At 68.1% G+C, this 57671-nt stretch carries 51 protein-coding genes (1 of these 51 running past the window's edge); 25 read left to right on the forward strand and 26 right to left on the reverse strand.

From position 1 onward, the window contains the following. The first annotated feature begins 462 nt into the window (after positions 1 to 462). Genes ABZV91_RS14420 through ABZV91_RS14430 form a run of 3 tightly spaced genes read left to right on the forward strand, consistent with a single transcriptional unit; the run spans position 463 to position 3115 of the window. Positions 463 to 1497 (forward strand): NAD(P)-dependent alcohol dehydrogenase, encoded by a 1035-nt coding sequence (locus ABZV91_RS14420; RefSeq protein WP_355240625.1) that lies wholly within the window; start codon positions 463 to 465, stop codon positions 1495 to 1497. Between the two features lie 47 nt (positions 1498 to 1544). Beyond that, positions 1545 to 1712, forward strand: a complete 168-nt coding sequence (locus ABZV91_RS14425; protein WP_355240628.1) for a hypothetical protein — start codon at positions 1545 to 1547, stop codon at positions 1710 to 1712. Then, the gene (locus ABZV91_RS14430; RefSeq protein WP_355240631.1) at positions 1709 to 3115 is read left to right on the forward strand and encodes a glucose-6-phosphate dehydrogenase; all 1407 of its coding nucleotides are present in this window, start codon (positions 1709 to 1711) and stop codon (positions 3113 to 3115) included. The genes ABZV91_RS14425 and ABZV91_RS14430 overlap by 4 nt, the downstream gene beginning before the upstream one ends. 261 nt (positions 3116 to 3376) lie before the next feature. Here ABZV91_RS14430 and ABZV91_RS14435 read toward each other — a convergent pair whose 3' ends face one another. Continuing rightward, on the reverse strand, positions 3377 to 3955 hold the full coding sequence (locus ABZV91_RS14435) for a TetR/AcrR family transcriptional regulator (protein WP_355240634.1): 579 nt from the start codon (positions 3953 to 3955) through the stop codon (positions 3377 to 3379). Positions 3956 to 4056: 101 nt separating this feature from the next. Here ABZV91_RS14435 and ABZV91_RS14440 point away from each other — a divergent pair, with 101 nt between their 5' ends. Beyond that, positions 4057 to 5196 (forward strand): acyl-CoA dehydrogenase family protein, encoded by a 1140-nt coding sequence (locus ABZV91_RS14440; protein ID WP_355240637.1) that lies wholly within the window; start codon positions 4057 to 4059, stop codon positions 5194 to 5196. A 42-nt stretch (positions 5197 to 5238) separates the two neighbouring features. On the opposite strand, the gene ABZV91_RS14445 is transcribed toward ABZV91_RS14440, so the two are convergent. After that, positions 5239 to 7215, reverse strand: coding sequence for a neutral/alkaline ceramidase (locus ABZV91_RS14445; RefSeq protein ID WP_355240640.1), 1977 nt, complete (start codon positions 7213 to 7215; stop codon positions 5239 to 5241). A 171-nt stretch (positions 7216 to 7386) separates the two neighbouring features. On the opposite strand from ABZV91_RS14445, the gene ABZV91_RS14450 reads away from it, so the two are divergent. Next, the gene (locus tag ABZV91_RS14450; protein ID WP_355240797.1) at positions 7387 to 7731 is read left to right on the forward strand and encodes a zinc-binding dehydrogenase; all 345 of its coding nucleotides are present in this window, start codon (positions 7387 to 7389) and stop codon (positions 7729 to 7731) included. Positions 7732 to 7763: 32 nt separating this feature from the next. Here the strand turns inward: ABZV91_RS14450 and ABZV91_RS14455 are convergent, their stop codons facing one another. The 5 genes from ABZV91_RS14455 to ABZV91_RS14475 all read right to left on the reverse strand — a co-directional run bounded on the left by ABZV91_RS14455 (position 7764) and on the right by ABZV91_RS14475 (position 12986). After that, positions 7764 to 8756 (reverse strand): serine/threonine protein phosphatase, encoded by a 993-nt coding sequence (locus ABZV91_RS14455; protein WP_355240643.1) that lies wholly within the window; start codon positions 8754 to 8756, stop codon positions 7764 to 7766. Positions 8757 to 8863: 107 nt separating this feature from the next. Further along, positions 8864 to 9904: a phosphotransferase family protein gene (locus ABZV91_RS14460; protein ID WP_355240646.1), complete on the reverse strand. Its 1041-nt coding sequence runs from the start codon at positions 9902 to 9904 to the stop codon at positions 8864 to 8866. 117 nt (positions 9905 to 10021) lie between these two features. Next, positions 10022 to 10762: an SDR family oxidoreductase gene (locus tag ABZV91_RS14465; RefSeq protein WP_355240649.1), complete on the reverse strand. Its 741-nt coding sequence runs from the start codon at positions 10760 to 10762 to the stop codon at positions 10022 to 10024. Continuing rightward, positions 10759 to 11781 carry a phosphotransferase family protein gene (locus ABZV91_RS14470; protein WP_355240652.1) on the reverse strand — a complete coding sequence of 341 codons (1023 nt, stop codon included), beginning with the start codon at positions 11779 to 11781 and terminating at the stop codon, positions 10759 to 10761. Before ABZV91_RS14470 ends, ABZV91_RS14465 begins: the two co-directional genes overlap by 4 nt. Next, a complete protein-coding gene (locus tag ABZV91_RS14475) occupies positions 11778 to 12986 on the reverse strand; it encodes an acyl-CoA dehydrogenase family protein (protein ID WP_355240655.1) in 1209 nt (402 codons plus the stop codon). Before ABZV91_RS14475 ends, ABZV91_RS14470 begins: the two co-directional genes overlap by 4 nt. Positions 12987 to 13117: 131 nt before the next feature. Here ABZV91_RS14475 and ABZV91_RS14480 point away from each other — a divergent pair, with 131 nt between their 5' ends. From ABZV91_RS14480 to ABZV91_RS14490, 3 genes are all read left to right on the forward strand, one after another. Beyond that, complete coding sequence (locus ABZV91_RS14480) at positions 13118 to 14029, forward strand: TetR family transcriptional regulator (RefSeq protein ID WP_355240658.1); 912 nt, start codon at positions 13118 to 13120, stop codon at positions 14027 to 14029. Positions 14030 to 14224: 195 nt separating this feature from the next. Beyond that, positions 14225 to 14611 (forward strand): hypothetical protein, encoded by a 387-nt coding sequence (locus ABZV91_RS14485; RefSeq protein ID WP_355240661.1) that lies wholly within the window; start codon positions 14225 to 14227, stop codon positions 14609 to 14611. Between the two features lie 251 nt (positions 14612 to 14862). Then, positions 14863 to 15360: an ankyrin repeat domain-containing protein gene (locus tag ABZV91_RS14490; protein WP_355240664.1), complete on the forward strand. Its 498-nt coding sequence runs from the start codon at positions 14863 to 14865 to the stop codon at positions 15358 to 15360. Positions 15361 to 15465: 105 nt separating this feature from the next. Here ABZV91_RS14490 and ABZV91_RS14495 read toward each other — a convergent pair whose 3' ends face one another. From ABZV91_RS14495 to ABZV91_RS14505, 3 genes are all read right to left on the reverse strand, one after another. After that, entirely contained in the window at positions 15466 to 15759 is a 294-nt protein-coding gene (locus tag ABZV91_RS14495) for a DUF427 domain-containing protein (RefSeq protein WP_355240667.1), read from the reverse strand. Between the two features lie 90 nt (positions 15760 to 15849). Further along, positions 15850 to 16764, reverse strand: coding sequence for an RNA polymerase sigma-70 factor (locus tag ABZV91_RS14500; protein WP_355240670.1), 915 nt, complete (start codon positions 16762 to 16764; stop codon positions 15850 to 15852). A 129-nt stretch (positions 16765 to 16893) separates the two neighbouring features. Then, positions 16894 to 18075, reverse strand: coding sequence for an FAD-dependent oxidoreductase (locus ABZV91_RS14505; protein ID WP_355240673.1), 1182 nt, complete (start codon positions 18073 to 18075; stop codon positions 16894 to 16896). Between the two features lie 280 nt (positions 18076 to 18355). Between ABZV91_RS14505 and ABZV91_RS14510 the strand changes: the two genes are divergently transcribed. From ABZV91_RS14510 to ABZV91_RS14525, 4 genes are all read left to right on the forward strand, one after another. Further along, the gene (locus tag ABZV91_RS14510) at positions 18356 to 18820 is read left to right on the forward strand and encodes a hypothetical protein (protein ID WP_355240676.1); all 465 of its coding nucleotides are present in this window, start codon (positions 18356 to 18358) and stop codon (positions 18818 to 18820) included. Then, positions 18817 to 19134, forward strand: a complete 318-nt coding sequence (locus ABZV91_RS14515; protein ID WP_355240678.1) for a transcriptional regulator — start codon at positions 18817 to 18819, stop codon at positions 19132 to 19134. Before ABZV91_RS14510 ends, ABZV91_RS14515 begins: the two co-directional genes overlap by 4 nt. Before the next feature lie 61 nt (positions 19135 to 19195). Next, the gene (locus ABZV91_RS14520) at positions 19196 to 19354 is read left to right on the forward strand and encodes a hypothetical protein (protein ID WP_355240680.1); all 159 of its coding nucleotides are present in this window, start codon (positions 19196 to 19198) and stop codon (positions 19352 to 19354) included. 715 nt (positions 19355 to 20069) lie between these two features. Further along, positions 20070 to 21374 carry a helix-turn-helix domain-containing protein gene (locus ABZV91_RS14525; RefSeq protein ID WP_355240683.1) on the forward strand — a complete coding sequence of 435 codons (1305 nt, stop codon included), beginning with the start codon at positions 20070 to 20072 and terminating at the stop codon, positions 21372 to 21374. 337 nt (positions 21375 to 21711) lie between these two features. Here ABZV91_RS14525 and ABZV91_RS14530 read toward each other — a convergent pair whose 3' ends face one another. Both ABZV91_RS14530 and ABZV91_RS14535 read right to left on the reverse strand, forming a co-directional pair. Next, entirely contained in the window at positions 21712 to 23958 is a 2247-nt protein-coding gene (locus tag ABZV91_RS14530; protein WP_355240686.1) for an IPT/TIG domain-containing protein, read from the reverse strand. Between the two features lie 323 nt (positions 23959 to 24281). Next, complete coding sequence (locus tag ABZV91_RS14535; protein WP_355240689.1) at positions 24282 to 24536, reverse strand: IPT/TIG domain-containing protein; 255 nt, start codon at positions 24534 to 24536, stop codon at positions 24282 to 24284. Positions 24537 to 25842: 1306 nt separating this feature from the next. Between ABZV91_RS14535 and ABZV91_RS14540 the strand changes: the two genes are divergently transcribed. The 3 genes from ABZV91_RS14540 (at position 25843) to ABZV91_RS14550 (ending at position 29136) form a co-directional block, all read left to right on the forward strand. Then, positions 25843 to 27156 carry a fatty acid desaturase gene (locus ABZV91_RS14540; RefSeq protein WP_355240692.1) on the forward strand — a complete coding sequence of 438 codons (1314 nt, stop codon included), beginning with the start codon at positions 25843 to 25845 and terminating at the stop codon, positions 27154 to 27156. After that, positions 27153 to 28151 (forward strand): patatin-like phospholipase family protein, encoded by a 999-nt coding sequence (locus ABZV91_RS14545; RefSeq protein ID WP_355240695.1) that lies wholly within the window; start codon positions 27153 to 27155, stop codon positions 28149 to 28151. Before ABZV91_RS14540 ends, ABZV91_RS14545 begins: the two co-directional genes overlap by 4 nt. Before the next feature lie 367 nt (positions 28152 to 28518). Then, complete coding sequence (locus ABZV91_RS14550; protein WP_355240698.1) at positions 28519 to 29136, forward strand: hypothetical protein; 618 nt, start codon at positions 28519 to 28521, stop codon at positions 29134 to 29136. On the opposite strand, the gene ABZV91_RS14555 is transcribed toward ABZV91_RS14550, so the two are convergent. Next, entirely contained in the window at positions 29137 to 29550 is a 414-nt protein-coding gene (locus ABZV91_RS14555) for a DUF5997 family protein (RefSeq protein ID WP_355240701.1), read from the reverse strand. 61 nt (positions 29551 to 29611) lie between these two features. Here ABZV91_RS14555 and ABZV91_RS14560 point away from each other — a divergent pair, with 61 nt between their 5' ends. Beyond that, positions 29612 to 30547: a LysR substrate-binding domain-containing protein gene (locus ABZV91_RS14560; RefSeq protein WP_355240704.1), complete on the forward strand. Its 936-nt coding sequence runs from the start codon at positions 29612 to 29614 to the stop codon at positions 30545 to 30547. Between the two features lie 244 nt (positions 30548 to 30791). On the opposite strand, the gene ABZV91_RS14565 is transcribed toward ABZV91_RS14560, so the two are convergent. Continuing rightward, a complete protein-coding gene (locus tag ABZV91_RS14565; protein ID WP_355240707.1) occupies positions 30792 to 31718 on the reverse strand; it encodes a TIGR03620 family F420-dependent LLM class oxidoreductase in 927 nt (308 codons plus the stop codon). Positions 31719 to 31807: 89 nt separating this feature from the next. Here ABZV91_RS14565 and ABZV91_RS14570 point away from each other — a divergent pair, with 89 nt between their 5' ends. Further along, positions 31808 to 32359, forward strand: a complete 552-nt coding sequence (locus ABZV91_RS14570; protein ID WP_355240710.1) for a helix-turn-helix domain-containing protein — start codon at positions 31808 to 31810, stop codon at positions 32357 to 32359. A gap of 42 nt (positions 32360 to 32401) precedes the next feature. Here ABZV91_RS14570 and ABZV91_RS14575 read toward each other — a convergent pair whose 3' ends face one another. From ABZV91_RS14575 to ABZV91_RS14585, 3 genes are all read right to left on the reverse strand, one after another. After that, a complete protein-coding gene (locus ABZV91_RS14575; RefSeq protein ID WP_355240713.1) occupies positions 32402 to 32818 on the reverse strand; it encodes a hypothetical protein in 417 nt (138 codons plus the stop codon). Between the two features lie 113 nt (positions 32819 to 32931). Further along, the gene (locus ABZV91_RS14580) at positions 32932 to 34182 is read right to left on the reverse strand and encodes an FAD-dependent monooxygenase (protein WP_355240715.1); all 1251 of its coding nucleotides are present in this window, start codon (positions 34180 to 34182) and stop codon (positions 32932 to 32934) included. A gap of 195 nt (positions 34183 to 34377) precedes the next feature. Next, positions 34378 to 35637, reverse strand: a complete 1260-nt coding sequence (locus tag ABZV91_RS14585) for a cytochrome P450 (RefSeq protein ID WP_355240718.1) — start codon at positions 35635 to 35637, stop codon at positions 34378 to 34380. A gap of 551 nt (positions 35638 to 36188) precedes the next feature. Here ABZV91_RS14585 and ABZV91_RS14590 point away from each other — a divergent pair. Beyond that, entirely contained in the window at positions 36189 to 36590 is a 402-nt protein-coding gene (locus tag ABZV91_RS14590; RefSeq protein WP_355240800.1) for a nitroreductase family deazaflavin-dependent oxidoreductase, read from the forward strand. 209 nt (positions 36591 to 36799) lie between these two features. Here ABZV91_RS14590 and ABZV91_RS14595 read toward each other — a convergent pair whose 3' ends face one another. The 6 genes from ABZV91_RS14595 to ABZV91_RS14620 form a co-directional block, all read right to left on the reverse strand. Beyond that, on the reverse strand, positions 36800 to 38026 hold the full coding sequence (locus ABZV91_RS14595; RefSeq protein WP_355240721.1) for a cytochrome P450: 1227 nt from the start codon (positions 38024 to 38026) through the stop codon (positions 36800 to 36802). 19 nt (positions 38027 to 38045) lie between these two features. Further along, on the reverse strand, positions 38046 to 39086 hold the full coding sequence (locus ABZV91_RS14600; protein ID WP_355240724.1) for a radical SAM protein: 1041 nt from the start codon (positions 39084 to 39086) through the stop codon (positions 38046 to 38048). A 505-nt stretch (positions 39087 to 39591) separates the two neighbouring features. Then, positions 39592 to 40854: a cytochrome P450 gene (locus ABZV91_RS14605; protein ID WP_355240727.1), complete on the reverse strand. Its 1263-nt coding sequence runs from the start codon at positions 40852 to 40854 to the stop codon at positions 39592 to 39594. A 515-nt stretch (positions 40855 to 41369) separates the two neighbouring features. Next, the gene (locus tag ABZV91_RS14610; RefSeq protein WP_355240730.1) at positions 41370 to 42893 is read right to left on the reverse strand and encodes an FAD-binding oxidoreductase; all 1524 of its coding nucleotides are present in this window, start codon (positions 42891 to 42893) and stop codon (positions 41370 to 41372) included. Positions 42894 to 43410: 517 nt separating this feature from the next. After that, positions 43411 to 44589 (reverse strand): cytochrome P450, encoded by a 1179-nt coding sequence (locus ABZV91_RS14615; protein WP_355240733.1) that lies wholly within the window; start codon positions 44587 to 44589, stop codon positions 43411 to 43413. A 211-nt stretch (positions 44590 to 44800) separates the two neighbouring features. Further along, positions 44801 to 45445 carry a GNAT family protein gene (locus ABZV91_RS14620; protein ID WP_355240736.1) on the reverse strand — a complete coding sequence of 215 codons (645 nt, stop codon included), beginning with the start codon at positions 45443 to 45445 and terminating at the stop codon, positions 44801 to 44803. Positions 45446 to 45980: 535 nt separating this feature from the next. On the opposite strand from ABZV91_RS14620, the gene ABZV91_RS14625 reads away from it, so the two are divergent. Then, a complete protein-coding gene (locus tag ABZV91_RS14625; protein ID WP_355240739.1) occupies positions 45981 to 46586 on the forward strand; it encodes an ABC transporter ATP-binding protein in 606 nt (201 codons plus the stop codon). Continuing rightward, entirely contained in the window at positions 46583 to 47416 is an 834-nt protein-coding gene (locus tag ABZV91_RS14630) for a hypothetical protein (protein ID WP_355240741.1), read from the forward strand. The genes ABZV91_RS14625 and ABZV91_RS14630 overlap by 4 nt, the downstream gene beginning before the upstream one ends. 66 nt (positions 47417 to 47482) lie before the next feature. Here ABZV91_RS14630 and ABZV91_RS14635 read toward each other — a convergent pair whose 3' ends face one another. Next, on the reverse strand, positions 47483 to 49504 hold the full coding sequence (locus ABZV91_RS14635) for a polyprenyl synthetase family protein (protein WP_355240744.1): 2022 nt from the start codon (positions 49502 to 49504) through the stop codon (positions 47483 to 47485). Positions 49505 to 50411: 907 nt separating this feature from the next. Here ABZV91_RS14635 and ABZV91_RS14640 point away from each other — a divergent pair. From ABZV91_RS14640 to ABZV91_RS14650, 3 genes are all read left to right on the forward strand, one after another. Next, on the forward strand, positions 50412 to 51791 hold the full coding sequence (locus ABZV91_RS14640) for a cytochrome P450 (RefSeq protein WP_355240747.1): 1380 nt from the start codon (positions 50412 to 50414) through the stop codon (positions 51789 to 51791). Further along, positions 51788 to 52828, forward strand: a complete 1041-nt coding sequence (locus tag ABZV91_RS14645; protein WP_355240750.1) for a hypothetical protein — start codon at positions 51788 to 51790, stop codon at positions 52826 to 52828. Before ABZV91_RS14640 ends, ABZV91_RS14645 begins: the two co-directional genes overlap by 4 nt. Before the next feature lie 82 nt (positions 52829 to 52910). Beyond that, complete coding sequence (locus ABZV91_RS14650) at positions 52911 to 53492, forward strand: hypothetical protein (protein WP_355240753.1); 582 nt, start codon at positions 52911 to 52913, stop codon at positions 53490 to 53492. Here the strand turns inward: ABZV91_RS14650 and ABZV91_RS14655 are convergent. Then, a complete protein-coding gene (locus tag ABZV91_RS14655) occupies positions 53417 to 54748 on the reverse strand; it encodes a family 1 glycosylhydrolase (RefSeq protein ID WP_355240756.1) in 1332 nt (443 codons plus the stop codon). The two genes, ABZV91_RS14650 and ABZV91_RS14655, sit on opposite strands and share 76 nt — an antisense overlap. 759 nt (positions 54749 to 55507) lie before the next feature. On the opposite strand from ABZV91_RS14655, the gene ABZV91_RS14660 reads away from it, so the two are divergent. Both ABZV91_RS14660 and ABZV91_RS14665 read left to right on the forward strand, forming a co-directional pair. Beyond that, complete coding sequence (locus ABZV91_RS14660) at positions 55508 to 56356, forward strand: AAA family ATPase (protein WP_355240759.1); 849 nt, start codon at positions 55508 to 55510, stop codon at positions 56354 to 56356. A gap of 198 nt (positions 56357 to 56554) precedes the next feature. Further along, positions 56555 to 57091 (forward strand): cytochrome P450, encoded by a 537-nt coding sequence (locus ABZV91_RS14665; RefSeq protein WP_355240803.1) that lies wholly within the window; start codon positions 56555 to 56557, stop codon positions 57089 to 57091. 168 nt (positions 57092 to 57259) lie between these two features. Here ABZV91_RS14665 and ABZV91_RS14670 read toward each other — a convergent pair whose 3' ends face one another. After that, positions 57260 to 57671 carry the final stretch of a helix-turn-helix domain-containing protein gene (locus tag ABZV91_RS14670; RefSeq protein WP_355240762.1) on the reverse strand. 1202 nt of this gene lie beyond the right edge of the window, so 412 of the gene's 1614 nt are visible here — the last part of the coding sequence; its start codon lies beyond the right edge, outside the window; its stop codon occupies positions 57260 to 57262.

Below are 57671 nucleotides of genomic sequence, written 5' to 3' on the forward strand. Positions count from 1 at the left end.
GCCGACCTCGGTCGGCCGTGCGGTCGTCGAAGCGTCGAAGCGTCGAAGCGTCGAACGAAGCCCGCGGTGTGGCGGACGAGACGCCGCGGCTGTTCGAAGGCCGACGAAACGACGGGATGCCCGCCCTCCCCGTCGGGACAGGGGCGGCACACCGGTCAGGGGGAATCTCCGACCCCGCCGACGGTCACGTGCACCCGCTGAACCAGGTCATACACTGCCCGCCATGACCGGTAGTGAGACCCCCGGCGTCGGTCCCGCCCTCGACCGCGAAACACGGCCGGCAACCATTCGCGTGGCGGCGAGGGCGCTGTGCGGCCCCGACTCCATTCACCCTGCCCGGCCGCGTCCGGGGACCACGACAGTGGACGGCTCAGCGAAAACATCGCAGTCCCGCTCGGCGGATCGGACCGGTATCCGAACTGCCTCCGAATCCTCGAGAGGTGAGCAATGAAGGCTTTTGTCATGAGAGAGATCGGCTCGGTGGGTTTCACCGAGAAGCCGATACCCGAACCGGGCCCGAACGACGCCGTCGTACGGACCACCACCGCCCTCATCTGCACATCCGACTCACACACCGTCAGGGGCGGAATCGGCCCGAGGACCGATTTGACGCTCGGGCACGAAGCGGTGGGGGTGGTGCACGCGGTCGGAAGCGAGGTCGCGAACCTCCGCCCGGGTGATCGGGTCCTCTCCGGTGCCATCACCCCGGATTGGGGTGATCCCGCCTCGCAGAACGGTTTTCCGTCCCAGTCCGGAGGTCCACTGGGTGGTTTCAAATTCGCCAATTCGAAGGATGGTGTGTTCGCGGAGTACTTCCATGTGAACGAGGCCGACGCGAACCTCGCGAAGATACCGGACGATGTGCCCGACGATCGGGCGGTGTACTGCGCCGATATGCTCTCGACCGGCTTCATGGGCGCGGAGAAGGGCAATATCCCGATCGGCGGAACCGTGGCCGTTCTGGCGCAGGGGCCGGTGGGACTGATGGCGACGGTCGGGGCGCGGTTGTGCGGCGCGGGCCTGGTCATCGGTGTGGAGTCGGTTCCGGCCCGGCAGAAGCTGGCCCGGACGTACGGCGCGGACGAGATCATCGATTTCACGACCGAGGATGTCGAAGCGCGGGTACTCGAACTGACCGGCGGTACGGGCGTCGACACCACGATCGAGGCGCTCGGGACCGACGCCACGTTCCGGACGGCGATCAGGATCACCAGGCCGGGCGGCACCGTCTCCAATGTGGGCTATTTCGGCGAGGGGGATTACGTGCACATTCCCCGGGCCGACTGGGGAGTCGGGATGGCCGATATGACCATCGCGACCGGGCTCTGCCCGGGTGGCCGGTTACGGATGGAGCGGCTCCTGCGGATCGTGGCGGGCCGGCGGGTCGACCCTTCGCGTATGACGACGCACGAGTTCGCGTTCGACGAGATGGAGCGGGCGTTCGAGATCTCGGACAAAAAGATCGACGATGTCATCAAGGTGCTGATCAGGTTCTAGATCGGCCCGTTCCGTCGGCCGCGGTACATCGGCGCAAGCGAGGTGGCATGCTCGATATCGGCGCACCGTTCCGGCTCACCCACCGGCCGGCGGGGTATCTCCGGTTTCCGTTCGCCGGGGCGCGCACGGGCGACTACTTCTCACAGGCATTCGGCCATATCGGGGTGATCGCCGGCGGCGTCAACCTCGCACGTGCGGCGGGAGCGACGGCATGATCTCACGACTGGTGATCTTCGGCGGCACCGGCGACCTGGCGGGCCGCTATCTGCTGCCCGGTCTGGCCGCGCTGCGGGCCGCCGGCCGGCTCGACGACGGCTTCGGCGTCGTCTGCGCGGATCGCAAAGACCGCACCGCGGCGGAATTCACGACCTGGGTCGAAACCCAACTCGACCGGCACGCCGGAGAGGTGCCGGTCGAGGCCTGTCACGCGATCACCGCGGCAGCCCGGTTCCGGCGCGCGGATATCGGCGATCCGGACACGGTGGCGGCGGCTGTCGCCGGGGACGGGCCCGTCGCGGTCTATCTCGCCCTTCCGCCGGGCCTGTTCGCCACCGCGGTGAAAACCCTCGATCAGGTCGGACTGCCCCCGGGCAGCACGATCGTGCTCGAGAAACCGTTCGGGGATGATCTGACGAGCGCGGTCGAGCTCAACCGGCTGCTCGCGGATCTGGTCCCCGAAGAAGCCGTCTTCCGGGTGGATCACTTCCTCGCCATGACGACCGTGCAGAACCTGCTCGGGAGCCGGCTGTCCAATCGCGTCCTCGAACCGATCTGGAACAGCTCGCATATCGCCAGAATAGAGATCATCTGGGAGGAAACCCTCACCCTCGAAGGCCGAGCCGGTTATTACGACCGGGTGGGCGCACTCGAGGACATGGTGCAGAACCACCTCCTGCAACTGCTCTGCCTGGTCGCCATGGAACCGCCGATCACGCTGTCCGAGCGCGATCTGCGCGACCGCAAGGTCGATGTGCTGCGAACCCTCCGGCCGCTGACCGACGCGGAGATTCCAGGCCGCACCCGGCGCGCCCGCTACTCGGCGGGCACGATCGGGGAGCGCCGCGTGCCGTCCTACATCGACGAGGACGGGGTGGACTCGCGGCACCGCACCGAGACCTTCGCCGAAATCGAACTGACACTAGACAATTGGCGCTGGTCGGGAACGGAATTCGTGCTCCGCAGCGGCAAGGCGCTCGCCGCCGACCGCAAGGAGGTCGCCGTTCACTTCCGGCCGGTGCCCCATCTGCCTTTCGGCCGATACGGGACGGCGCAGCCCAACGTACTCCGGTTCGGCCTCGACCCCGAGACCATGACCATGGCGCTGACCGCCCTCGGCGGTGACGCGGAGTCGCTGGTACCACTCACCATGTCCGCGCAGATCCAGCCTCCCGAACTGCCGGCCTACGGGCGGCTCCTCCTGGATGTCCTGAACGGTAACCCCGCACTGTCGCTGCGCGCGGACGAAGCCGAAGAGGCGTGGCGCGTCGTCGACCCGGTCATCTCGGCCTGGTCCCGCGACCTCGTACCCCTCGACGAGTACCCGGCCGGCTCGACCGGGCCGAGCCCGCGGACCTCCGGCCCGGCGCCCCCGCACGGTGCCCCTACGGAAGGACCGTGAGCACTCCGCGGATACGGTTTCGGCGCGTTGTCGTCATCGGCGTCTCGAAGCCGGGGAAGTCCACCACGGCGCGACTGCCGGCCGCCGCGACCACCACATGCCCACCGCACTGCTCGATTCCCGGCAGGCCGCACCCGGAACCGCTGTGCCTCGGCGAGCGGGCACGACCATCTCGCGTCGAGAAAACGCCCCGGACCGTCGCCCGGCCCCGGGAATCGAAGCGGGCGGCCGCGGGCTTCCGGGCAACGAGGTCGATAGATCTCACCGGCTGATCCCTGTGGTGAGGATGGCCGCAAGTTCGCGGTAGGCGCTCGCATCGTCGAGACCGGTCACCGCGCGCACCCCGCCCTGCTGGATCCGCACCATCATCGTGGCCACCAGGTCAGCGGCGAAGGCGGCGTGCACGCCGCGGAAATCGCCGGTGGTGACACCGTCGGTGATCAGCTCCTGCACCCGCCCCGCGGCGATCCGGGTATTGCGCTCGTACACCTCGCGGGCGGGAGCGAAGGCGTCCAGGTCGGCCATGAACCGGTCCGAGGCCCCGGAGAGCGCGTCACCGACCGCGGCGAGGTAGGCGGCGATCCGTTCGCGCGGGCCGGTGGTGGCCGCGACGCCGGCTTCCACCCGCTCGGTGGCCCGTTTGAAGAAATGCACAGTCGCGGCGGTGACCAGCTGCTCTTTACTGCCCGCCAGGGTGTACAGGGTGGATTTGGAGCATTTGAGCCGGGCGGCGATAACGTCCAGAGTGAGATGCGCGAAGCCCTCGGCCAGGAAGAGGCCGACCAACGAGTCGAACAGTTCGGTACGGCGGGCGGTGGCGAAGGACGGGCGTTGCTCCATACCCAGGATGGTACTGAAGGACGCCTTGCAGTACCGCCGACCGGTTCAGTACTGTGAGCCAGAACAAAGTACTGATGCCCGTATCGTCCCGAGGAGAGCCCGTGGCCGTCGAACGACTTCTGCCCACCGAGGAGGCGCGGGATCTCGTCCAGCTCACCCGCGAGATCGCCGACAAGACCCTGGCGCCGATCGTCGACGAGCACGAGAAGGCCCATACCTATCCCGCGGGTGTTTTCACCACGCTCGGCGAGGCCGGGCTCCTGAGCCTGCCGTACCCGGAGGAGTGGGGCGGCGGCGGACAACCCTATGAGGTGTACCTGCAGGTCCTCGAGGAACTCGCGGCACGCTGGGCGGCAGTCGCGGTCGCGGTCAGCGTGCACAGCCTGGCCTGTCATCCGCTGCTGGTCTTCGGCACCGAGGAGCAGAAACGGGAGTGGTTGCCGGACATGCTGGGCGGCGCCACGATCGGCGCCTACAGCCTGTCCGAACCCCAGGCGGGTTCCGACGCGGCCGCGCTCACGTGCAAGGCGACAACCGCCGACGGCGGGTACCGGATCAACGGCACCAAGGCATGGATCACCCACGGCGGAATCGCAGATTTCTACAACCTGTTCGCCCGAACCGGCGAGGGCTCCAAAGGAATCTCCTGCTTCCTGGTGCCGAAGGAAACCGCGGGCCTCGACTTCGGTAAACCCGAGGAGAAAATGGGCCTGCACGCCGTGCCGACCACCTCCGCGCACTACGACAACGCCTTCGTTCCCGCGGAACGCCGGATCGGCGCCGAAGGACAGGGCCTGCAGATCGCCTTCAGCGCATTGGATTCCGGCCGGCTCGGGATCGCCGCGGTCGCGGTCGGGCTGGCGCAGGCGGCCCTCGACGAGGCAGTCGCCTATGCGAAGGAACGCACCGCGTTCGGCCGCCGGATCATCGACCATCAGGGCCTCGGCTTCCTTCTCGCCGATATGGCCGCCGCCGTCGATTCGGCCCGCGCCACCTATCTCGACGCCGCCCGCCGGCGCGACGCCGGACTCCCCTACTCGCGTCAGGCCTCGGTGGCCAAACTGGTCGCCACCGACGCCGCGATGAAGGTGACCACCGACGCGGTCCAGGTACTCGGCGGCTACGGCTATACCGTGGATTTCCGGGTCGAGCGGCTCATGCGCGAAGCGAAGATCACCCAGATCTTCGAAGGCACCAACCAGATCCAGCGCTTGGTTGTCGCCCGGCATCTCGCCGGCTAGGCCCTCCGGGCGGGGAGATGCCGGGCGATATCGAGGAGGCGATCATTCGTCCTGGTCTTCGGCGTGGATCCGGAATTCGGGCGAGGTGCCGCTGATCGGGACGCGTTCGCTGCCGGATTTCACGGCGTCGCCGAAGTACCGGATCCGGTAGCTGCCGGGTGTCGCGTCGGCCGGACTGTGCCAGGCGATGGTGACTCGCGAGCTCGAGGCGGGACCACGCGACCAGCTGAAGGTGGTGGACCAGTCGCCGTCGTCGGCGATCGTTCGCCAGCGCTCCCCGTCGCGCCGCTGCACCATGAGGTAGGTGCTGCCACGATGGAGATCGTGGCCGGGATGCGCGCCGGCGAATTCGACGGTCACCCGCTCCCCCGCGCGATATGCCGGCGCGAGCTCGCCGAGTACATCACCGAAGTCGTGTCCTACCGGCGGAAAGTCCACCGGCGGTTCGGATTTCGCCGGTTTCTGCGACTCCGACAGATCGGGCGCCGCGGTCCCGGAGGATACCGCGCTACCGTCGCGCATCGCGATCGCGAGTTGTGCCACGATCTGCTGCAGGGCCGGCAACTCCCATCGACCGAACAGGGTACTCGCGCCCTCGTAGTGCTGCGCGTCGTACTCCTCCGGGGTGGTGACGTAATGGATATAGGCATTGCTGTATCCGGCGACCAGGACGTTGGCCGGTTCGGCGCCCAGGACGGCCGCCACCGTGCGCCGCAACCGCAGGCCGGCGGTGATCGTCACCTCGCCCGGGATACCGATCAGATACAGCTCGCCGATCTGGACGAGTTGGATCGGGACGATCTCCTGCACATACGGCCCCAAGCGATTGAGCAGCCCGCCCGGTGCGACGATCGCCTTGGGCGCCTGCGCGTCCCGCAGCGCGGGCGCGAACCGGTACGCCCACCGCGACAGCAGGTCCCAGCCCGGATTGCGGCCCTCGTGAAAGGTCTTCCAGTGGGTGGGCCCGTCGTATCCCGCGCCGGCGAAGGCAGCCGCACCCCCGGCGGGTCGTCCGGTGCGGTGCTCGCGGTCGTCTCCGGTGAACTCCGGGGACACGGTCACCGCGGACAGATCGACGTGGACCAGGCGGTGATCGATGCTGCCGGCCATGCGCGGCATGTACCCCGCGGCGAGTTTCGCCGCCGCCTCGTACTGGCGCAGGCCGAGGATCCGCGTGTTCTCGAACTCGTCACCGGTGGGGCCGTCACCGGGCCCACCGTTCAGGTTGGGCGACATATCACCGCTGTTGGTCTGCGCGAAGGCCGCGACGAAGTCGGGATCGGGATCGGCCAGATAGTTCACGCCTTCGACCACATGTTCCCAGTGATAGGCGGCGTATCCCTTGTTGTCACCGCTGATCAGCGTGTTCCGGTTCGTCATCGACGTACCGTGGGTGGCGAACCAGTTGACGGCACCGACCGGTTCGCCCTCGCGATCGATACGCAACAGGGTGGTCTGTGGATCGACGGCGTCGGGGAAGAACTCCCGGTCCTCCGGCGGGTTCCGGTCGAACGCCGCACGCGAGCGATTGACACTGGCATCGCGCAGTTCACCGTGTATCAGGCGCAGCGTGGCCGGGGCGAGATCCTCGTGCGCCCGCTCGATCGCCTCCATGATGCCGTCGACGATCGCCGCGAAGGTCTTGGGCCGGAACCCGCTCGAGCCGTTGTACAGCCGGTGGTGCGAATAGCCGCCGGGACCGCAGTGGGTATGGGTCGCGGTGAGCATCACATTGGACTCGGTGTAGGTGTCGCCGAAACGGTCGGCCAGGCGGCGCAGCACCTCCTGGGTGATGCTGGAGAAGATCAGCGGGAGATCGTTCACGACCAGCAGTACCCGCCGATCGACGAGCGGGTCGGCGAAGAGGAAAGCGCGAGCACGCAAACGCAGGTGTATCCCGGCGGTCTGCTGATCGGCCTTGCCGTAGCCGAGCATGCCGACCTCGGCCGGTTCCCCGGTGATGTCGGCAATCCCGCGCCCGACCAGATGGCGGTCGGTCGCATAGTTCGTTCCCGGCATCGACCTCTTCTTCCGTCCTGTGGGAACGGCCCGCGGCGCGGACCGGATTCGTTACGCCGACAAACTAGCAAGAAAAATGTCGGGATTGCTCTGCGCGACCGATTGTTTCGTCGCTTCCGCACGTCATGAGCGGGTGGCCCTCGATCTCCGGTGGGGTGCGCGAGCGTGGTGATGCTGCGCGAGGACCTCACGCAGGTGCTGCGGCTGGTCGCGCAGGGAGTATTCGTTCCGCAGATCGCCGCGGAATTCCCGCTGTCCGAGGCGAGTGCGGCACTGGCGCTCGCGCATTCCCGCACCGTCGCGGGGAAGGTCGTCCTCTGCCCGACGCGGACCCCGCACAAGAGCCGGGTACACCGGCATCGTCGTCCCCACTCACGCCACCGCGGCATGCACACCACGCCCAGGCGAAAGACCGGGACCGCGACCATGAGCATCCCGATCTCCACCGCGCCCGGCGCCATCCGGCCGGGTGACACCGACAACCGCGGCCGGTATGCGCCACCGCCGCCGCCCTGAGCGCTCGGCGTGCCGCGCCCGCAGAAGACGTATTACGGCGCTGGGTATTTCGCGTGAATGTCGCCGCCGAACAGTTTCCGGTAGAAGGCGTTCATCTGCGCGGCGGCGGGCGCGTGCCGGGACAGGATCGCCGCCACGACCGGCGATACATCGTCCGGCAGGTGGCCGGCGGCACATCGGCGGACGTACTCGTTGCGGGCGTCGGGAGCCTCGCCGGGCGGCACCGGTATTCCGCAGACATCGGTCACCAGCCAGTTGACCAGCCGCATGGCGGCATAGCGGGCGTCATGCGTGGCATGGCGCGCGGCGAACTCGCGTTCGGCCGGCGACAGGTCGAACAGCGGTGAGGTGGCGAGTCCGAAATCGGTGAGATGGATACGCTGACCGTCGGTGCGCAGGTTGCCGAAATGCCCGTCCATGTGCAGCAGCCGCCGATCACCCAGCGACCGCACGATCTCCGAGAGCTGCCGCTCCACCGTGGCGGCCTTACCCGACGGGTCCCGGCGCAGCCAGTCCGATAACGCGAGGGGGATGTATTCACAGAACAATACGAGGCTGGATGCCGCGCCGGCCAGTGCTTCGAGACGGGCCCGCACGGCCGGACAGCCGCCGTAAGCGGCGACCACCTCGTCGATGTCGGCGTGTTCGGCGGCGATCGGCGACCGGCCGGGCAGAACCCGCCAGTGGTAGAGCATCGGGAACGTCGCCGCCTCGCCATCGGTGACCGCGATATTCGCGGCCAGCTCGCGCCATGCGTTGACACTCGGCCCGCCGATGCCGTACTGGCAGAACACCGGCAGATCGAACAGGTTGGCGGTGGAGCCCCGGTGCGCGAGTTCCCGATCGGTCACCGGGATCCGTTTGGCGAACACCGGCACGCCGGAGACGTCGAGTACCAGCGAGCCGCCGCCCACGCCCACGGTCTCGGGCCGGCCCGTGCCCATGAGCGCGACCAGCTCGGTATCGCTGTGCGAAGCGAGGAGAGCCGAAAGCCTGCGGCGGCGCGCGCTCCTGGGAGTCGACATCACACAACTCTGCCAGCGATCGGGTGACCGGTCACTCGCGGTGGACCGTGGCGGGTCCGGCCGTGTTCGACTCGTGGCGGAGCCGGCCGTGCCGAGCCGCGAGTCGGTCAGCCGAGAAGTAACGCTCGCGCGGATTCGGCGAGGCCGGCGGGGCGCTCGGCGAGCTCCCGCACATCGATATCCTGTTCGCCCATCACGCCGGCGCGGAAACGGGCCGCGACTCCCTCCGCGATGGCCGCCAGCCGCCACAGCGCGAATGCCTGGTAGTAGGGCAGGTCGTCGAGAGCCCGCCCGGTGGCGTCGGCGTAGCGGGAGAGCACCGCGTCGAGATCGAGGTAGCCCTCGGCCGGGTCGGGGGCCCAGCCGAACGGTTCGGCCGATGCCCAGGCGGCGGCCAGCCAGCCGATATCGGCCATGACATCGCCGACTGTCCACAGTTCCCAGTCCAGTACGGCCCGGACGGTCCCGTCGGCACCGATCAGCAGGTTACCCGGACGGAAGTCGCCGTGAGCGATCCCGGTCCAGCGCTCCTCCGGTATCCGCCGGGCGAGTAGGTCGTGGACCTCCCAGAGGGGTCCGGGTCCGACGCCGCCGGCCGTGAGTTGGCGGTGCCAGCGGCGCAGCTGGCGTTCCAGGTAGCCACCGGGTCTGCGCGACTCGGCCAACGGCCCGGTGGTGGTGTCCACGGCGTGGATCGCCGCGAGCGTATCGACGACGGCGCGGGAGGCGGCGGCTCGGCTCTCCCGCGGGATTCCGGCGGCGGCCGCGGCATCGTCGGGAACGATACCGTCCACGTGCTCCATGACATAGAAGTCGGCGCCGGTCACGGCGTGGTCGGTGCAGCAGCCCAGCACCGGGGGGACGGGGACCGGACTGTCGGCGAGCAGGTCGAGGATCCGGGATTCACGGACGACGTCGTGCGCGGACGCAAGAACATGCCCGGTGGGTGGCCGGCGCAGCACCCAGCGGGCGCCGGCCCCGTCGTGGACCCGGTAGGTGAGATTGGACCGGCCACCGGTGATCAGATCGAACCGCAGGGGCGGCACGGCCCCGGGAATGTGCTCGGCGAACCAGGAGGTGACCCGCTCGCTGTCGATACCCGCGGCGACGCCCGGGACCGCCGGTAGCTCACTGTCGTCGTCGGTCATCGTTTCGCCATCTCCTCGAGCTCTGCCACCGGCGCCGTCCGTGGGACGCCCGGCATCCGCCCAGTCTGCTACAAATGAGACGTTTGACGCCAGTGCCCCATATCGAGGACCCCGGTGCTACGCGCGATAGCCGTCGGTACCGGCCCGGGACATCACGATATTGGGGACGACGGCCCGTGACGACAGCCGCAGCAGCGAGTCGACCATCTCCACCACGTCGTCCACCGCGAGCATCCGCTCGGGCGGGATCCGATCGTGGATCCACGCGCTCATCTCGGTGTCGACGTAGCCGGGCGCGATCGTGGTCCCGGTGACGCCGTGGCCCGATTCCTCGGCATCGAGTGTCGCTATCAGTGAGATGAGCGCCGCTTTCGCCGCACCGTACACCGCCAATCCGGCCTCGGCGTACACACCGCTGATCGACGAGAGCGCGATCACCTTCGCTCCGCGCGCGGGCTCGATGGCCGCACCCGCGCGCAACATCGGCAGCGCCCCCTGGATGAGTTGTACAGGCGCGCGCAGATTCACCGCGAGGGTCTTGTCGAATCGGCGCATCGACGAATCGGCGAGCGCGCCGGCGGTGCCGACTCCGGCATTGAGGATGAGCGCGGACATCGTCGCGAAACGATCGGCGTGGCACGCGAGAACCCGCTCCACACCCTGCGGATCGGACATATCCGCGGCGACCGGGACAGCGTCGGCGGCGCCGGCCGCGCGCAGGCCGGCGGCGACGGCATCGAGCCGGTCGGCGTCGCGCGCGGTGACCGTCAAGGCATACCCCTCCCGGGCGAGCCGCTGCGCGATTCCCAGGCCGATACCCCGGCTGGCGCCACTGATGAGGGCGGACTTCTCGCTCAATTCCGGCCTTCCTTCAATGCGCGCAAACCGGCCGCCATGAATTCCGGAGTCGCCTCGGCCGCTCCCTCGGCGGCGGAACCGGCGTCGGAACCCGCGCGTGCCCGGTGCGCGATACCCTCACCGATCACACCGAGTTTGAAATTCGCCAGGGCGAGATAGAACCCCCAGTCCCCGAGGTCACGACCCGACACGGTGGCATACGAGTGCGCGAGCGCGTCGGGTGTGGGCATCCGGTCGCTCGTCCACGCTGCCCGGGTGCCCAGGATCAGGTCGAAAACCGGCGTACGGTACACACACATGAGTGCGGCATCGGTGAGGGGATCACCGAGGGTCGACAGTTCCCAGTCGACGACGGCTCGTACCCGCCCGGGATCGGCCGCGTCGAGGATCGTGTTGTCGATCCGGAAGTCGCCGTGCACGATCGCCGCCGCCGACTCCCGCGGCACCGCATCCGACAACGCCGCGTGCAGTGTGGCGACATCGGCGACCTCGCGGGTCTTCACCCGCTCCCATTGGGACGCCCACAGATTCACCTGGCGGGTGAGAAACCCTTCCGGACGACCGAACCTCTCCAGGCCCACCCCCGCGGGGTCCACCGCGTGCAATGCGGCGAGTACTCGCACCAACTCGGCGGCCGCGGCGTCCACCTGCTCGTCGCCGAGGACGGCGAGGTCGTCCTGGTCGCGGATGACGGCGCCGTCGACGAATTCCACGACGGTCATGGGAGCGCCGAGAACCGTTCCCGCCGCGTCGAACGCGACCGTTCCCGCCACGGGTACCGCGGAATGCTGCAGCGCGTCGGTCACGGTGAACTCACGCGCCATATCGTGCGCGGAGGGGGTGAGCCCCGAAACCGGCGGGCGCCGCACCACCCACCGCGAAACCTCATCGGACGCGGTGAAGGTCAGATTCGACCGACCGCCGCTGATCAGCTCCACCCGCAACTCACCGCGCACCTCGACGCCCTGCTCGCGCAGGAACCGTTCCAGCGCCGCGACGTCCATACCCGGTAGGTTCATTCGCTCTCCCGCAGTGCGCGTCCGGCGGCACCGACCGCTCGTTTGGCGATGGCCCACCGATGGACCTCCGAAGGCCCGTCGTAGATCCGGAACGGGCGCACCTCGCGCGAGAGTCGCGCCAGCGGAAGATCAGCGGATACGCCCAGGCCGCCGCACATCTGCATACTGCGGTCGACGATGCGGAAGATCGCCTCCGCGGCGAAGGTCTTCGCGATCGAGGTGGCGTTCGCGGCCGGTTCACCCCGGTCGAGTTCCCAGCAGGCACGGGTCAGCAGGGCGCGGGACGCGGCGATATCGATCTCGTTGTCGGCGATCATCTTCTGGATCATCCCGAGATCGCCCAGCCGCGAGCCGAAACCCTGCCGTCGCGCCACATGAGCCACGGCCACATCGTGTCCGCGCCGGGCCGCGCCGAGCCACCGCATCACATGGGTCATCCGGGCGGGACCGAGACGCACCTGCGCGTATTCGAAGCCGCGATCCACCTCCCCCAGCACCGCCGACTCCGGGACCAGCAGTTCTTCGAAGAAGACTTCGCAGTGGCCGCCGACCATCGAACGATCCAGGGTGTCGAGGTGGCGCCCCACCCGGATTCCCGGGGTGTCCGCCGGTGCCAGGAACATCGTCGCCCCGCCACGCTGACCGGGCTCTCCGGAGGTGCGCGCCATGATGATGAAGAAGCCCGCGCCGTCGGCGCCGGTGATGAAGTATTTGGTGCCGTCGATCCGCCATCCGCCCTCGGCCCGTACCGCGCGGGTGGTGAGTGCGGAGGGGTCCGACCCCGCGCCGGGCGCGGGCTCGGTCATCGCGAACGCCGAGCGGACCTCGCCGTGCGCGAGCGGCGCGAGGTATTGCGCTTTCTGCTCCGGGTTCGCGATATGGGCGAGCATGTGCACATTGCCCTCGTCGGGCGCGGCGATGTTCAGGGCCGTCGGCCCGAACAGGGAGTATCCCGCTTCCTCGAAGACGGGCGCCCGGTCGCACATGCCCAGGCCGTGGCCGCCGTATTCGATCGGCGCGTGTGGTGCGAACACACCCGCGTCGCGGGCCGCCTGCTGCAGTTCCGCGCGGAACCGGTCACCGCCGGCCGCGGTGATGTCCCCGTCGTGCGCGTCCTCGAGCGGTAGCACGTGTTCGCGGACGAAGCTACGGGTCCGGTCGACCAGAGCTCGCACCTCGGGCGGCAGGGACAGATCGATCGCCACAGGCCCACTCCTCCATCCAGTATGCCGAACGATCGCTCGGCTTTTCACTCATACGCAGGGTGGCACGCGACGATAATCGCTGTCAATTCACTACGTGACACCCACGAGAGTGTTCAGCTATCCTGAACGCCATGGACAGTTCCGATCATCAGCACGCGGTGGGCGCACGGACCCGGCAAGCCAGGATCGCGGCCGGTCTGTCGCTCCGCGCGGCGGCGCGGCACCTCGGCGTCAGTCCCGCCACGCTCAGTGCCATCGAGAACGGCAGGACCGGCGTCTCCCTCTCGCGGCTACAGGGGCTGGCCGCTCTTCTCGGCACCACAGCGTCCTGGCTCATCGGAGAGCACGCGGCGCCCACACCCGGCGCCCCGCGACCGGAGGTCCGCCGCGACACCGGCCCAGAGCCGGACCGCGATCCGCGCCGCGGCTGGCGCGAATTCCCGCCGCTGGACATCGATCCCGTACTCGCCGCCGCCATCGACTCGTTCGTCGAGACCGGATACCACGGCGCCACCATGCGCTCCATCGCTCGCCGCGCCGGTATGAGCGTGCCCGGCGTCTATCACCACTATCACGACAAACAGCAACTGCTGGTCCGCGCGCTCGACCTCACCATGGAGGAATTGCACTGGCGGGTAGGCGCGGCACGCCGCGAGGCCGGCCCCGGCCGCGCACGCGTCGCGCTTGTCGTCGAAGCGCTCGCCCTCTTCCACACCCACCGCCGTGAGCTCGCCTTCATCGGCGCCAGCGAGATGCGCAGCCTCACCGAGGAGAACCGGCGCCGGATCACCTCCTCCCGCGACGCCCTCCAGTACCTGCTCGACGAGGACATCGATGCCGCCGTGCGCAAGGGGAATCCGGTCACCGGCCGCGATCGAATCGCCGGCCGCGCCATCGCCACGATGTGCACCTCGCTGCCGCAGTGGTTCCGGCCGGACGGCCCCGCGACACCCGAACAGATCGCCGCCCACTACGCCGACTTCGCCCTCGGCCTGCTGGGAATGCACGACAGCGAACCCGGCGGCCACGGCCCGACCGGCTGACCGGATCCGGGACGACGGCACGCGCGTCGCGGTCGAGAAGCGCGGAGCCCGAACGGGGTTCGCGCTCGGGTCGCCGGCCCCGGTTTCCCGAGTGTGGGCCGGTGAACCCGGCGTGCGACGGCTCGGCCGGGCTACCATGGGTCATCCCGGAATGATCGTCGCGGGATTCACTACCACCGAGGTAGAGGCCGGGGAATGAAGAAGAAACTCATCACCGCTGCCGCGGCTTTGTGCGCGGGTGTCCTCGTATCGACCGGATGCTCGAGCGATGCGGACGTGGTGTCGGGAAACCTGTCCGAGAAGTCCGACCGGTTCGAGATCAACCGTCGCGTGGTGTTCTTCAACGGGATCACCGACAAGTACCTGCTGTCCATCGAGGGTATGTGCTCGATCAAGGACGAGAACGACCAGCTCGAGGTGACGTGTAAGACCGGGAACGACGAATACAAGAAGCATTTCCTCGGGCTCTCGGACAATGTGAGCTACTTCGTGGAACAGCTCGAAGCCGCCGATGTGAGCCGTTACCACTACAAGGTGATCTTCAAGCCCGAGGTCATCGTCCCCGACGTCGACCGTCCCTGAGTACGAGCGAGTCGACCGCGACCTACAGGGCGGTGATCGTCACCGCAGACGAACGGTGCGTGGTTCGCGCCCGTACCGCCGAATATCGAGGCAGAGTCGATGGCACTGTACGACCGAGTACCTTCCTCGCTACGGAGGCCCGTGCGCGTGCGGTGCCGCGGCGAGGAACATGTGGTGGGACTGTCGGACGGCGCCGTGGTGGCACCGGCGCACACTGCCGGGGAGGTGGTGATCCGGCGGTGATCGGGTCGGTGAGCGAAGCAGCGCACTCCGGTATCGATGGTGACACCGCCTTGCATACCGCCGCTCGACACCGGCCACTGGAGGTCGTCCGACGCCTCGTCGAGGTAGGCGAGGATCCGGAGCGGAAGAATGCCCTGGGCGAGACACCGCAAACGATCGCGATGACCCACCGGCGTCGCGACATCGTAAGTCTGCTCGTGACGAAAGGCGCCGACGCCGACGCGAACGGCGAGGATGCCACCGTCCTGCACGCGGCGGTGGACCGAGGCGATGCGGACCGCGTCCGAGACCTGCTGAACTCCGGAGCGGATGTCCGGGCCCGTACCCGCACCGGGTGGACTCCCCTGCTGAACGCCGCCGATCGCGGTCGGGTGGCGATCACACAGATGCTGTGCGAGCTGAGGACTCCGCCCGCACCCGGGCGTATGCGGCGCCGACGCCGACTCCTCCGCCCGCGGCACCGGGCCCCGGGCGATGCGCGCGGGAGGACTCCGACGAGCTCGTAGCGTGACGCGCGACCGTTCGCCTCCGGCCGCGACGACGCGCCGGACGTCCGGGACACGCCCGGGCGCGCGGGGACGACGCTGCCCGCGCCCGGGACGGGCGGTGGGTCAATCCTCGAGGATTTCGACCCGGTTCTCGTAGAAGGCGACGTAGTCCTTGATCTCGGCCGCTCCGCTCTTCGGTTCGGGGTAGTACCAGGCGGCGTCGGTCAGCGGCTCACCGTCGCCGGCTGCCACGGTGTAGTAGCCGGCCCGGCCCTTCCACGGACAGAACGTATGTGTGTCGGTGGGCTCGAGGAACTCGGTTCGTACCGAACCCGGCGGGAAGTAGTGATTGCCTTCGACGATGACCGTATCGTCGCTGGACGCGATGACGACGCCGTTCACGACTGCCTTTGTCATCCCTCGATTCTGCCTCGGAGACATCCGTCCCGAAAGGAGAAGCCGGGGCCTCGCCGGACGGCGAACGGGCCGGATCGGCGTCACGCCTACTCACCCGGCGTCGCCGGCCCACGCGCTCAGGCCACCGAGCTTGTCGGGGTTGACCTGGAAGCGGAGGTGGTGGATACGACCGTCGAGCAGGTCGTAGGTCATGGCGCCCACGGGATGGTCACCGAGGACGACCAGGAGCCCGAGCTCGCCGTTGATCGTGGCCGGTTCCAGCCGCGTGCCGGCCGAACCGGGTTTGGCCATCACGCCGAGCAGCCAGCGCGCCACGTGGTCCGGCCCGTACAGCGGCCGGCGAGCCGCGGTGACCTTGCCGCCCCCGTCGTTCCAGAGGGTCACGTCCGGGGCGAGCAGTTCCATCAGTGCGTTGACATCGCCCCCGTGGGCCGCGTCCAGGAACTGCCGGGTGAGCTGCCGGCGCCGACCGGAGTCGCAGTCGTGCCGGGGCCGCCGGGACCGGACGTGGTTGCGGGCGCGGTGGGCGATCTGGCGGACGGTGGCCTCGGGCTTGTCGAGGTATCCGGCGATCTCGGCGTGGGAATGGCCGAAGACCTCATGGAGGACGAAAACCGCACGTTCCACCGGGCTCAGGGTTTCCATCACGACCAGCATCGCGGTCGAGATCGTGTCGGCCATTTCGGACTCCTCGGCGGCGGTCGGTGCGGTGAGCACGGGTTCGGGAAGCCACGGGCCGAGATAGGTTTCGCGAGTGGCGGAAGCGCGGGTGAGGCGATTCAGGGACAGGTTGGTCACCGTGCGTACCAGATAGGCCTTCGGGTGGGTCACCGTGTCGCGGTCGACGGCGTGCCATTTCAGCCAGGCGTCCTGGAGGATGTCCTCGGCGTCCGCGACGCTGCCCAGCATCTGATAGGCGGTGCCGAACAGCAGGCGCCGATGTTCGAGGAAGGGGTCCGGGCCGGCCGGCACCGGCCGGCCCGGTGCGTCCTTGTCGGGTGACATGACCTCACGCTTTCTGGAGCAAACCGGTGGGTGTGGCGAGCCGGGATCCGCCGGCGTATCGGCAGCGCCACGGAGGGGACCTCGGTGGCGGGGGCAGGGCCGGGCCCTCCCTCCACGATCCCATGACGGTCACGCCGTCCTCTTGGTCGCGCGACCACCCTTGGACAGCGTCACCGAGACGTTCACCTTCTTGCTCAGTGCGAACACCGGTACCGGGCTGCTGCTGACGCTCTCCTTGTACAACACGGCCGCGCGCCCTGCCAGGTACCAGCGCCGCGGGCTGTCGTCGGCGTGGGTGAACTGGATGACGGCGTCACGGCGGCCCAGGCTCACCGGCTGATGGAAGTAGCCGAACCGGAAGGGCGTGACCTTCTTGTTCCGCAGCCGCCGGGTGACGACGTCGGCGACATAGGTGGCCGTGGGCAGGCCGCTCTGGCAGGTGCCGTGAATCCGGCCCCATCCCATTTCCACCGCCGCCGCATCGCCGATCGCGTAGACATCGCGGTGCGACACCGAACGCAGCGTGGGATCAGTGCGCACCGAGCCCTGTGCGTCGGTGGCGAGTCCGGATTCGGCCGCCAGGGCGGGCACCCGGACGCCCGCTGTCCACAAGGTGAGATCCGACGGCACCACTTCCCCGTCGGCCAACCGGACTCCGGCGGGCAACACCTTGGTCACCTGCACGCCGACCCTGCGGACGACGCCCAGCCGGTCCAGTGCCCGGTTCAGGTGGGCGCGGGCGCGCGCACCCATCATCGAGCCGGGCTCGGCCGAGGCGACCAGGGTGACGGTGAGCTCCGGGTGACTCTCCGCGATCTCGGTGGCCGCCTCGATACCGGTGAGGCCGCCGCCGACCACGGTGACGGCGCCCCGGGAACGCGCGAGTTCGGTCAGGCGGTGCGAGAAGTGACGGGCGCGGCGCGGATCGTTCAGGGTCCAGGCGTGGTCGGCGGCGCCGGGCACCCGCGAGGTGTCGGTGGCGCTACCGAGCGCGTAGACCAGGGTGTCGTAGGTCAGGACGACGCCGTCGTCGAGGGTCACCCGGTGAGCGGCCGGGTCGATGGCGGTCGCCGCCGCCCGGTGGAAGTCGACTCCCGTCCCGTCGAGCAGGTCGGAGATACGGTGGTCGGCCAGTGACTGCCCGGCGGCGATCTGATGCATGCGCAGCCGTTCGGTGAACCGGTCCGACGGGTTGACCAGCGTGATCCGCACGTTCAGTCGGCGGGTCCGGTAGGCCAGCCGCTCGGTCGCGAGCATTCCGGTGTAGCCGGCGCCCAGGACGACGATGTGGTGTGGTTCGGTGCTGTTCATGGCGTTCTCCAGGGGTCTCGGCTTCGAGGTCGAGAATTGGACAGGACAGCCGCCACGAACGTGACAGCCCCTGGTTGTGATCTGAAACACTCGCCGAATCGGCGGCCTAGCGCTCGCGCATCACGGCGAGTCCCTTCACCCGGGTCAGCGGGAGTTCGCGCACCGGCGCCGTCGACCGCACTCCGCACGGGTCGGCGGCTGGTCTCGATCCACGCAGTTCTCTTGACTTTCCTTCCTGGAAAGTGGAGTCTTACTTTCCAAGCAGGAAAGTGAGGTGGCCATGGACAACGTCGCTCCGGATCAGGCACGCGCCGCACTGGACACGGTCGAGCAAGCGCGTCGCCGAGTGGCCCAGGAGGTGGGGCTGCCGCGCGGATACTGGTGGGCGATGGCCGCCGGTTGGATCACGCTCTGCGTGATCGGAGACCTCGGTCCGCAATGGTTGGTCGTCGCCGCGACGCTGATCTTCGGCGCTGGGCACGCGGTCATCGCCTCGCGGCTGCTCAACGGGCGGCGCCGCACCGAGCAGGTGCGGGTCAGCGCGGCCGTGGCCGGACGCCGCACCCCGTTCGTGGTCGTGGGCATGCTGTTCGCGCTCGTCGCACTCACCCTCGGCGTGGCGATGGTCCTGAACGCGGACGGCGACCACCACCCCGGAATCGGGGCGGGCGTGCTGGTGGCGGCGATCATCGGCTTCGGCGGCCCGGAAATACTTCGGGTCCTGCGGCGGTGGTTCCGCGCGTGACACAGGCCCGCTTCGACGAACTCATCCATCCCAGCACCCGGCTCTCGCTGGTCGCTACGCTCGCCGCCGCCGACTGGGCGGAGTTCGCCTTCCTCAAAAACCGTCTGGGGCTGTCGGATTCGGCTCTGTCCAAGCAGCTCACCACCCTCGAGAACGCCGGCTATGTCACCACCGAACGCCGACCGGACGGCAACCGCCGCAAGGTCCGCGCCCACCTGACAGAGCGTGGTCGCGACGCCTTCACCGGCCATATCGCCGCCTTACAGGAAATCGTCGCCGCCGCGGCACCGGCGGACCCGGCCGCACCGTCCTGATCCGCAACCCGCGGGTTCCATCGCCGATCACTCGAATCGCCCCACCGAACAGGAGCACGACATGGGAATCTTCCGCAAGACCGAACGTGACCCCGACCAGCCGACCGAGCAGCAGACCGAGCAGGCGCCCGCGGCGGAACAGCCCCGGCCGGACCGGAAAGCCGAGCGCCGCAGGCGGCGTCGCCTCCTCGGCGGCGCCTTCACCGGCGGTGGCAGCTGACCCTACGGGCCCCGCTCGGCGGGCATCGGTGGCGAACGCAGCACTCGCGTGCGCGCAGTATGAGTCTTTCCGATGGCTGCCGGGTTCGCGCGGTCACCGCGGTCGGGCCGGAGGGCGACTCGCCGATACCGAACGCACCCACCTGCTCGACCTCGCCCGGGCAGCCGCGTATACCCACCTCGGGCCGCCGATGCCGCCGAGCGACCAAGACCTCGATCGCTCGTCCCGGCCTCCAGTCGGCTTGGACAGCATCGGCGATGCCGGCGGCGCCGGTCGAACACGACGTGTCCGCCCCGCCCGCCCGAACGGGGTGGTCATTCCGTCGGGCGCGCCGCGAGACGCGGCTGCTTCTCCGGTGCCGCGGCGGGCCGGGATTGTGCACTCTGCCCAACGCGGGCCCTTATTGTGGTTCCTCGAGATCTTTCCCGGCCCCGGCCCGCTGGCTAGCCTCATATCACACCGACTACGGAAGCTGATGGGGTTTGTCCGGTACTTTCGAGTATCTCGTGTTGCGCCGCAGCAGGAACACACCGCGTAACCGGTACCATCATCCGCCGCGCACAACACATATCGTTCACGACGCCACCCGACCCGCTGCCACATATGCCGGACGGGCCCGAGCTCCCGGCAGGCGCCCGGCGGCCGGAGCACATACGCTACGGTTTCCCGCGCTTTCGACCTCTTCGTTCAGCTCTCCCGTGAAAGTTCGTGCACGATGACCGCTTCCGCACTCCCCCCGCGGCACCGGCCCGAGCCGGAGTCGGCGCCGGCCCGGGTGTCCGCTCTCGTTTCGGAGATCGGGGCGGGGCTGCGCGCGCGGGAATCGGAGATCGCGGCCGGAATGACCCGGCGGATACTCCACGCGATCGACTACACCCGGGCCGACCCGCAGCTCTCGGAACTGCGGACCGCCAGTATCCAGGCCAATGTGACGACCATGGTCGAGATCTTGGCCAACAATATCCCGGTCGATCATCTGCAACCGCCGATGGCGGCCGTCGAATACGCGCGGCGGATGGCGCAGCGCGATATTCCCGCCAATTTCCTGGTCCGCGCCTACCACATGGGCCAGAACACCATGATGCGAATCTGCTACGACGAGGTCGCACAGCGGAACCTGCCGACGGCGCTGGGACTGGCCGTTCTCCAGCGCCTCACCGAGAGCGTCTACGCCTACACCGACTGGATCATCGAGTACGTCTCGGCGACCTACGAGACCGAACGGATGCGGTGGGTGAACGCCCGCGGCACCGTGCGCTCCTCCACGGTGCACACGCTGTTGTCGACGCGGACACCGGACCCGGCGGCGTTCGAGGCCGAGACCGGTTACCGTCTCGACCGGACACACCTGGCAGTGATCCTGTGGTCGACCGGCATCGACGAGTCCGCCACCATGGCCCTGCTGAACTCCGGCACCCGGACGGTGACACATATTCTGCGGGCCGATGGGCCGCCGTTGGTCGCGGCCATCGATCGGCGGACGGTATGGGCGTGGATCCCGTTCGGCCGGCGGCCCGCCGTCGACGCCGGCGAGTTGTGGTCGGAGGCCGATCTCCCGCGCCACATGCGGCTGGCCGTCGGGCTCCCCGGCCGAGGACTCGACGGATTTCGCCGCTCCCATCAGCAGGCCGCGGCCGCGTACTTCGTCGCCACCTTGCCCGGAACGTCCGACCGCCGGGCGATCGGGTTCGGCGACCCCGGCGTGGCGGTGGTCTCACTGCTCACCGAAGATCTCGACGCTACCCGGGAGTGGGTACGGGAAGTGCTGGGATCACTCGCCGACGACACCGAGCAAGCAGCGACGCTACGGGACACCCTGAGCACCTTCTACGAAACCGGCGAAAGCCATGTGCACACCGCGCAACAGATGACCCTGCACCGGAATACGGTCAAATATCGCATCACCAAGGCCGTCGACGCGACGCGGACCAGCGAGGCCGGTCACGAGAAACTGGATATCGCGCTGGCTCTGCGTATCTGCCGCTTCCTCGGACGAAGTGTGCTGCGGCCGTCGTCCTGAGCGGCATTCGGCGATCACGTAAGTCCCACTCGGGAAGTGGCTCTCCGGCAAGCCCGCGCCCCGCAGCGGCCTGGCCGCGAGCGGGACCGCGGGCACGGTCGCTGATGTCCGGAGGCCCGCGTCGGTCCTACGGAATCTCGGTTCCGGGAGCTTGGCTCGACTGCGCTTCGTCACTCCCGACGCCTTCCGTACAACGCGTGACTTCTGGGGTGAATTTTTCCAGCCGATCGTCGAGCATCTTGGCGGTGGCCGTCCATGAGGACGGCCCACTCCGGACCGTAACGCGGCCGGGCCGTCGGCAGGCATTCGCCCGCCGACGGCCCAGCCGCACCAGCCCTCAGAGGTAGGTATAGGAGACCCCGTTGCTGGTACCGCCCGGGGTGGTGGCGCTGACCAGTATCGCTCCCACCGCACCGGCAGGTGTGACCGCCGTGATCTGGGTATCGGAGTCCACGACGAACGAGGTCGCCGGTGTGCCACCGAAACTCACTGCCGTGGCTCCCGTCAAGGCGGTTCCGGTGAGCACGACCGTGGTTCCGCCCGCTACCGGGCCGGCACTCGGTGCGACGGCGGTCAGAGTGGGCACCGCGACATAGGTGTAGGCGACGCCGTTGCTGGCGCCGACGCCTGTGGTTGCGGTGACCGATACGGTTCCGGCCGCACCCGCGGGGGCGACAGCGGTGATCTGAGTGGCGGAGTCGACCGTGAACGAGGTCGCCGGGGTGGCACCGAAACTCACCGCGGTCGCACCCGTCAAGTTCGTGCCGGTGATGGTGACGGTGGTCCCGCCCGCTACCGGGCCGGTGTTGGGCACCACCGTGGTGAGGGTGGGTACCGCAACGTAGGTGTAGGCGACGCCGTTGCTGGTGCCGCCGGCTGTGGTTGCGGTGACCGATACGATTCCGGCCGCACCCGCGGGGGCGACAGCGGTGATCTGGGTATCGGAGTCCACGACGAACGAAGTCGCCGGGGTGGCACCGAAACTCACCGCCGTCGCACCCGTCAAGTTCGTGCCGGTGAGCACGACCGTGGTCCCGCCGGTCACCGATCCCGCGTTGGGCACCACAGTGGCCAGTGTCGGCACCGCCGCGTAGATGTAGGCGACGCCGTTGCTGGTGCCACCCACGGTGGTGACGGTCACCGACACCGTTCCGGCCGCACCCGCAGGGGCGACAGCGGTGATCTGGGTATCGGAGTCCACGACGAACGAAGTCGCCGGAGTGCCACCGAAACTCACCGCCGTCGCACCCGTCAGATTCGTGCCGGTCAGCACGACCGTGGTCCCGCCGGCCACCGGACCGGCACTCGGTGCGATGGTGGTGAGGGTGGGCACCGCGACATAGGTGTAGGCGACCCCATTGCTCGTTCCGCCCACGGTGGTGACGGTGACCAGTACCGTCCCGGCCGAGTGGGCGGGCGCCACCGCCGTGATCTGCGTAGACGAGTTCACGGTGAACGACGTCGCCGGGGTGCCACCGAAACTCACCGCCGTCGCACCCGTCAGATTCGTGCCGGTCAGCACGACCGTGGTCCCGCCGGCCACCGACCCCGCGTTGGGCGCCATCGAGGTCAGTGTGGGTACCGCGACGTAGGTGTAGGCGACGCCGTTGCTGGTGCCGCCGGTCGTGGTGACGGTGACCGACACCGTCCCGGCCGAGTGGGCGGGCGCCACCGCCGTGATCTGCGTAGACGAGTTCACGGTGAACGACGTCGCCGGGGTGCCACCGAAACTCACCGCCGTCGCACCCGTCAGATTCGTGCCGGTGAGCACGACCGTGGTGCCACCGGCCACCGGACCGGCACTCGGTGCGATGGCGGTCAGGGTGGGCACCGCGACATAGGTGTAGGACACCCCGTTGCTGGTCCCGCCTGCTGTGGTGACAGTGACCGACACCGTGCCGGCCGCACCCGCGGGGGCGACAGCGGTGATTTTCGTGGACGAGTTCACGGTGAACGAGGTCGCCGGGGTGCCACCGAAACTCACCGCCGTCGCACCCGTCAGATTCGTGCCGGTCAGCACGACCGTGGTGCCACCGGTCACCGGACCGGTGTTGGGCACCACGGTGGTCAGTGTCGGCACCGCGACATAGGTGTAGGAGACTCCATTGCTGGTGCCGCCGGCTGTGGTGACCCTGACCAACACCGTCCCGGCCGAGTGAGCGGGCGCCACCGCCGTGATCTGCGTAGACGAGTTCACGGTGAACGACGTCGCCGGAGTGCCACCGAAACTCACCGCCGTCGCACCCGTCAGATTCGTGCCGGTCAGCACGACCGTCGTCCCACCGGCCGCCGACCCCGAAGCCGGACTGACGCCGGTCAAGGTAGGAGCCCCGACATAGGTGTAGGGCAGCGGGTTGCTCGTGCCGTCCAACAGTGCCTGTACGGTGACATTGACTGTGCCGGTTCCAGGCGGGGCGATGGCCGTGATCTGGGTATCGGAGTCGATGGTGAAGGTCGTTGCCGTCGTGCCGAACCGGACAGTCAACGGGCCGACCCCACTGAATCCGGAGCCGGTGATGATGACAGAGTTGAGACCCGCTGCAGGACCGGAAGAGGGTGTCAGCGAGGTGATGACAGGCGCCATTTTCTTTCCTTTATCGGTGATCAGTGAAACAGGTGCTCCCGCAGGAGCACAGGACTGGCCGTTACGGCCACATATCCAGCAGCCCGCCGATGGCGGCACTTCGGCGATGCCTTCCCGGCGGGATCGCCGCCTACGCCGACGAGTACTGGACTGCCGGAGGAACCCGGTGCCGGAACGAGGCGAACGTGGCGGCCGCCGAACGTGACCGGCAGGCACGAGCGCAGCACAAACGCAGTACCGCCGGCCGCGACCAGCAATTGGACTCCCCACCGAGGTGAGGATCTCGATCGGCCGCCACCACGACCGCAACGCGATGGGGACGGTCAGACGTAGGTGTAGGGCAGTGCGTTGCTGGTGCCGTCCAGCTCAATGGTGACGGTGACGTCCACCGTGCCTGTCCCTGTAGGGGAGATGGCGGTGATCTGGGTGTTGGAGTCGATGGTGAAGGTGGTTGCTTTGGTACCGAACCGTACGGTCAAGGGACCGACATTGCTGAACCCGGAGCCGGTGATCACCACAGAAGTGAAAGTTGTCGCGGGGCCGGAAGAAGGTGTCAGGGAGGTGAGAACAGCTGCCATGGTGGGACTCCGAGTCGTATTTGAATGAGAAGTGTTGCTTTGCAGCGGTTTCCTATTTTCTGCGGCGACCGCTACATATCCAGTAAGCCTCCGGTGACGACGCTCGGGCAAAGGATTCACAGTCCGTTTTCGTCCGACTTCGTCCGGTCTTGTCCGGTTTCGATCTGGTGATTCGGCACGAGGGACCGTTAAGGCCCCCGCATTGTCCGCAGGTCTTGCGGGCCGGCCCCGGTGAGCCCCGGGGAGGCCGACCGCGAGGTGACCGAGGTGATCACCATGGGACCCATTACGAATGCCCCTACCGAGAAAACGGCAGGGGTTTCGTGTGTGCGGAGCAGGGGTGAACCGGACGGCCCCGATCATTGTCGACCTGCGGGGAAAGCGCAGCGACCGCCGCGCTCGGCCCCGGCCTCACGGGCCCGGACCGCTGTGCGGGTCGGCGCGCCGTCGCACCAGGAGCGCGAGAACCGGCCGGGTAGCTTCTGGCCGCTGTCCCTTGTCGAGTGACGGATTCGGCCGATTCGGGGTTGCGGCCCGGTGTGCGCACACCGGGCCGGAGACTGGTCGTCGCGCGATCGGGTCGGCACCGGATCGGCTACACCGACGTGGTGCCTCCGCGCCGCGAGCACGCCGACGGACGCGATCGATCGGCTTCCGCGGGCCGAGCGCATTGTGCGGCGGGAACAAAGCCGGTCGGTTCGATGTGCGCGGTCGACAAACTTCTCGATATCCAGCGGCGACTAATTGTTCGTGACCCACCCTTTCCGTAAAGTCGTCCGCGCCGACCACAACACGTTGTACGGCGCCGGTACGGACGGAAAGAAGGTGCGGCACAGTGGGAACCGAATTCACCGTGCGCAGACTGTAGTAACCTTTTCGCGACAGCAGCGAAGTGACAACGAATCGTTTTGATTCGCGCGGAGGAATAGGCGATATCGGCGAATACTGCGACCGTTGTCGAGGCGTCATGGACGATACCCGGACCGGAACGCCGCGCATTTTCTTCTATTACGCCGACTGCCGAGCCGATCGGCCAGCCGATGAAACACCGCGGAAGAACTCGCCGATGCGATGACGCACGGTGACCGTGTCGGTGCGCGATCGGCGGATTTCCGAGAATACCTACCGAAGGACTTGTCGAAGAGATGGGCGTAGAGCTCGAACACACTGCGGTATCCGGGCCGGTGACCGCACCACCCGGCACGCCGCAAGACGCTACCCCGGTGGCCGAGTCCCCCGGTCCGCTCGGGGCGGGCGAGCGGCCGGAAACACCCGGCCGTATCCGAGGAGCTCGGTAGCGGAACCGATGGCCATCAGAGATATACAGGCATTTTCCCACCTCACCGCCGACGACATCGAGTCGCTCGGTCGCGAATTGGATCAGCTCCGCTCCGATATCGAGAGTTCACGCGGACAGCGAGACGCGGCCTATATACGCCGGGTCGTCACGTTCCAGCGCGGCCTCGAGGCGGCGGCGCGCCTGACGCTGTTGTGCGGCGGACGGTACCGGGTCCCGTGGATCGCCGGCACTGTGATGCTGGCGTGTTCGAAAATCATCGAGATGATGGAGGCCGGACACAACATCAGCCACGGGCAGTGGGACTGGATGAACGATCCGGAGATTCATTCCGCCACCTGGGAGTGGGATTTCGCCGGGCCGTCCGCCCACTGGAAACGCTCGCACAACCATATCCACCACACCTACACCAATGTCTACGGTATGGACGCCGATCTCGGCTTCGCGGTGCTGCGAATGACCCGGGACGAGCCCTGGCGCCCGATCCATCTGTTCCAACCCATCACGAGCCTGGTCCTCGCGGCGGGATTCGAAGTGGCCATCGCCGTGCACGACCTGGCGCTCGAGCGGCGACACCGGGGTATACCCCGCACCCGGTGGCGATCGGAGCCGAACATCGAGTTCGCGCGGAAGCTCGCCCGCCAGGCGAGCAAAGACCTGTTGTTCTATCCCGCGGTGAGCGGGCGGCAGTTCAAACGCGTGTTCACGGCCGATGTCTCGGCGCTGATGCTGCGCAACGTCTGGTCCTTTGTCGTGATCATGTGCGGTCACTTTCCCGACGGAGCGGAGAAATTCACCGCCGACCGACTGGACGAGGAGACCCGGGGCGAGTGGTATCTCCGGCAATTGCTGGGTAGCGCCGACTTTCATGCCGGGCCCGCCCTCGCGCTCATGACCGGCAACCTCTGCTACCAGATCGAGCACCATCTCTTTCCCGATCTACCGAGCAACCGTTACCCCGAGATCGCGCAGCGTGTCCGTGCCCTGTGTGATCAGTACGACCTTCCCTACACCACCGGCTCACTACCCCGACAGTTCTGGTTGTCCTACCGCACCATCTGGAAGCTCGCGCTACCGGACCGCTTCCTGCGCGGTACCTCCGAGGATGCCACCGAAACACGGTCCGAGCGTCTGTTCCTCGGCAGCGCGCCCCCCGCCGGCAACCGTCCCGATCGGTCGCGGACCGACCCCGTCACCGGGGCCCGGCGCGGCCTCCGCACTGCGCTGGCCGCGGCCACCCCGCGACGGGGAAGCGCTTTCGGGCGCGGCCGCGCGTTCCGGCGCTGGATTGCCGGATTCACCGGTGCGGGGGGTCGAGGGTGACAGCGCACTCGCCGCCGGTGGAACGACCGATCGTCCGGATCCTCGCCGGGGTGGCCGGCCGCAGCCTCGCGTTGATGGTGGGAATGGCCATCGGGTCGGTGGATGCGCTCACCACCCGTCGAGCCCAGTACATCCCGCATCCCGCTCCAGCCCTGCAGCCGATGGTCGTGGGTGTCAGCGGTGGTGCGCTCGCGGCGACCGCGGTGGCACTGGGCATGTCACGTGACCGTGCCCGGCAGCTCGCGATCGACCACCCGGAGCACGAGATCCTCGGTGCCAGGAGCTTCCACGGCCTGCTGACACGACGTGTCCTCTATCCGCAGGCACGAATTCGCGAGCTCGCCCATGCCTTCGCCGGCGATCGCACCTTCGCCGACTTCGCCCTCGGCCCCCCGGGTTCCGAACCGCACCGTACGGCCTCGTCACTGCTGATCCCGGTCTACGCGGCCGGGCAGGGCACCCTGCTGCTACCACGTGACCTGCCGAAGCTGGGCCTGGCCGATCTGCCCGTCGCGGACGCGATCGTCGCCGCCACCCGGATACCGGGTGCTCTGCCCGCGGCCGTCGGTCTCGACAACGTCTTCGACGGCGGCTGCCAGTATCGGGTCCCGCGCGAGATCTTCGCACAGGATCGCGCCCTGATCCTGGATCTCTACGGACCGGAACCGCACGACAGCCGCGGCGGGTTGATCTTTCCCCTGCTCCATCCGGCCCTGCCCGCGATCGCCCACCGGCCGCGCCCTTTCCGGGATCTGTCGCTGTGCGAGTCGACCATCTTCGCCCATCAGCGTTACGGTGCGGCGCTCAGCGCACCGGCATGTACCTCCGCGGAACTGTTCGACACCGGCTACGACATCGCCACCACGTGGATCCGGACGCGCACCGACGAGCAGCTCCTGCACATCGTCGACGACCATGTCCTGGGGTCACCGAGCGAGGGCCACGGCGGCGATCGGCAGCCGGCCGATGACCTGTCACGCGCCGTGGCCGAGTAGCGCGGATCGCACGCGCGGGCCCTCGCCCGGTCTTCGGTCTCGCCGGCCGTTCACACCGCGATCCGCAGCGACCGGGACGAAGAGGGCCCCGAGCTCCGCACGCGTGGTCACCGGCGCACGGCCGTCACCGCACCGGCGGAGAGCCCGTGGCCGTCACCGGCCCCGAGGTCCAGGAGCCCGGTCGGTCGGCTTCGCCGGCGCGGCCGAGGTGCGCGAATCGTTCGACGTGGACGGAGATTCCGGCGGTGCGGTCGAGTTTCTGGAGTGTGGTGTCCGAACTGTGTGGCGTACCCGCCATCGACTTCGACACCGCTTAAGGTCTGACTCGGTCCGCCCATCAGGGAAATCCGAGTGGAGGGTTCGACGAATGAAGTTCGAGAGAGCGACTGCTGCCGTTTTCATGACCATCTCGGCCATGGGTGTCACCGCGGCCACCGCCCATGCGGAGCCGGTCGCGACGAAGCAGTCGACCGCGGTGACCGTGGGAGACACGACTTCCGGTATCGATCATGGGATCGACTACCGGATCACCGTTTCACCGGTCGACGGGGTCGTCGTGGCCACCGTCGGGAACGGCAGGTTCGAGCTCGCGGACAACGGTGCGGTGGTGCTCGAGACCGGTGACGGCGCGGCGGCGGCCGCAGTGCCGCAGTGGTTCGCCGCCGGCGGCCGTGCGGTCCCCATCGCGCAGCACATCGGTGCGGACGGCCACACGCTGACGCTGACGCCGGCCGGGACGGCAGCCGACAGCGCGCAGGTACGCGACATCAGCTCCTACAGCCGGCTCGCGGAGCAGATCGACAAGAACCTGCCCGGCGTCGTCGGCGGTGCCGTCGTGGGCGGCCTCCTCGGGGCATGTCTCTTCCTGATCTGGGGGATCAGCATCCCCGTCGGTGTGCTGATCGGTGGCACCGTCGGCGGATACGTCCAGGGCGGCCCGGAGTTCCTCGATGCCGTACAAGCGTTCGCTACCGGACAGCCGTGATCACCGGCTGCCCTTCGCCGGGCGGTTCGTCGCTGCCCGGCGTTCCGCCTCCTTGGCCTGGGCCCGTTCGTCCTCGGCGCGCACGGCGGCATAGCTTTCGCGTTCGCGGACCAGCCACTCCGGCGGATCCGCGAGGAAGGCGGCGATCTCCTCGGCGGTGAGCGCGTCGGACACTCCGGCCCGGGTCAAGCCGCTGTTGGAGACACCGAGCTTGCGGGCCACGATATCGCGCGGGAACGGTCCGGTGCGGCGCAACTCGGTGAGCCACTGCGGCGGGTTCGTCCGGAGTTCGTCCAGCTCGGTTCGGGAGATCGGGTTGTTCCGGAACTCCTCGGGAGCCGCCGGGAGATAGATGCCGAGCTTGTTCGCCGCGGTCAGCGGCTTCATCATCTGCGGTTTCTTGTCCTGGCTCACCGGAACAGCGTATCGGGCCGCCGGGCCGGTCCGGACTCCGCGGTGCCATAGGCTGGCGGGTATGAGCCGGTTCCCCCCGATCGATGTGCAGCGCCTGCGCTGGTTCGCCGCAGTCGCGGAGGAGTTGCACTTCGCACGCGCCGCGAAGGGATTGCACATCTCCCGCCAGAAGCTCAGCCATACGGTCATCGACCTGGAGACCGAGCTCGGCACCAAGCTGTTCGTGCCGGGGGCGCAGCCGACCCGGTTGACCGATGCCGGACAGGAGTTGCTGCGGGAGGCGCGCGACATCATCGCCCGGTCCGAGCACGAGGCGCACGCCGCGACGCCCGCCGCCCCGGCCACGCTGCGGGTCGGGTTCGTGCCCGGCGTCACGGTCACCAAGTGGGAGCGGATCTGGGGCCGGCGCTTCCCGGATACCCCGCTCGAGCTGGTCGCCGTCGCCCAGTCGGACCAGGAAACGGCGCTGCGCGAGGGCCGCGTCGACATGTGCTTCGTTCGCTTGCCGATCGACCGTGGCGGCATGAACGCGATCCCGCTCTACCGTGAGCTGCCCGTCGTGGTGGTGCCCAAGGACCACGAGATCTCACTGTTCGACGAGGTCACCATGGCCGATCTCGCGAATGAGCGCCTCCAGGACACCACCGATATCGACGCCGCCGGAGCCACCATCGAACTGGTCGCCGCCGGCGTCGGGGTCGCCGTGGTGCCCCATTCGATCGCCCGCCTACACCACCGGCGCGACCTCGTCTACCGCACGGTGACCGACACCGACGACACCGAAATAGCCCTGGCCTGGCCGCCGGCCCGGAACACCGACCTGGTCGAGGAGTTCATCGGCATAGTGCGCGGCCGCTCGGAGAACAGCTCCCGGTCCCCCGCCGGAAAGCGCACCGAACCGGACCCGCGCAAGCCACATCCACCGGCGAGGCGACCGCGACCCGCGAAGAAACCGGCCCCCTCCGGGAAGAAACCGGCCCGAGGGCGCAAACGCTAGCCATGCCGAGGCGCCACCGCACGACGCCGGCGACGGCCTGGTGGCAAGCTCCCGGGCGGTGGCACTCGCCGGCGGATGTCGGGGGGATCCGGTCACTCCGCCGAAACCCCTGCGGGACAGGAGTTCAGGTGCCGGAGCCGCGGGATGGGAACCAGGATGCGGCGGCAGGGGCGAAATGCCGAAACACTCTCGCGCCCTGCACTTTCCGCACGACCGGTAGTCCCGCGCCGGCTGCCGCCGAGGATCAGGACACTGTCCGGCGGTCGGAAACGATCGGCACGATCGTCGAGAGTTCCCGCCATTCCCGCAGCGGCAGAGCGCCCGGATCGGTGCCCACGACCTGCAGGCACACATGGTCCGCGCCCGCCGACAGATGCCGGCGCACCCGTTCCTCGATCGCGTTCAGATCGCCGTAGGCCACGATCGCGTCGACGAGCCGGTCACTGGGTCCGGCGATATCGTCGTCACCGAAGCCCGACCTGCGCAGATTCGCCGCTTGATGCGGAGCACCGGAGGCGTATGCGGCGACATGGGATCGGGCGATCTCGCGAGCCCGGCCGATATCGGGATCGAACACAATCGGTTGCTCCACGCCCAGGAACGACGTGGGACCCAGCACTTCTCTGGCCCGAGCCGTATGTTCGACCGGAACGAAGTAGGGGTGCGCGCCCCAGGTACGCTCGGCCGCCAAGGCCAGCATCGTCGGTCCCAGTGCGCCGATCACCCGCCGCACCGGAGGGTTCGGGACCGGTCCGTGGGCGGGCACCGCATCCATCGCGTCCAGATACCCGGCCATCAGAGCCAGAGGCCGGCCGCCGGAGGGGATCGTGAATCCGCCCGCCGCGATCGGACGGCCACCGACCCGGTGCCCACCGAGCCCCAGGAGATAACGACCCGGGAACGCTTCGCCGAGCGCCCGCTCCGCCGTCGCCATCGAGATCGGATCCCGCAGCGCGACATTGGCGATTCCCGAAGCCACCACGATCCGACGGGTGGCCGACAGCAACAGCCATGCCTGCCCGATGGTGTCGCGGCCGAGCCCTTCCCCGAACCAGAGCGCTCCGAAACCCAGTTCCTCGATCTCCGCGGCGGCATCACGTACCGCCGTCACCGGCTGCCGGTCGAAGGACCACGTCCAGATTCCGACGACGCCGGGGTCCTGCTGTTTCATCCGATCCCTCCAGGACGCGTACCGGAGAACCTCTCCGGTACTGCCCCGCATACAATATGGAGAACTTCTCCGGTTCACAAGAGGTATCGATGAGATCCCACGCGCAGCGCAACCGCGACCAGATCCTGCGGGCCGCGACCACGGTGTTCGCCGAGTCCGGCCCCGACGCCTCCCTCAACGAGATCGCCCGGCGGGCCGGTGTCGGGCCGGGAACTCTGTACCGGCACTTCCCGAACCGGCAGACCCTGCAGACGGCCGTGCTGGAAGAACGCGTCGAGAAACTCTGCGGAGCGGGCGCCGAGCTCGTGTCCCTGCCCGACGCCGACACCGCCTTGACTCGGTGGTTGCACTCGCTTCTCCAGCACACCCGCACGGATAAAGGGCTCGGAGCGGCAGCACTCACCGGCGACGCCGAGCAGAGCGCGCAGTGCCGGAAGGCCATCGAAGGTACAGCTGCCCGTCTGGTCACGCGCGCGAAGCGGCACGGCACCGTCCGGAACGACACCTCCGTCGACGATCTCGTTCTGCTGGTGGCCGGCATCGGCATGACCACAGAGCACGATGCGGCTCCCACCCGGGCCGAACGGCTGCTCGAGACCGTACTCCGAGGGATCGGCATCCGCGAAACCGGACGCCGATGATCAGTCGGAGATATCGGGCGCGGAAATCGACAAGAACGGCTCTCAGGCACCCTGCGTGCGGCGCAATGCCCCGAGGGCCGCGCTGATGTGCGTGATGTGCCGGGGGTCGCTCGACCGCAATTCCACGAACTCGCGCTCCGCCCCCGCGTCGCGCAACCGAGTCAGCCATGTGATCAGCACATCCGTTCCCTCGGGGGTAGGGACGAAGGCGGTCCCGGCGAACGCCGGATCCGCGAGCTGTGCGGTATCTCCGGTGAGGACCTCGGCGAGCGCCAGGGCGGTGATGTCGTACAAGTACTCGTCTTCGGCGGGATCGTCACCGAGCAACCCCTGTGTGCGGGCGGCGTTCACCAGATCATCGGCCGTGACCCGATCGCGGCCTTCGGCGATCTCCTCGACCAGCGCCAGCACTTCCAGGCCCTCGTCGCTCTCCAGCGCCTTGACACCCCATGCACCCACGACCCTCACTGTAACGACGGACTCGGGCGGTCTTCGCGCGCTCACCACCGGACCGGCCCTCGAATCCGCACCGCCGGCATTCGGCGGCGACACCCACGCGGTGTCCGGTGGAGCTACGCGTCGACTCCGGACCGGCCGAGGTCGCCGGTTCGGCCGGCGAGATGATCGACGGTCCGGCCGGCTCCGGAGTGCGGCACCCCCGCGTAGTCCGGCAGTTCGACGCCGTTGATGGCGCGCTGGACCAGTTCGGCGAACCACTCTCCGGTGAAATCGGGGCCCGGCTCGGCTTCCGGCCCGCGGACGTCGCGGCTGCGGGCATTCAATCGGGCGATCTCCTGGTTCGCCTCGACGAACGAGCGCATCCGCCGCTCATAGGCGGCGAACCCGATCCCCGGATCCCATCCGCCGGCGGCCAGCTCACCGGCCAGCACGTACGCGCCCACCAGGGCCAGCCCGGTACCCTGGCCCGACATCGGGGACGAGCTGAACGCCGCGTCGCCGAGCAACCCGACCCGTCCACTCGACCAGCGGTCCATCACGACCTGGGCGACCTGGTCGAGATAGAAGTCCGGGGTGTCGTCCAGATGCGCGAGGATGCCCGGGGTCGACCAGCCCAGACCGGCCATCCGCTCACGCAGCAGGCGCTTCTGGGCCGGGATGTCACGGTGATCGATGTCGACATCGGCCGCGGGGAAGGAGAACATGGCCATCGCCCGGGTGGCGTCCCGGAGGGGGCGCAGGCCGGCCGAGCGGCCGGACGCCTGGTACTCGATCAGCCACTTGTCCAGCCCGAACTCGTTGGGCACACTGTAGAAGGCCAGCATGTGCCCGAGGCGGCGGACGAACTGCTCATGCGGCCCGAAAACCATGGCGCGCAGCTCCGAATGCGGCCCGTCCGCGCCGATCACCAGGTCGAAACGCCGCCGGCCACCGCCCGCGAAGACCACGTCGACTCCGTCGGCGTCCTGGGTGAGCCCGGCGATCCGATCGCCGAAGATGTATTCGGCGTCGTCGCGGGTGTCGTCGTAGAGCACCTGCGAGAGGTCACCGCGCAGGATTTCGATCTCCGCGATGAATCCGTCGCCACCGTCGTCGTCCACGCGAAAGGTCTCCAGCACGGTGCCGTCCGCGTCCACGGTGCGCGCGCCGAGGGTCCGGGTACAGGCCGCACGCACCGCCGGGTCCAGTCCCATCCGCCGGATGACCTCTTTGGTCACTCCGCGCGCGTCCACCGCCTGGCCGCCGGGACGCAGCGCGCGGGCCCGCTCCACCACGGTCACCTCGGCTCCCCACCGGTGCAGCCAGTGGGCCAGCGCGGGCCCCGCGATACTCGCCCCCGCCACCAACACCCTGGTATTGCTCACTGCGCCTCCCACTCATCCGCCGGACCGCTGCCCGGATGGCCTCTGCCCTGACCCACCGCTGCCGGTGTATCCAGAGGTACCGACCACGGATCCACCCGGAATTCATCGGTGCGGCCGAGATCGTCTCCACGTTCCGCGCTCGGATCGCAGACCCGGGCCGAGCCGATCGGGACCGACCGGGCGGAACTCCGGAAGCTAGATCGTGAGCGGCGCGGATTCGGGAAACTTCACCGGCAGTGCGGTGAGCGCGCGCTGGAAGGGCCCGGAGCGCCAGGTGAGCTCCTCGGCCGGTACGGCGAGGCGCAGTTCGGGCAGGGCGTCGAGCAACTGGTCGATCGACTCCTGCGCCACCAGGTAGGCCACCTCTTTCGCCGGGCACGTATGCGCTCCGATGCTCCAGGCGAGATGGGCACGATTGTCGGTGTACGCCCCGGTATCGATGGCCGGATCGTTGTTGCACGCGGCGAGGCTGATCATCACCGGCTGGTGGGCGGGTAGCCAGACGCCGTCGATCAGCACCGGCTGGCGAGGGAAGGAGACCGCGTAGTTGGCCACCGGCGGGTCGGTGAACAGCACCTCGTCCACGGCGTCCCGGGTCGACAGGCTGCCGCCGAGTATGCCGCCCGCGAAACGCTCGTCGGTGAGTATCAGCCGGAGCGCATTGACGATCAGGTTCTGCAGCGGTTCGATCCCGGCGCCGTAGAAGCTGAGTACGTTGTGCATCATCTCCTCGTCGTCGAGGTTCGCCGGGTCCTGCACCATCCGGGTCACGATGTCCTGACCGGGGTTGCTCCTTTTCAGGTTCACCAGATCGGCCATGGCCTGTTCCAGGGTGGCACCGCCTTCGCCGGCGTCCGCGCCCGTTCCCTCGACCATCGCGGCCATGCCCGCCGCCGCGCGTTGACCGATCTCGGCCGGACAGCCCAGTATGTCGTTGAGGAGCGCGAAGGTCAGCGGGAACGCGTACTGCCCGATGAGTTCCGCCGAACCGGTGGCGCAGAAGGCATTGATGAGCGGCACGGCGATCCGTTCCACTCGGCTGTGTATCGAGAACAGATCGACCCCGCCCACCCCCGCGACGGTTGCCTGCCGGTAACGCGCGTGCACGGAACCGGAGTTCCGGACGGCCGAGGGGCGCCATTCCAGTAGCGGGAGGACGGGGCAATCACGCGGGATATCGCGCTGCCAGATACGGGAATCCGCCGGGAAGTGCTCCGGGTCGTTGAGGATGCGCACCGCGGTGTGATAGCCGACGACGAGTGTCGCCGGGACGCCGGGAGCCAATTCGACCGGCACCAACGCGCCGTATCGGCGGCGCATTTCGCGATAGGCGCGGTGCGGTTCCTGGGCGATCTCGTCGGCGTAGAACGGGATACGGGGCCCATCGGTGCTCTGTGGTGATCCGTGGACGAGCGGAAGTACGGTGGACTGAGCGTCGTGCGGGGGCGAAAACAACTGTGTCACTCCATATGCGCAGGCGGATGTGGCGCTCCGAGGCGGCTCTGCCGCATCCCCGGACGCCCGAGGCGAGACTACTCGAGGAAGAGGCCCGGTCCGAACCGACCGCTCGGAATTGATCACTTCGTTTTCGATCTGCAACGCGCAGTCTTGTGTTCGCCCACAGGCATTTCCGCGGATCTCGTGTGCGTGTTCCGCCGGCTCGTCGGACATGTCCGCGGCGAGACAGCGACACGGTTGCCGGGCAGCGGAAGACCGAATTCCACCGGTCACCGGGCATAGACACCGGCCACTCGGCGGGAACCGCGAGCTGCGCCCCCGGATCTCGCGCCGGCCCGACAGCCGTGCTCGGAACGAGAGCGTTCGGCGCCGTCACCCGGACCCCACGCTCCTGAGCCGGGCGGTCCACCGAGCGGTGTGGTGACCGCACCGCGGTATGATCTCGGCCCCGGCCGCTCATCTCGGCGCGTGCCGTCGACACCGGATTTCCCGAGGAGAACACCGTGGCAGACCAGGGCGGCGTCCGAATTCCCCGTTGGCTCAAACCGATGAACCGGGCGATGATCGCCATCGGCCGGGTGGGTGTGTCGCTGCCGATGGCGCTGCTCACCGTGCCTGGGCGGAAGTCGGGGAAACCCCGGACCACACCGGTGACTCCGTTCGAATATCAGGGCGCCGAATACGTTCTCGGCGGGATTCCCGGCGCGGACTGGGTGAAGAACGTACAGGCCGCGGACACAGCGGAGTTGACACTCCGACGGCGCCGACGCGTCGTGCGCCTGGTGGAGATCCCGGCGGGCGAGAGCGAACCGGTGCTGCGGGAGTTCCCGCGGCTGGTACCCACGGGTGTCCCGGTCATGATCAAATCCGGCGTGGTGACCAGCGACGATCCGGATGAGTTCGCCGCGTTGGCCGGCCGGTGTGTGCTCTTCCGGATCGACGACGTCTGACCGGACACGGCACACCACGGCCCGGCGACCACGCGGTGCCGCCGACGACGCGTGCGGCGCTATCGGCGGACTCGGCGCAGGCGTCGTGGCGGGAACCGCCGTGGCGGTGGTACGACACGTCGAGGCCAGGACGGTGGCGGCTCGGCAAGTTCCGGGTCGGCGGGGCGGAGGTCATACGCGACCACCGGAACCACCCTCCCGCCGCACCGTCAGCTGTCGAGAACGACGGGTAGTCGACGCAGTCCGTGGAGCGCGCGGGAATCCAAGAGGGAGGGTTCTCCCGCGATGCGGGGGTTCGGATACCGTTCGAAGAACCGCTGGACAGCGGTGGCAGCTTCGGCGCGGGCCAGCGCGGCGCCGATACAGAAATGGATGCCGGCGCCGAAGGTGAGATGGCGATGCGGTTCCCGGCGTCGCGGATCGAATACGTGTGGGTCCGTGAAGATTTCCGGATCCCGGTTCGCGGCGGCGAGCAACAGCACGATCGGCGTACCCGCGGCGACCGCCCGGCCCGCGAGCCGGGTATCGGACTTGGCGACCCGGACGACGTACTGGACGGGGGCGTCGTAGCGCAGGGATTCCTCGATCACCGCCGTGTAGTCGCCGTCGGCCGGCCGGAGCTCGGGCTGCCGCAGCAGCGTGTGCAAGGTGTTCCCGAGCAGATGTGTGGTGGTGCCGAAACCGCCGACCAACAGCATGCTGCACGTGGCGATGGCCTCGCGCAGGGTCAGCCGGTCCGGGCATTGCTGCGCCAGAGCGGCGATGAGCCCGGCGCCCTGTGGGTCGGCGTGGTCCAGGCGCTCCTTGAAGTAGGCCGTCATCTCCGTGACGAGTGCCCGGGAACGCTGGCGTTCCTGCGCTGTTCTGGCGCCGTCCAGCAGTGAGGCGAGCACGTGTCCCCAGGCGGCGAAACGTGGAGCCTCCGTATCGGGCAGTCCGAGGAGATGAGAGATCATCGCCATGGGCACGGCCTCGGCGTAGTTGGTGATCAGGTCTGTGGCCCGGCCGCGCGGAAGTTCGTTCAGGCGGTGCTCGACTATCTTCTCGATGCGGGGCGCGAGGTCGGCGAGTTCGCGTCGATGGAATGTGGCGGCGACCAGGGATCGCAGCTCCGTGTGGCGGGGTGGTTCAGACTTCAGGAAGGAGTCGTCGACCGGGTGGACGAGCGTGGTGTCACCGGTCGCGTTGCGACGGCGGGCCGACGCGCCGATGGGCGCCGGCCCGAAGTCGCCACTGGTGAGGATTCGGTGGCACAGCGGGTGGGAGGCGGTGAACAGCAGGCCGCGGCGGCTCGCGGTGAGCGCGCCTCGGGCGCGGACCTTCTCGTACTCGCGATGCCGGTCGGCCCCGGGCCGGGCCCAGAGGATCCGGGCGCCGGGGTCACCACACAGGACATCCGAGAAGAGGCGCGCCTTCTCCAGGGATATGGTTGCCATGGCCGGGTACCGCCCCGTCCTATGCGCCGACGGCCGACTCGGCGGGCGCTTGTCGCGCGGGATGATAGCTGGACCAGTAGTACTGACGGTAGAAGTTCTCGGCCAACGTGACCCAGGTGTCCAGCTGGTCGAGATCGCCCAGGAAGCGATGCATGTTGACCAGCAACCAGCTCCATACGGCCTGACTGTCCCGGCAGTTGTCGCAATCTCCGGTGGTGGCGCAGTACTGCACGCTGTGATCGGTGCGGTACGCGTTGAAGCGGCCCACGATCGGATGTCCCTCGGTCAGGCGCTGGGCGTGGGCCGGGTGATCGTTGCTGATGCTGGGGCAGGTCTCCGCGCCGAAGGTGCCCCAGTGCGTGCGGCCGGTCACCAAGGTGCGGAAGTAGTAGGGGTCACCGATGACAGTGTCGGGGTAGGTCTCGCGCATGCGGGTCATTTCCTCGATCGCCCGTTCTTCGTTGCGTAGTCGCGCGGTGGGATCGGTGCCGTTGTCGCTGTAGTAACCGAAGTTGATCTGGTTGCCGTTCCGGGCGATGGCTTCGACGGTGCGCTCGAGGTAGGGCATCCCGGCTTCGCTGAGCGTGTAGACCCAGGTGGCCCGCGGGTCGCCGGAATAGGTGCGCAGCGCCGTGCCGAACAAGCCGCTGATCCGCCGGCCGTTGGGCCCGTGGCCACGCAGCTCGTCGTCCACCGGTCCCCCGCCCCACAGCGATACCGCGATGGCGAGATCTTCCAGTCCCTCGTAGGGAATCGGTCGCGTCCCGTTCGTCACCACCGTGACATGGCGAATCGTCTCGGCGAATACACGGACTCGATCCAGCACCAGTGCCGGCTCACCGCCGATCAACAGCGTGCTGGTGATCTTCTTGCTGTCGCGCAGGTCTTCGGCGAACGCTCGGATCGTATCCAGATCACGAATCTCGATACTCTGCTTGTCCATATCGTGCTCGAAGAACCAGCACCCCTTGCAGCGCAGGTTGCACGCGTCGGTCACCCAGACCTCCACTGTCCGGGTGCCCCGGGCCACGTCGTTCACGCGCATCAAACGTGCGGCCAATGCCGGATCCTCTTGCGCGAGTTCGAATGCTCGGGTTAAAATGCGTTCCTTGCTTGGCCTGACATCCAGAAAAACGGGTTGAGCCACGACATCCTCCTCGGTGCGATGCGGCAGGGTCTGCACGCGCTGCTAGATGCCATCGGCTGATCGAACACGCCCGAGAACTGGCAGTGTTGCCGATGCGCTGCCGAACCAGCGGGTCGGCATGGGGTGTAGTGAGAACGCGGATACTGAGCGGTCTTAAGTGGTACTGAACTCGTTAGCGCCAGAAATAATTCTAGGATAGAACTCGGCCATGGCGCGACCCATACGCCCCATCCCTGGCATTTTTCTGGCTCAGCCCGGTGATCTCAGAATATCTTGCGGCACAGCGTTTTTCAGGAAGGCGAACTTACTCCCACAGCGGCGTCCGGAGTGTGCCCACGATCTTGTGAACCCGCACCACACAGCCTCGGCACACGGTGTGACCCATGGGTCACACCGTGGGTTCCGACGGGCAGCGACATCACCGACCGAGCGGCGGAGAGGGCGGAAATATCACCGGCATCGCCGTGAGTGCCCGATGGAAAGGCCCCGGCCGCCAGTGCAGTTGCTCGACCGGGCAGGCGAGCCGCATTTCGGGGAGCGCGTCGAGCAACTGATCGATTGCGTTCTGGGCAACCATGTAGCCGATCGACCTGGCCGGGCAGGTATGGGGGCCGGACCCCCATGCGAGGTGCGCGTTGTTGTCGGTGTACTGCCCCGAGTGGATGGCGGGATCGTTGTTACATGCCGACATCCCGACGATCACCGGCTGATGAGCCGGCAACCAGACGCCGTCGAGCATGATCGGCTGCCGCGGATAGCTGAGGCAGTAGTTCGCCATCGGCGGATCGGTGTACAGCAGCTCGTTGAGCGCGTCCCGGGTCGTCGGGGCCGCGCCGGGTGACGCGGTGCCGGTGAACCGGGGGTCGGTGATCATGAGGAGCAGAGTGTTGACCGTCAGATTGGTCAGCGGCTCGATTCCCGCCCCGTAGAGCACAGCCAACTGGTGCACCATCTCCGCGTCCTCGAGCCGCGCCGAATGGGCCAGCAGGCGAGAGGTGATGTCGCGGCCCGGTTCGGCACGCTTGAGGGTGACCAGCTCCAGGAGTGCTTCGTTGATTCTGGCGTCCGCGTCGGTGGCGGCGGCGCCACCTTCGAACATGGCGGCCATACCGCCGGCGATCTCCTGCCCGATATCCGGCGGGCAGCCCAGCATGGAATTGAGCACCTGGAACGTCAACGGGAAAGCGTACTGGCCGATGATCTCGGCTTCGCCGTCCAGGCAGAAGGCGTCGATCAGCGGGGAGGCGACCGCTTCGACATCCTGATGCATGGAGAACAGGTCGACCCCGTCGAGGGCGGCCGCGATCGCCTGACGGTACCGGGCGTGTTCGGACCCGGTGCTGCGCATCACATTGGGCCGCCACGCCATCATGGGCATGAGTGGATGGTCCGCCGGAACGGTCTTCTCCCACGAGCGCGCATCGGCCGGGAAATGGTCGGGATCGTTGAAAATCCGGATGGCGGTGTGGTATCCGATCACCAGGGTGGCCGGAATGCCAGGAGCCAGTTCCACCGGCGCGAGAGTCTTGTGCCGACGCCGCATCCGGTCGAAGACACGATGCGGATCGGCGGCATACTCCTCGGTGTACAGGGCCTCCCGAGGCGGGCCGGACGGCCGGACGGGCTGGGAGTAGGGGCATCCGGCGGTGCCGGCCTCGGTCGACGGGATGGACTTGGTCAATGCCGGGAACTCCAATGAATACAACAGCGACAGAACCGAGAAGTCGTCCTATTTGGGACATCTTCTGTGTCAGAACAGTATTGGCGTGACGGAACAGCCGCAAGCGGGAGGTCACTGTGATCGGTCACCGCGAGCCACACCGGATCCGTCGGCGAGCGCCACCGAGCGGGCAAACGCGCAGGCCAGGAGCATACTCCGGCGAATGTGACCAAAAACGCATTTTCACAACGGATTCCATGGACCGGTGGCTACCACCGGACGCGCGCGCCTAATTCTGTCCGTAGGAACGACTTCGTCCCGATAATGCGAAACGGTAAGTCTCCGAATCACAATTTAAATGTCACATTTCCGCCGAAATAACGGCGCGGGATTCCACCCGGCCGACACCACCGCCCGGCTTCCGGAACGTCCCGGCGAGTCCGCTGCCCTCGTCCGCAATGCGCGGTGCGCGGTCGACGCCGGCACCGTGGCGTAGCCTGGCCGCCGCGGGTCCGCGGATCGGGGCAGCGGTGTCGTCACGGTGTCGCGGGCGGGATGCTCTGCGCGTACTGGAAGACGTTGCCGGGGTCGTACTTCGCCTTGATCTTCCGCAGCCGCTCGAAGCCACGGCTCCCCCAGTAGGCGTTCTCCCACTCCTGCATTCCGACGTTCGGCACGTTGACATAGGCGCCGTTCACGTAGGGTCGCAGCGCCTGGCTGAACTCGGCGGTCCAGGCCTGGGCCTGCGAGGTCAGCGGATCGTCGACGCCCGGCTGTGTCGAACGAGACCCCCAGCCTGCGCCGATCTCGCCGTAGAACAGCGCGTCACGATGCGCGAAAGCGCTGCCGCCGAGGGGTTCCCGCCGGATCGCCCCGCCGAATGCGTCGACGAAGTAGTTGCTCTGCTCGGTAGGAGCGTTTCGCATGAAGTCGCCGACGATGTCGATCGCCTTCCGCGGGAACGGTTCTTCGGCGAACTGCGAGAAGAACTTCCAATTCGCGGGCTCTTGCTCGAGTGGGAGCTGGGCACCCGCGAAGAGGTCGCCCCAGTTACCGACCTGCACCGTGACGTCGGGCGCGCCGACCGACAGCACCGGAGCCAGCATCGCCGAGGCCTGTGCCGCCGACCCCTCCACGAGCCACGCGGACAGCAGGATCCGGGACCGGTGGATCTCGAGCTCGGACCCGAGCCGGTCGTCGGCGGACGGTACCGTATGCTGCCATGCCTCGAAGACCTCGGACAGATCTCCGAGTCCATCCCATGTCGCCTGCACACCGGCCAGACCCGCGAGCGGATGCACCGCGTAGGTGAGCTGTGTGACGATCCCGAAGTTACCGTTTCCCGCCCCGCGCAGCGCCCAGAGCAGGTCCTGGTGGTGCTCGGAGTCCGCGTCGATCACCTCGGCGCAGTCGTCACCCGACGCGACGACGACTTCGGCGGCCACGAGGCTGTCGCAGGCCATGCCGAGCCAGCGGTTGAGGGGGCCGAGGCCACCGCCGAGCGTCGCACCGCACACGCTGACGCTGCCCTCGCTTCCGGTGGTGACCGCGAAATCCTGCTTCGCCAGTGTCGTCACCACTTCCAACTGGGTCAGCCCGGCGCCGACCGTCGCGAGACGAGCGCCGGGGTCGATCCGGACCGACTTCATCCGGCTGACATCGATCACGATGCCGTTGTCGACGTTCGACCAGCCTTCGAGGGCGTGGCGGCCGCTGCGCACCCGCAGCGCGACATTGTGCTGCCGCGCCCACGTGAGAGCGTTCACCACGTCCCGGGTTTCCGCGGCGAAGACGATGGCCAGCGGATAGTGGGAGAAGAGCTGGTCCCAGCCGAGTCGCGCCTCCGTGTACGACGCGTCACCGGGGCGGACGATGCTGCCGGTCAAGGTGGCGGGCGGGCATCCCGGACCGTTACCCGGGTGGCCCGCGGCCACCACTCCCGGGCCGTTCGGGAGTGCGACATCCGGCACGCCCGGGCCCGTGAGACCCGAGGCGACGATCGCTCCGACTCCGGCGGCGGCAGATGTCCTGAACAGATCACGGCGAGAAAGTTCGCTCAAGTCGAGACCCTCTCGATCGGGGCACGGACCGCCCGGCCACCGAAGGAATCACCGGGCGAGATCACGCCGGCGGCTCGGGTGGTGTCGGTGACGGCGGTGCGCAGAGCCAGGTGGGCCAGCAGCTACGCGTAGTTCTCCCGGGCGGAAGTTCGGGAGCGGCGCGCGCGGCACCCGTCCAGCGAGCAGGGTGGATTCGATGTGGGTGCCACCGCCGGCGACGGAACCGCGCCGGGGAGGCATACCGCAGGGCAACCGATCAGACGACGGTTCCTCGTCGCGCGGCACCGGGTCACACCACGCGGTGGTCGGCACTGTCGAACCGACACCGGCCGCTTCGGCAGCCACCCCGGCGTCGGATCACGATGGGTCGCCGACCGGGTGGCTCTCATACCCTTACGCACGGTGTTCGAGCCATCCAGCCGGTAGCAGAACCCTCCGTGATCACCGGATCAACCGTATTCCGCGGGGTTCCATGAACGGGTCGGCTTGTTGATGATGATGAACCGCAATGCCTTGATCATGATCTCACCTCCTCCCTGGGGCTCGGTCGGGCGCGGGCAGGGGTTGTGGACGTACGCCGGAGGACGAATGGCCTGGGGGTCGCGGCATTCGTCACGATCGGGCGGGTGTCACCGCCGCCGATGACGCGCACAGTGGTGTTCTCGGTGAGAGTTGTGGCCGCGTCGGTGACCAGATCGTGGGCGACCGCGGCTCCGGCGCAGGTGAAGGGCCCGGAACTGAAGGGCACGAAGGGGCCGTGCTCGCCGGGCCCGTTCCAGCGGTCGGGCCGGAATTCCCACGGCTCGGTCCAGCGATCCCTGTCGTGATGGAGCAGGTAGGGGCTGACGGACAGCTGGTCGCCGGTCCGGAAGGCGATCCCCCCGAACTCGGCGGGGCAGGGTACGGAACGGCTGACCATCCAGGAGACCGGCCGGTGCCGCAGGGCCTCACGTACCACCCGGTCGACGGGCCAGGGCCACGGTGCGCCGGGAGAGTGGAGACCGCCCAGCAGCAGCGACCATGCGAGCGAGTAGCCCAGCGGTCCCACAATGGACCGGAACATCAGCCCGTACAGCTGCGCCACCGTTGTATCGGCGACGCCGTCGGGACAGGCACCGATCACGGCATCGAGCAGATCCCGTGGCTCGGCTTCCGCTGTGCAGCCGGTGGCGCCGAGCCGGTCCCGGATCTGCTCGTTCAACGCGGTGGACAGCTCGGCGCGCAGCACCTGCGCCCGCGCCCGCTCCACCATTCGGGCCGGGCGGAGCGCGCCCACCCGCGCGTTCCGCTCCAGTAACCGTCGCAACTCGGGGGATCCCTCGGGATGCAGCAGCATGTCCGCCGTACACCGATACACCAGCTCTACCCCGGCCGCCGGCCAGCGGGTGACGGCGGGCATCTCGCTCACCGCCACCGCCAGGGACTCACGATACTCGGGCGTATGGGTCCGCAGCATCGCGCGCGCCGCCCGGCCGAAGTCGATCTGCGCGGACCGCGAGGGCAACATGGAACCGAAGAACCCGGACATCCCCGCATTGAAAGCGCGGTCGGTCAATACCGTCAGCGCCAAGCCCGTATCGCCGACACACCACCCGCCCCACGGCAGCCAGAACACCTCTACCGGGCTGGTCCGGCGCAGGTTCTCCAGAAAACCCAGCGGATCACGCCGGAACCGGCGCATCTCTGCAAATCTCATCGGCCGGTCCTCTCATGGAGAGGGTGAGCGAGTCATCGGATGTTTTCTAACCGGGCCTGATCACTGGCCGTGCGTACACACGCAGATCATGCGTAGTCCCGAATATTTTACAAGCGGAGCCCGTGGAGGTCGACCGCGAGGCGAGCACCTCCGGCAACGGCGGACCCGCCGAAGACGGTGTCGGCAGTTGACGATTCATGATCACCCGCGATCAACGCCCACCGTCCCGATGCGCTGGAACGGGCCAGGAACCCCGAGCAACCATCGGAGTCCGACCGGTGCGAGCCCGATCCGGCTCGGGGTGAGTTCCCGGCCCCAGGCGCGCGTACATCAGCATATCGCGGCGTCGATCGCCGACCTGCTGCCACGACCTGAGAACCCCTTCGCATTCGAAACCGGCCTTCTCCGCGGTGCGGATCGAAGCGCGGTTCCACGGTTCCACACAGAGCTGGAGCCGTGGGATGCGCAGGTCTTCCAGGGCCCAGGTGGCCACCGCGGCCAGCGCATGCGCGGCGACGCCGTGGCCGCGGGCGGAGCGGACCACCCAGTAGCCGAGCGATGCGCGGCCTTCGCCGATATCTTTCAACCACAGGCCGATACTTCCCAGCGGGGTGTTGTCCCCTCGCCGGACGATCACCATCGGGTACCCGGTTCGATCGGCCGCGAGCCGCCACTGGCGTTCGATGAACCGTGTCGCGGCGGCACGCGAGAAGTCCGCCGACGCCGTCTCGATGGGAATCAGGTCGTCGGCGGACGCCTCCTGCACGAGCCCGAGGTCTGCCGGTGACAACGACCACGGGCGGAATTCCAGATCCGCGGTGGCGCTCGGATGCGATATCTGCGGCGGACAGTCCATGGTCGGCCTCCCCACGATATGCACAGGATATCGGCCCGATGTCACCGTCACCACATCCGCTGCCCAGCACCGCGGACACACAGCGCGGTATCGGTCCGCCCCGGCAGGCGAGTCGCGGATATCGGACGAGGCATTCGCCGGCGCGCGTCCCCGGCGGCCGGCCCGCCCAGCGGCGGCGCGCCCGCCTGGTCGGCCCCGGGTGGCACGCCGCCGGCGCGGATATCGCCCGCCTCCGTCGTACCTGCCGGTCGGCAGGGCCGGGTGAACGACGAAGCCGCACGCAGGCCACGGCGCGGTCGGCCGAATCCTCGCCTTCGCCGACCGGATGGGAGCGGGCCGCTCCGGCACGCGGAGCTCCACCCGAGCGCAGAGTGTTGTGCATATGCTCCGATTCCGGCGGAGGCCACGCCCGGCGCACTCGGTATCTGTCGCATATGCCGTGCGCGGAAGACGATTTCGTCTTGTTACCGACTGTTCGTTGATAGCATTCGTGCGGCAAATCGGCCACGACGTCGGCGGAAGACAAGGGGCGTTGATGGAAGTGGAGGGCGTCCACCATGCGTACGGCAGGCGGTCGGTGTTGCGTGGCGTCGACATCGTATTGCCCGCCGGGGCGCTGGTAGGAATCGTCGGTGAGAACGGTGTAGGCAAATCGACATTGCTGAAGGTGCTCTCCGGAGAGTTGCGACCGGACCGCGGGGTGATCCGGCACCGTGGGCGGTTCGGTTACTGCCCCCAGCAGGTGGTGCTGAACGAGGCGTTCACAGTCCGCCAGCATCTGGATCTCTTCGCCGCGGCCTACGCCGTCCCGGACCTGCGGCGGGCCGAGCACACCATGGAAGTCCTGCGCTTCTCCGAGTACGCCGGTGAGCGAGTCGGCACGCTGAGCGGCGGCACCCGGCAGAAACTCAACCTCACACTCGCGGTGATGCACGATCCGCAGGTCCTGTTGCTCGACGAGCCGTATCAGGGTTTCGACTGGGAGACGTATCTGCGTTTCTGGGATCTGGTCGCGGAATTCCGGGACACCGGCCGGTCGGTGCTGATCGTCTCGCACCTGGCACACGACACCGACAAGCTGGACCAGGTGTGGCGGTTGCACGAGGGCGTCCTCCGGAGCACACAGGAGACAGCCGGATGAGGGACGGTATGCGGCTGTTCCTGATCGCGACGCGCTACGGCCTCGTCGAGCACGCGCGCAACCGGTTCGCCATGGTGTTGGTGGCCGTCTTCGTTCCCGTGCTGATCACCCTGGTGCGCGTGGCCGTCACGGATATCGAGGTACCGTTCCGGCTCCGGGACACCGGACTCGTGCTGCGCGCCGACGGCAACGAGCTCGCCCAGATCAGCGGCGCCCTCACCGCGGTCTCGCTGATCATCGGGTTCATGATGTTCGCGGCGACTTTCTGCAGCGGAGCGTTCGACCGGCGCCTGTCGATGGCCGGATTTCCGCGGGTGGCACTGGCGCTGGCGAAAATCGCCTGCCTGGTGGTGGCCTCGTCGGGGGTCTGTGCCTATGCCACCGCTGTCATCTGCTGCTACTGGTCACCGCAACGGCCTGTCCTGCTCGCCGCGGCGCTGTTCTGCGCGGCGATGACCTACGGGGCGCTGGGTGTCGCCCTCGGCGCACTGCTCCGCCGCGAAGTCGAGGGCATGTTCGCCATAGCGATGATCAGCTGTTTCGACATGGCAGTGCAGAACCCCATCGCCAGCAGCGGCGCGGACAGCGAATTCGTACGCTGGCTGCCCTCCTACGGTGCGATGCAGGCCTCGACCGCGGCCGGTTTCGCCGACACCACACTCTTCGCGGGTTTCACCGTGCAACTCGTCTGGTTCACCGCGAGCGCCCTTGCCGGACTGGTCGCTTTCCATCTGCGCACCCGCTCGTCCCTGGGACCGGCGAGAGGGATTCACTTCCCCGGATTCCGCGCCCTGGGGCCGGCGAGGTCCGGACAGCCGGCGAAACCTTGAGCGCGCGCCCCGAGCTGTCCGCAGTGGTGGACAGCCCGGGACGAAGGTCTCTGCCGGCCACGGGAGCTACAGCACGGCAGCAGCCGGTTCGGTCGCCCGTAAGTAGACCTCACGGCGCAAGCGTTCCAGGTCCGGCGCCGCAGCAGCCACCCCCGAATTCGACGTCGTGGTGTACCTGTCGCTTTCGCGTCCCCAAAGCCCCATGCGCGCCATACTTCCGTACATCTCCGCGTAATCCTTCCCCCGGCCCGACAGGCCGGGAAGTACGCGGAAGAGCGTGGGAACATAGCGGATCGCCGACTCGAACTGGGCGCGATGCTCGGCGACCTGGCGCCGCACCTGCTCGACGGCTTCGCTCCGGGTACAGCCCGTCTCGTGACGGACCGCCCTGACCAGGTTGTAGGGGACTCGGTCGGCCTCGTCCTGCGCCAACCCCACCAGGTCGTTCTCCACGAAGGTCACCCAGAAACCGAGTTCCTCGAGTCGGCGGATGACGGGGTGGTTGCGCACTTTCCCGGGCAGTTCCCGGTCGTGATACATCTCCATGACGGCGATGGCGGTCTCCAACCCACTGGTGGACATCCGCAGTGGCAGGTAGTCGGCCGTGGCGGGAACATGGCCGTCTATGCGATGGTGTGCCTCGCGTTCGGCGGCTTCGAACCACTCCTCGACGCCGTCGAGGAACCGTTCCTGCCAGCGGGCACTGCGGCCTTCGCGCAGGCGCGGCCACAAGCTCGCCCACGCCGTCGGAATCGCGCCGGACCGCCACGGTGCTTCCGGGTCCTGACGCAGTGTCGCCACCATGCCCCGCCGCAGCGCGGTCACATCTTCCGGATCGGTGAGCTTCGGATCCTCGAAGAGGTCGTCCCACACCAGGGCCAGCACGGCCATACCGTATGCGGTCTGTTCGCGGTGCGCGTCCGCCGCCGGGGCCAGAATTCGTGCCCGGCTCCGGATCGCCCCGGTCCACCGGTGATAGTCGGCCTCGGCCGCGGAGGTCGCGAGGCCGGTATCGACCAACCAGCCGGACAACCACTCCGCCACCCGCGGTGGCAGGTCGTCGACCGGAGCCTCGGGGGCCGGCGTGACGGGTGGGGAGTCCGCGAGGCGAGACGGGCGCCGGTCGAGGACGGACCGGATGTAGGCGGTGATCCCTCGGCGGGTGTCCGAGGCAACGGGCAGACCGGCGAGCCGGTCGGCGGCCTTGTCGATGAATTCTTCGGCCACCGTCCGGGCTTCCTCGACAGCGCCGGAGGCGATGACCAGTTCCCGGGCCCGTGCCGCTTGCTCACCGGTCATTCTGCCGCGCAGCAGGCGGGCCAGCTCCCTGTTGTGGGCGGCCGCGCGGATCACCGGAAGTGTGTAGATGCCCTCGGGCAGATCCGCATTGACGGGCTTGCCCATCTCCTCGGCGGTCGACGTCAGATCGAGGATGTCGTCGTACAGCTGGTAGGCCAGTCCGAAGTGCCGGCCGAACAGCGCCAGCGCCTCTTCTTCGTCCTCGGAGCGGCCGGCCTGCATCGCTCCCACCCGGCACGCCAGCGACAGCACCGCCGCCGTCTTCCCGTCGATCGTGTCCAGGTAGGACTGCTCGCTGCGGGAGCCCACGTAGAGGTCGGCGGCCTCGATCACCATGCCCGCGCACATCTGCTCGCCCGCGATGGTCGCCGCGAGAACCTCGCGGGAGCCGAGTTCGGCCAGCATCCGCAGGCCGGAGAACGTCACCGCGTCCCCACCCAATACGGCCATATGCGATCCCCACACGGCGTTGGCACTGGGACGACCGCGGCGCTGATCGGCGTGGTCGACGACGTCGTCGTGGTAGAGCGACCCCAGATGCATCATCTCCACGGCGGCAGCGGCGCGCACCGCCCGGTCGACCGCCGGCGCCTCGGGATCGGTGAGCAGATAGTACGACAGCAGGGTCAGAGTCGGGCGGACCAGACGGCGCGAAGTGCCCGGCCCTTCGTCTGTGAGTGCGGTCAGTTCCGGTCTGTTCTCCAGGCGAACAGGTCCGAGAATGTCGCGGACGCGGTTCAGGTCCGCCTCCAGATGCGGGAAGACAGCCGAGTCGATTTCACGTGGCACGAGCGCGCTCCTGACTTGCTGGATCGGTCATCTACGAACACCGGCGGTCAGTCTGTCACCCCGCGCCCGCAAAAATGTTGGTATCGAAGGACTTCGACGTGATCGCGGGGGTTCGGCGACCGCGACGCGGTGGTGGTACCCGCCGCGCCACGGGGACGGCCGCCGGTCCGGTCTCACCGGTGCGGCCCGATACGTAAGCGCTCGATAGCACGGCCGCGCCGGCTGCCGACCGATCGGAAATGCCATCGACCTGTACTCGGGCGCCGGCCGGGTGGCAGCAGCGCCTGTGTCGAACCCGGCACCGGCGTGAACCCTCACGGGCCGGGACCGCTACCGGCCGTACCCGGTTACCGGCAGCCCGACTGCCGATGTGCCTTTTCTACCTATCCGGCGATCCTCGATCCGTCGGTGTTCGGCGGCTGCGACGTGGCGGGATCGAGGGGTTCTCGCCGGGTGTGGTCGCGCACCGCACGCCGAAGTGTGCGGTGCGGCCTGCGAGAAACCCGGTCGGCAGCTCCGTCCGGGACTCGGAAGATCGAAGACCGGCCCCCGCGCTGCGGGGATCGGAAGAGGTGTGCCGGCGGGCGAGGCAGAGGCGTTGTCGAGCCGACCGGCACGACAGAAACGGTGTCTGCGATGAACGAAGTACTGCCACCGGCCCACGGGCAGCTGCCCGGCGAACGCGACTCGGCGGAAGGCCTGCCGGGAGCGGCCGCTGTCCCGCTCGGCCACGAACGGGGCGCGGTTTTCCGCCGGCCGCGGAGCCGGGGCCCTGGGCTTCCGCCCGTCTTGCTCGATCTGCACGGGCAACGGCCGGTCGTGCACAGATCGGTCGAGCGAGGCGGGAGCGCCCGCGGGCGTAGCTCGAGCGCGCCCACCCGGTCTCGCCGTCGGTCGGTCGTGCGCAATGGCTGAGTCAGGGGTTCCGCCGGCGCCGGGGGCGTTCCGGCCGGTCGGTCATGCGGTCGCGTTGCTGCGAGATCCGCTGGCATTCCTGTCGTCTCTGGCCGATGCCGGCGAGGATCTCGTGAAGATACGGATCGGTCCCGGGACCGCGGTCGTGGTGTGTGACCCGGACCTGGCCGATCGAGTGCTTCGGGATGATCACACCTTCGACAAGGGTGGCCCGCTGTTCGACACCGCGCGGGAGGTGGTGGGCGACAACGTGATCACCTGCCCGCACAGTATGCATCGCCGGCAACGCCGCCTGATCCAGCCGACGTTCGGCCACTCACGGCTCGGAAACTACGGCCGAGCGATGACGGCCGAGGCCGACGCGATGACGGCCGCGTGGCGCGACGGTCAGGTCGTGGACATGTCGGCCGAGACATCGCGCCTGGCCACCCAGACCTTGATGGCGACCATGTTCTCCGGCGCGCTGGCACCGCACGTCCGCGACCGGGCACTCGACGATGTCACGGTGGTCGTCGACGGGCTGTACCGGCGGATGCTGATGCCGCCGCTGCTGAATCGGGTACCCACGCCGGGGAATCGCCGCTACGGGCGAGCGCACGCGAGTCTTCGCGAGTTGATGGCGACAATTGTCGCGCAACGGCGGATAGACGGCACCGACCGCGGGGATCTGGTGTCGGCCATGCTCGCGGCCCGGATCCCCGACGGAACGACCACCACCGCAGGCATGACCGACAGCCAGATCTGCGATCAGCTCACCGCTTTCTTCATCGCCGGATCAGAGACCACCGCGAGCGCTCTCACGTGGGCACTACATCTGCTCGTGACCCATCCCGACATCGAGGAACGCCTGCATCAGGAAACGGAGCGAGTCCTCCACGGTGCCCCCGCCCGCTGCCGCGACCTGCCCGACCTGCCGCTGACGGGCCATATCATCGCCGAAGCACTGCGGCTCTATCCGCCCGGCTGGTTGTTCACCAGAACGGTGACCGCCGATACCCGGCTGGGCGGCCACGACCTACCCGCCGGCACCTCATTGATCTACAGCCCGTACCTGCTGCACCGTCGCAACGATCTCTATGAGCACCCTGATCGCTTCGATCCCGACCGATGGGACCTCCCGCAACCACCGAGGCGGCACCGGGCGTTCATGGCATTCGGCGCCGGTCCACGGCGATGCGCGGGCGAGGCCTTCGCGGTCACCGAACTGTCACTGGCCCTCGCCACGATCGCCGGCCGGTGGCGAATCCGCCATCGAGTCGGCAAGGAGGTCCGTCCCGCGGTGGCGATGGCTCTGCGCCTCCGCGAATTGCGGATACGCGTCCGATCCGCCGGTCGGGGCGGCGCTCGGGCGGCGGCGGGAGATCACCGGTGACGTCCCTCGAACAGCCTGCTCTGCCCGGGATCTTCTGCCCGATCGAATCGAGTATCCATCCCGCGGTGGACACGATCGAGAACCGGTCCATCGAGTGGTTGCGAGGCCGCACGTTCCTGGACGATCACCACCAGGGACGTGCGCTGGTCGCGACCGGATCGGCCGAGTTCATGGCGCGAATGGCACCGCACGGTTGTGTCGACCGACTACAGATCGCTGCGGATTGGGCCTACTGGGGCTTCGCCTTCGACGATCGCTTCGACCGCGGCCCGCTGTCGACGGACCTCGCCGGTTTCGTGTCCTATGCCCACAAGATCGTACGCGTGCTGGAGGCACCCGGATCGAACCTGGTGGAGTCGGATCCACTGGTGAGCGGCCTCATCGATATATCGACACGGTTCGCCGCCCGCGTGACGCCGGTGCAGCATCGCCGCTGGACTCAGGCCCACCGCGCCTGGCTGTCGGGGGTCTGCGCCGAGATGAGTACGACCAGGATGCCGAGCCTCGACGAGTACCTGGCCGTCCGGATCGACAACGCGGCGGGCGAGATCGTCACCGTCACCACAGAACTGGTGAACGAGTACGAACCCCCGGCGGCGGAGCTGGAGCTGCCACGGGTTCGGGCCCTGACCGAGATGACGCGTCTGCTCGCGGCACTGGACAACGACCTGCACTCCCACCCCAAGACTGTGGCCCTGAACGAGAGCAACCAATACGATCTGCTGACGGTGATCGCGGCGCGCCACGGCTGCGGGCCGGACGAGGCCGTCACACGAGCCGTGCGGTTGCGCGACCGGATCATGTGCCGGTTCCTCGCCGCCGGAACACAGACCAGCGGGTTGAGCGAAGACACCCGTCACTATCTCGACGGTCTCCGGCATGTGGTCCGCGGCAACCTCGATTGGGCACTCGGCGTGGAACGGTACACAGTCGACGGGCGCACCGTGGCCGACCGTTTCACCATCGACGACTCCCCCACCGATTCCGGACCCGATGCCCCCGGACTCTCGTCGATCGACTGGTGGTGGCGGGTATGACCTGTCGGACCGACCCGGCCCGTGGCGACCGAACCGAATTCCCAAGGCGGAGAACGCTGTGAACTGTGTCATACCATGAGCCATGGCCGAGAACCACGTGCCGCCACTGGAATCGAATGCCGGCTCCGCGCAGGTGGAGCGAATCGCGGCGGCCCTGACGGCACAGCGGTTCCAGGCCACGGTGGTCGTCAACTCTTTGAACGAACCGGTCGCAGTCCATGTTTCGAATGTCTTCGACAGTAGCGACGTCGCACCCATCGTGGCGGCGGTCGCACCACGGGCCCAGGATGAGCTCGCACGCATAGAGAACGTCGAACTCGGCCATGTGCTGCCCTATGGCATGCGCAGTGGAATGGTCTATCCCCGTGGCGTCTGTGACGTGATGGACGTGACCGTACAGACCATCACCGGACGTGACGACGTAGTGGCCGCGCGATTGCAGGCACCGGAGGGCGGAGTCGCGGCGGGCATCGGAGATTCCTTCCCGCACACCGACTTCCCCGGCAATACCGACGACCCCGAGGCCACGGAGGTGCACGGGTTCAACGTGCATGTCACCCTCGCCGGCGCAGGAGTGGTGCGATTCAGTCAGGGTACGGGGCGCAGGCAACTGGCCGGGGGGTCGATGAGGAAACAGGGTGCCACGCCGTGGGTGGGTAGATAGTCGCCGGGGACGCCGCCTTCGGCGATGGTCCGGGTGTAGGTGGCGACGGCGTCGGTCGGGCGCCGAGTGAGACTCGGGTCGGTGGTGGTGTCGACGGTGTACAGGCCGAACCGCGGACGGAAGCTGCCCCATTCGTAGTTGTCGGTGAGACTCCAGTAGTTGTAGCCCATCACGTCGATACCGTCGGCCTCCGCGCGCTGGATCCAGTAGACGGTGTCCTGGAGATGGGCACTGCGGGTGAAGCCGTCGGCGCGTGGACGCCCGTTGTCGGTGGCCATACCGTTCTCGACGATGTAGAGCGGCTTACCCGGGAAGCGGTCGGCATAGTGCCGCAGAGCGAAGTAGATTCCTTCCGGACGGATCGGGAGCTCCCAGATCGTGGGTCCGGGCGGGGTCGCGGATCCAACGGCACCGCCGAGGTATTCGATGATCGTCCGGGCCGGGTCGTAGGCCCAGTAGTAGTCGACTCCGATGTAGTCGAGACGAGCGGCGATTCGATCGACGAGGGCGCCGTTGATCCGGTCCTCCGCACCGGCGACGTAGCCGACATTGCTGGTGACCTGAGCGTTCGGCCGGACATGATGGATGTGGTCGTAGATACTGTTGTGCGCCTGCGCGATCCGGTCCAGCATCTGGCCGGCGTCGGCGTTGCCGCGGCCGGTCTCGTGGGCTATATAGGCGACGGGTTCGTTCACGGTGACCCACAGCGGGTCGTGAGCGGCGTACCGGTCGACGACGGCACGCATATTCGCCAGCCAGTCCTCGACGATGGTCGGGCTGCGCCAGCCGCCCCGGTCGGCGATCCAACCCGGATACACCCAGTGGTCGAGGGTGATCATCGGTCGCATACCGGCCCGCACGATGCTCGCGACGACCGAGTCGTAGAACCGGAAGGCATGCTCGTCCCAGACCCCCGGGGCCGGCTGCAGACGTGCCCATTCCACCCCGATCCGGAACACCCGGACGCCGAGGTCCGCGGCGAGGCGGATATCGGATTCGTAGCGGCCGTAGAAATCCACCGAGTCCCCGAGGCGGTCATAGGCCGGGTTCGCCGCGATGTACCGCGTCCAGTTGCTGTCGGGCGCATGTCCTTCGGACTGGAACCCGGAGGATGCCACGCCCCAGAGGAACCCGCCGTCCAATCGGGGTAGCCCCGCGGCGGGTTGCGGTGCGGCAGCGGAATGCGAACAGAACATCACGGTCGAAACGAGGACGATGAGGGAGGCTACACAGAACCGACGGAGCCGTGGGCGCATCGCCTCAGGGTAATGCCGGGGGATACCCGCGCGGTCCAGAAACGCCGATCCCGCGGATCCGCGGACGAAGTACGGTCCCTCGGCTTCTCGGCCGCCGGTCCCGCGAGCCGCCGGTGGGCCGCAGCGGTGGAGCCGGGGCAGATCTCGTCCGGTCGCGCAGTGCGACGGGCCGCTGGTGGATCCGAACAGTATCGAAGCGGCCTCGGATCAGCTGGACTCGGCCAAAAGCCATAGGGTGTGCGGTAGCCGGACGGGGCGATAGCAGCGGCGACCGAACTGATGCAGGGGGCGCGATCACGCGCCGATCGACGCCTGCACCTGCTCGCGTACCGGAGCCCACGCAACAACCCCGGTGTATACCCGGCGGACGGATTCCGCTGTTCGGCGCGGTTCGGCCGCCGGCGAATTACCTCGGTTCTACTCTATATATAGGGTTTCCCCTACTTGCCCGCACAGTCGGCTGTCGGCTTGAATATCGACAAGGTAGCCACTACTTCGGGAGTTGTCATGAGTACGGTTTCGTCGGAAATGGCAGCTCCTTTCCATGGCACGTCGGCGGAAGTTCGCGGAACAGGTCACTGATATCCGGGTGCAGAAAAGCTTCGAGATGGTACCCACCGATTCGGGGTCGTCGAATACTTTCTCGGCGAATTTCGATCCGGTGGGTAATACCTCTCCGGCGAATTGCGAGCCGTTGCCGGGCACGAATTCCCGGACACGGATGTCGCCGAATTTCCGAATACTTCAGTGGAGGGTGCTGTGCAGAGTTCTACCGGGCGGCGCGCGCGGGAATTCGTGGGCCGGGAGGAGGAGTTGCGCAGGATCGCGATCCTGCTGCGCGAAGGTGCGCGGATGATCACCCTGACCGGCCCCGCCGGGGTGGGGAAGACCAGGCTCGCCGAGCAGGCGTCGGACGAGTACGCGAGAGCAGCGAAGGCGGAGGTGCACCGGTCGCCGCTGACCGACGTGGCTCGGGACAGCGATATCGACAGTGTGGCGAGGCATGTGCTGCACTCGATCACGCGTACTTCCCGCTCCGGACTCCCGGCGGGTGCGGAACTGGTGCGGGTACTGAGCGCGACGCGCGGTGAGCGGGTGGTGTTGGTACTCGACAGTTGCGAGCACGTCCTGACGGGAGTGTCGGGTCTGGCTGCGGAACTGATCGATTCCGTGCCCGCCTTGACGATCATCGCGACGAGCAGGGAGAACGTGGGTTGGGTGGACGAGTACCTGGTGGTCGTTCCGCCGCTGTCCACGCCTGACGCGGTGGAGGTCCTGCGCAGACGTGCCGAGCGGATCGGACGTCCACTGCACGACGATCCCGCCGGATACGGTGTCGCGTGCGTCGTGTCGGCTCTGCCGCCGGGGTGGTCCCGGTGGGAGGAGCTCACTCCGGCCGAATCCGACGTCGCCCTGCTGGCAGCGGCCGGGTGGGCCAATCGCGAGATCGCGGTGCGCCGCGGCGCTTCGGTGCGAAGGGTCGACGCGCAACTGGCCGCCGTCCGGCACAAGTTGATGATCGCCTCCCGGGGTGAGATCGCGCAGCACGTACCCGACGAGATCGCGCAGCGGATGCGGCGCGAATCCCTCACACGTCGGCGCGCGTGATCCGGCGGACAGCACGGCTGGTTCCCGTATCGATCAGTTGCGGCCCGTCATCGGTATGCTCATCGCGGCACGCTTCGACGACGGCTCCGGCCTCAATGACCAGGAGATCCGCGACGAGGTCGACGATGTTCGCGGCGGGTTACGAAACCGTATCCTGCACGCTGGCTTTCGCATTCCACGAGCTCGGTACGCCCGGGTATCCGCGACCGGTTGCAGCGTGAAGTCACCGAGGTCCTCGGTGACGGGCCGGTGCGCGCGGACAATATCCGCGATCTCGTCTTCACCGAGAAGGTCGTCACCGAGACGCTGCGCCGCTACTGTCCGCCCTGGCTCGGCATGCGAGAGGCAACGGCGGAGATCGAACTCGGCGGGGTGACCATCCCGGAGGGGGCGACGATCATCTACTCCAACTACGCGCTGCACAACGACCCGAACTATTTCGCGGACCCCGCGACCTTCGACCCGGATAGGTGGACCCCGGAATACCGTAAGGCGGTGACTCGCAGCGGGGCGTTCCAGCCCTTCGGCATCGGCAATCGCAACTGCATCGGCGAGCCTTTCGCCTGGCTCGAGGCGACCACGATCCTGGCGACGGTGGTCGCGCGCGTCCGGCTGGACCCGGTGCCCGGAGTGGCAGTCCGCGAGATCGCTGCGGCCACCGTACAGCTCGACCGGTTGCCGATGATCGTGCACCCGCACCTGCCCGCGGATCGACCCCGTTCGATCGTCACCTGAGAACGCGCGCGGCCGGAGGACTACGGACCCGCGTGGTCGCTCGCGGAACACTCTCCGGCCCCGGCGCCCGGGGTGGATCGCCGGCCGCGGCGGGATCGAGACCGCGTGCCGGTGTGCCCGCGTCACTGTTCATTACCGGACCGCCGCGGTGGCGAGTGGGCGGCGCGGTCAGTAGACGGTGATGCGCAGCGCACGCATCTTCGCATACAGCGTAGTACGCGAAATACCGATGGCCCGAGCGGTTTTGACCTTGTTACCGCCGAATCGGCGCAACGCCTCGACGATGACGTCGCGTTCAGCCCGGTCGATGGGCGCCAGCTGCCGGATCGGCTGCCGGGCGCGGTACGCCTCGGGCAGATCGTCCACCACGACAGCGCCGGCGCGCCGATGCCGGATGACCTCGGTGACGACCGTGCGTAGTTCGCGCAGATTGCCGGGCCAGTTGTGCGCCGACAGCGCCGCCAGCGCGCCCGGAGTGAAGTGCAGGGAACCGTCCGCACCCGCCTCACGCAGCATGGCCGCGACCAGAGCGGGGATTTCGCCGGGGCGACTGCTCAGCGGCCCGAGTTCGATGCGGTCG

This window comes from Nocardia sp. NPDC004568 (assembly GCF_040609955.1).
GTDB lineage: Bacteria > Actinomycetota > Actinomycetes > Mycobacteriales > Mycobacteriaceae > Nocardia.

Bases quoted from the DNA above. Each gene is read 5' to 3' on its own strand.
- ABZV91_RS14420 (WP_355240625.1), top strand. From the start codon at position 463: ATGAGAGAGATCGGCTCGGTGGGTTTCACCGAGAAGCCGATACCCGAA.
- ABZV91_RS14425 (WP_355240628.1), top strand. From the start codon at position 1,545: ATGCTCGATATCGGCGCACCGTTCCGGCTCACCCACCGGCCGGCGGGG.
- ABZV91_RS14430 (WP_355240631.1), top strand. From the start codon at position 1,709: ATGATCTCACGACTGGTGATCTTCGGCGGCACCGGCGACCTGGCGGGC.
- ABZV91_RS14435 (WP_355240634.1), bottom strand. From the start codon at position 3,955: ATGGAGCAACGCCCGTCCTTCGCCACCGCCCGCCGTACCGAACTGTTC.
- ABZV91_RS14445 (WP_355240640.1), bottom strand. From the start codon at position 7,215: ATGCCGGGAACGAACTATGCGACCGACCGCCATCTGGTCGGGCGCGGG.
- ABZV91_RS14450 (WP_355240797.1), top strand. From the start codon at position 7,387: ATGCTGCGCGAGGACCTCACGCAGGTGCTGCGGCTGGTCGCGCAGGGA.
- ABZV91_RS14455 (WP_355240643.1), bottom strand. From the start codon at position 8,756: ATGTCGACTCCCAGGAGCGCGCGCCGCCGCAGGCTTTCGGCTCTCCTC.
- ABZV91_RS14460 (WP_355240646.1), bottom strand. From the start codon at position 9,904: ATGACCGACGACGACAGTGAGCTACCGGCGGTCCCGGGCGTCGCCGCG.
- ABZV91_RS14470 (WP_355240652.1), bottom strand. From the start codon at position 11,781: ATGAACCTACCGGGTATGGACGTCGCGGCGCTGGAACGGTTCCTGCGC.
- ABZV91_RS14480 (WP_355240658.1), top strand. From the start codon at position 13,118: ATGGACAGTTCCGATCATCAGCACGCGGTGGGCGCACGGACCCGGCAA.
- ABZV91_RS14485 (WP_355240661.1), top strand. From the start codon at position 14,225: ATGAAGAAGAAACTCATCACCGCTGCCGCGGCTTTGTGCGCGGGTGTC.
- ABZV91_RS14495 (WP_355240667.1), bottom strand. From the start codon at position 15,759: ATGACAAAGGCAGTCGTGAACGGCGTCGTCATCGCGTCCAGCGACGAT.
- ABZV91_RS14500 (WP_355240670.1), bottom strand. From the start codon at position 16,764: ATGTCACCCGACAAGGACGCACCGGGCCGGCCGGTGCCGGCCGGCCCG.
- ABZV91_RS14505 (WP_355240673.1), bottom strand. From the start codon at position 18,075: ATGAACAGCACCGAACCACACCACATCGTCGTCCTGGGCGCCGGCTAC.
- ABZV91_RS14510 (WP_355240676.1), top strand. From the start codon at position 18,356: ATGGACAACGTCGCTCCGGATCAGGCACGCGCCGCACTGGACACGGTC.
- ABZV91_RS14520 (WP_355240680.1), top strand. From the start codon at position 19,196: ATGGGAATCTTCCGCAAGACCGAACGTGACCCCGACCAGCCGACCGAG.
- ABZV91_RS14525 (WP_355240683.1), top strand. From the start codon at position 20,070: ATGACCGCTTCCGCACTCCCCCCGCGGCACCGGCCCGAGCCGGAGTCG.
- ABZV91_RS14530 (WP_355240686.1), bottom strand. From the start codon at position 23,958: ATGGCGCCTGTCATCACCTCGCTGACACCCTCTTCCGGTCCTGCAGCG.
- ABZV91_RS14535 (WP_355240689.1), bottom strand. From the start codon at position 24,536: ATGGCAGCTGTTCTCACCTCCCTGACACCTTCTTCCGGCCCCGCGACA.
- ABZV91_RS14540 (WP_355240692.1), top strand. From the start codon at position 25,843: ATGGCCATCAGAGATATACAGGCATTTTCCCACCTCACCGCCGACGAC.
- ABZV91_RS14550 (WP_355240698.1), top strand. From the start codon at position 28,519: ATGAAGTTCGAGAGAGCGACTGCTGCCGTTTTCATGACCATCTCGGCC.
- ABZV91_RS14560 (WP_355240704.1), top strand. From the start codon at position 29,612: ATGAGCCGGTTCCCCCCGATCGATGTGCAGCGCCTGCGCTGGTTCGCC.
- ABZV91_RS14565 (WP_355240707.1), bottom strand. From the start codon at position 31,718: ATGAAACAGCAGGACCCCGGCGTCGTCGGAATCTGGACGTGGTCCTTC.
- ABZV91_RS14570 (WP_355240710.1), top strand. From the start codon at position 31,808: ATGAGATCCCACGCGCAGCGCAACCGCGACCAGATCCTGCGGGCCGCG.
- ABZV91_RS14590 (WP_355240800.1), top strand. From the start codon at position 36,189: ATGAACCGGGCGATGATCGCCATCGGCCGGGTGGGTGTGTCGCTGCCG.
- ABZV91_RS14595 (WP_355240721.1), bottom strand. From the start codon at position 38,026: ATGGCAACCATATCCCTGGAGAAGGCGCGCCTCTTCTCGGATGTCCTG.
- ABZV91_RS14615 (WP_355240733.1), bottom strand. From the start codon at position 44,589: ATGAGATTTGCAGAGATGCGCCGGTTCCGGCGTGATCCGCTGGGTTTT.
- ABZV91_RS14620 (WP_355240736.1), bottom strand. From the start codon at position 45,445: ATGGACTGTCCGCCGCAGATATCGCATCCGAGCGCCACCGCGGATCTG.
- ABZV91_RS14625 (WP_355240739.1), top strand. From the start codon at position 45,981: ATGGAAGTGGAGGGCGTCCACCATGCGTACGGCAGGCGGTCGGTGTTG.
- ABZV91_RS14630 (WP_355240741.1), top strand. From the start codon at position 46,583: ATGAGGGACGGTATGCGGCTGTTCCTGATCGCGACGCGCTACGGCCTC.
- ABZV91_RS14640 (WP_355240747.1), top strand. From the start codon at position 50,412: ATGGCTGAGTCAGGGGTTCCGCCGGCGCCGGGGGCGTTCCGGCCGGTC.
- ABZV91_RS14650 (WP_355240753.1), top strand. From the start codon at position 52,911: ATGGCCGAGAACCACGTGCCGCCACTGGAATCGAATGCCGGCTCCGCG.
- ABZV91_RS14655 (WP_355240756.1), bottom strand. From the start codon at position 54,748: ATGCGCCCACGGCTCCGTCGGTTCTGTGTAGCCTCCCTCATCGTCCTC.